Origin of the sequence: Veillonella faecalis (assembly GCF_024677885.1) — a bacterium.
In the GTDB taxonomy this organism is placed as follows: domain Bacteria; phylum Bacillota; class Negativicutes; order Veillonellales; family Veillonellaceae; genus Veillonella; species Veillonella nakazawae.
Window position 1 is genome coordinate 1 of record NZ_JALBWL010000003.1, and the last position, 57,671, is coordinate 57,671.

Annotated in this window: 57 protein-coding genes and 2 riboswitches (1 of these 59 running past the window's edge); of the genes, 9 read left to right on the forward strand and 48 right to left on the reverse strand. The window is 39.4% G+C overall.

Features of this window, described 5'->3' with window-relative positions:
• Positions 1 to 170: 170 nt before the first annotated feature.
• A complete protein-coding gene (locus MOQ65_RS06690) occupies positions 171 to 2,108 on the reverse strand; it encodes an OPT family oligopeptide transporter (RefSeq protein ID WP_257847022.1) in 1,938 nt (645 codons plus the stop codon).
• 244 nt (positions 2,109 to 2,352) lie between these two features.
• On the opposite strand from MOQ65_RS06690, the gene pepT reads away from it, so the two are divergent.
• Positions 2,353 to 3,576 (forward strand): peptidase T, encoded by a 1,224-nt coding sequence (gene pepT, locus MOQ65_RS06695; RefSeq protein WP_156719026.1) that lies wholly within the window; start codon positions 2,353 to 2,355, stop codon positions 3,574 to 3,576.
• A 187-nt stretch (positions 3,577 to 3,763) separates the two neighbouring features.
• Here pepT and MOQ65_RS06700 read toward each other — a convergent pair whose 3' ends face one another.
• The 14 genes from MOQ65_RS06700 to MOQ65_RS06765 all read right to left on the reverse strand — a co-directional run bounded on the left by MOQ65_RS06700 (position 3,764) and on the right by MOQ65_RS06765 (position 19,635).
• The gene (locus tag MOQ65_RS06700; protein ID WP_257847025.1) at positions 3,764 to 5,014 is read right to left on the reverse strand and encodes an MFS transporter; all 1,251 of its coding nucleotides are present in this window, start codon (positions 5,012 to 5,014) and stop codon (positions 3,764 to 3,766) included.
• Between the two features lie 282 nt (positions 5,015 to 5,296).
• Positions 5,297 to 5,890, reverse strand: a complete 594-nt coding sequence (locus MOQ65_RS06705; protein ID WP_024065713.1) for a Mug protein — start codon at positions 5,888 to 5,890, stop codon at positions 5,297 to 5,299.
• Between the two features lie 147 nt (positions 5,891 to 6,037).
• Entirely contained in the window at positions 6,038 to 6,976 is a 939-nt protein-coding gene (locus tag MOQ65_RS06710) for a hypothetical protein (RefSeq protein WP_060923819.1), read from the reverse strand.
• A gap of 54 nt (positions 6,977 to 7,030) precedes the next feature.
• A complete protein-coding gene (locus tag MOQ65_RS06715) occupies positions 7,031 to 7,762 on the reverse strand; it encodes a COG3415 family protein (protein WP_257847027.1) in 732 nt (243 codons plus the stop codon).
• 244 nt (positions 7,763 to 8,006) lie between these two features.
• Positions 8,007 to 8,741, reverse strand: coding sequence for a hypothetical protein (locus MOQ65_RS06720; protein WP_257847028.1), 735 nt, complete (start codon positions 8,739 to 8,741; stop codon positions 8,007 to 8,009).
• Between the two features lie 8 nt (positions 8,742 to 8,749).
• Positions 8,750 to 9,706 (reverse strand): flotillin-like protein FloA, encoded by a 957-nt coding sequence (gene floA / locus MOQ65_RS06725; RefSeq protein ID WP_119208619.1) that lies wholly within the window; start codon positions 9,704 to 9,706, stop codon positions 8,750 to 8,752.
• Positions 9,707 to 9,742: 36 nt separating this feature from the next.
• Positions 9,743 to 10,207, reverse strand: a complete 465-nt coding sequence (locus MOQ65_RS06730) for an NfeD family protein (protein WP_257847029.1) — start codon at positions 10,205 to 10,207, stop codon at positions 9,743 to 9,745.
• A gap of 184 nt (positions 10,208 to 10,391) precedes the next feature.
• Positions 10,392 to 12,593, reverse strand: coding sequence for a heavy metal translocating P-type ATPase (locus MOQ65_RS06735; RefSeq protein ID WP_257847031.1), 2,202 nt, complete (start codon positions 12,591 to 12,593; stop codon positions 10,392 to 10,394).
• Positions 12,594 to 12,612: 19 nt separating this feature from the next.
• Positions 12,613 to 13,062: a CopY/TcrY family copper transport repressor gene (locus MOQ65_RS06740; RefSeq protein WP_257847032.1), complete on the reverse strand. Its 450-nt coding sequence runs from the start codon at positions 13,060 to 13,062 to the stop codon at positions 12,613 to 12,615.
• 283 nt (positions 13,063 to 13,345) lie between these two features.
• Positions 13,346 to 14,629 (reverse strand): uracil permease, encoded by a 1,284-nt coding sequence (uraA, locus tag MOQ65_RS06745; protein WP_257847033.1) that lies wholly within the window; start codon positions 14,627 to 14,629, stop codon positions 13,346 to 13,348.
• A 110-nt stretch (positions 14,630 to 14,739) separates the two neighbouring features.
• Positions 14,740 to 16,083, reverse strand: coding sequence for an FtsW/RodA/SpoVE family cell cycle protein (locus MOQ65_RS06750; protein ID WP_257847034.1), 1,344 nt, complete (start codon positions 16,081 to 16,083; stop codon positions 14,740 to 14,742).
• Between the two features lies 1 nt (position 16,084).
• Positions 16,085 to 16,744 carry a tRNA (guanosine(46)-N7)-methyltransferase TrmB gene (trmB, locus tag MOQ65_RS06755; protein ID WP_257847035.1) on the reverse strand — a complete coding sequence of 220 codons (660 nt, stop codon included), beginning with the start codon at positions 16,742 to 16,744 and terminating at the stop codon, positions 16,085 to 16,087.
• A gap of 171 nt (positions 16,745 to 16,915) precedes the next feature.
• A complete protein-coding gene (locus MOQ65_RS06760) occupies positions 16,916 to 17,599 on the reverse strand; it encodes a carboxymuconolactone decarboxylase family protein (protein WP_213467662.1) in 684 nt (227 codons plus the stop codon).
• A gap of 278 nt (positions 17,600 to 17,877) precedes the next feature.
• Positions 17,878 to 19,635, reverse strand: a complete 1,758-nt coding sequence (locus MOQ65_RS06765; protein ID WP_257847036.1) for a 1-deoxy-D-xylulose-5-phosphate synthase — start codon at positions 19,633 to 19,635, stop codon at positions 17,878 to 17,880.
• Between the two features lie 167 nt (positions 19,636 to 19,802).
• Between MOQ65_RS06765 and MOQ65_RS06770 the strand changes: the two genes are divergently transcribed.
• Entirely contained in the window at positions 19,803 to 20,300 is a 498-nt protein-coding gene (locus MOQ65_RS06770; protein WP_257847037.1) for a MerR family transcriptional regulator, read from the forward strand.
• Between the two features lie 88 nt (positions 20,301 to 20,388).
• On the opposite strand, the gene rpsR is transcribed toward MOQ65_RS06770, so the two are convergent.
• From rpsR to MOQ65_RS06790, 4 genes are all read right to left on the reverse strand, one after another.
• On the reverse strand, positions 20,389 to 20,619 hold the full coding sequence (gene rpsR, locus MOQ65_RS06775) for a 30S ribosomal protein S18 (protein WP_004693795.1): 231 nt from the start codon (positions 20,617 to 20,619) through the stop codon (positions 20,389 to 20,391).
• Between the two features lie 39 nt (positions 20,620 to 20,658).
• Positions 20,659 to 21,057: a single-stranded DNA-binding protein gene (locus tag MOQ65_RS06780; RefSeq protein ID WP_004693797.1), complete on the reverse strand. Its 399-nt coding sequence runs from the start codon at positions 21,055 to 21,057 to the stop codon at positions 20,659 to 20,661.
• Between the two features lie 19 nt (positions 21,058 to 21,076).
• Positions 21,077 to 21,361, reverse strand: a complete 285-nt coding sequence (gene rpsF, locus MOQ65_RS06785; protein ID WP_004693799.1) for a 30S ribosomal protein S6 — start codon at positions 21,359 to 21,361, stop codon at positions 21,077 to 21,079.
• Positions 21,362 to 21,503: 142 nt separating this feature from the next.
• Entirely contained in the window at positions 21,504 to 22,688 is a 1,185-nt protein-coding gene (locus MOQ65_RS06790; RefSeq protein ID WP_257847042.1) for a multidrug effflux MFS transporter, read from the reverse strand.
• A 199-nt stretch (positions 22,689 to 22,887) separates the two neighbouring features.
• Between MOQ65_RS06790 and MOQ65_RS06795 the strand changes: the two genes are divergently transcribed.
• The 3 genes from MOQ65_RS06795 to ychF all read left to right on the forward strand — a co-directional run bounded on the left by MOQ65_RS06795 (position 22,888) and on the right by ychF (position 26,927).
• Positions 22,888 to 24,117 (forward strand): LL-diaminopimelate aminotransferase, encoded by a 1,230-nt coding sequence (locus tag MOQ65_RS06795; RefSeq protein WP_257847043.1) that lies wholly within the window; start codon positions 22,888 to 22,890, stop codon positions 24,115 to 24,117.
• Between the two features lie 203 nt (positions 24,118 to 24,320).
• Entirely contained in the window at positions 24,321 to 25,295 is a 975-nt protein-coding gene (locus MOQ65_RS06800; protein ID WP_257847044.1) for a diaminopimelate dehydrogenase, read from the forward strand.
• Between the two features lie 525 nt (positions 25,296 to 25,820).
• Positions 25,821 to 26,927, forward strand: a complete 1,107-nt coding sequence (ychF, locus tag MOQ65_RS06805; protein WP_257847045.1) for a redox-regulated ATPase YchF — start codon at positions 25,821 to 25,823, stop codon at positions 26,925 to 26,927.
• Between the two features lie 78 nt (positions 26,928 to 27,005).
• Here ychF and MOQ65_RS06810 read toward each other — a convergent pair whose 3' ends face one another.
• The 7 genes from MOQ65_RS06810 to MOQ65_RS06840 form a co-directional block, all read right to left on the reverse strand.
• Positions 27,006 to 27,242 (reverse strand): CsbD family protein, encoded by a 237-nt coding sequence (locus MOQ65_RS06810; protein ID WP_257847046.1) that lies wholly within the window; start codon positions 27,240 to 27,242, stop codon positions 27,006 to 27,008.
• Between the two features lie 64 nt (positions 27,243 to 27,306).
• Positions 27,307 to 27,546, reverse strand: coding sequence for a GlsB/YeaQ/YmgE family stress response membrane protein (locus MOQ65_RS06815; protein WP_257847048.1), 240 nt, complete (start codon positions 27,544 to 27,546; stop codon positions 27,307 to 27,309).
• 153 nt (positions 27,547 to 27,699) lie between these two features.
• Positions 27,700 to 28,410: an NAD(P)H-dependent oxidoreductase gene (locus MOQ65_RS06820; RefSeq protein WP_257847049.1), complete on the reverse strand. Its 711-nt coding sequence runs from the start codon at positions 28,408 to 28,410 to the stop codon at positions 27,700 to 27,702.
• Positions 28,411 to 28,538: 128 nt separating this feature from the next.
• Complete coding sequence (locus MOQ65_RS06825) at positions 28,539 to 28,796, reverse strand: putative Se/S carrier protein (RefSeq protein WP_257847050.1); 258 nt, start codon at positions 28,794 to 28,796, stop codon at positions 28,539 to 28,541.
• Positions 28,797 to 28,839: 43 nt separating this feature from the next.
• The gene (gene yedF / locus MOQ65_RS06830; RefSeq protein ID WP_257847052.1) at positions 28,840 to 29,439 is read right to left on the reverse strand and encodes a sulfurtransferase-like selenium metabolism protein YedF; all 600 of its coding nucleotides are present in this window, start codon (positions 29,437 to 29,439) and stop codon (positions 28,840 to 28,842) included.
• A 31-nt stretch (positions 29,440 to 29,470) separates the two neighbouring features.
• Positions 29,471 to 30,502 (reverse strand): selenide, water dikinase SelD, encoded by a 1,032-nt coding sequence (gene selD, locus MOQ65_RS06835; protein ID WP_257847053.1) that lies wholly within the window; start codon positions 30,500 to 30,502, stop codon positions 29,471 to 29,473.
• A 9-nt stretch (positions 30,503 to 30,511) separates the two neighbouring features.
• Positions 30,512 to 30,715, reverse strand: a complete 204-nt coding sequence (locus tag MOQ65_RS06840; protein ID WP_105094687.1) for a DUF951 domain-containing protein — start codon at positions 30,713 to 30,715, stop codon at positions 30,512 to 30,514.
• A 617-nt stretch (positions 30,716 to 31,332) separates the two neighbouring features.
• On the opposite strand from MOQ65_RS06840, the gene rbr reads away from it, so the two are divergent.
• Entirely contained in the window at positions 31,333 to 31,878 is a 546-nt protein-coding gene (gene rbr / locus MOQ65_RS06845; RefSeq protein WP_257847056.1) for a rubrerythrin, read from the forward strand.
• Positions 31,879 to 32,033: 155 nt separating this feature from the next.
• Here the strand turns inward: rbr and thiM are convergent, their stop codons facing one another.
• Genes thiM through thiW form a run of 3 tightly spaced genes read right to left on the reverse strand, consistent with a single transcriptional unit; the run spans position 32,034 to position 34,877 of the window.
• Positions 32,034 to 33,551, reverse strand: a complete 1,518-nt coding sequence (gene thiM / locus MOQ65_RS06850; RefSeq protein ID WP_257847058.1) for a hydroxyethylthiazole kinase — start codon at positions 33,549 to 33,551, stop codon at positions 32,034 to 32,036.
• A 4-nt stretch (positions 33,552 to 33,555) separates the two neighbouring features.
• A complete protein-coding gene (thiD, locus tag MOQ65_RS06855; protein WP_257847059.1) occupies positions 33,556 to 34,398 on the reverse strand; it encodes a bifunctional hydroxymethylpyrimidine kinase/phosphomethylpyrimidine kinase in 843 nt (280 codons plus the stop codon).
• Positions 34,398 to 34,877 (reverse strand): energy coupling factor transporter S component ThiW, encoded by a 480-nt coding sequence (gene thiW, locus MOQ65_RS06860; protein WP_257847061.1) that lies wholly within the window; start codon positions 34,875 to 34,877, stop codon positions 34,398 to 34,400. Before thiW ends, thiD begins: the two co-directional genes overlap by 1 nt.
• 63 nt (positions 34,878 to 34,940) lie before the next feature.
• Positions 34,941 to 35,035, reverse strand: a riboswitch (TPP riboswitch).
• An 81-nt stretch (positions 35,036 to 35,116) separates the two neighbouring features.
• A riboswitch (TPP riboswitch) is annotated at positions 35,117 to 35,222 on the forward strand.
• A gap of 54 nt (positions 35,223 to 35,276) precedes the next feature.
• On the opposite strand from thiW, the gene cytX reads away from it, so the two are divergent.
• Positions 35,277 to 36,470: a putative hydroxymethylpyrimidine transporter CytX gene (gene cytX / locus MOQ65_RS06865; RefSeq protein ID WP_257847063.1), complete on the forward strand. Its 1,194-nt coding sequence runs from the start codon at positions 35,277 to 35,279 to the stop codon at positions 36,468 to 36,470.
• Positions 36,471 to 36,732: 262 nt separating this feature from the next.
• Here the strand turns inward: cytX and MOQ65_RS06870 are convergent, their stop codons facing one another.
• From MOQ65_RS06870 to modA, 3 genes are all read right to left on the reverse strand, one after another.
• Positions 36,733 to 37,362: an ATP-binding cassette domain-containing protein gene (locus MOQ65_RS06870; RefSeq protein ID WP_257847064.1), complete on the reverse strand. Its 630-nt coding sequence runs from the start codon at positions 37,360 to 37,362 to the stop codon at positions 36,733 to 36,735.
• Between the two features lie 8 nt (positions 37,363 to 37,370).
• Positions 37,371 to 38,039 carry a molybdate ABC transporter permease subunit gene (gene modB, locus MOQ65_RS06875; protein ID WP_257847065.1) on the reverse strand — a complete coding sequence of 223 codons (669 nt, stop codon included), beginning with the start codon at positions 38,037 to 38,039 and terminating at the stop codon, positions 37,371 to 37,373.
• Between the two features lie 97 nt (positions 38,040 to 38,136).
• Entirely contained in the window at positions 38,137 to 38,925 is a 789-nt protein-coding gene (modA, locus tag MOQ65_RS06880; protein WP_257847066.1) for a molybdate ABC transporter substrate-binding protein, read from the reverse strand.
• 285 nt (positions 38,926 to 39,210) lie between these two features.
• On the opposite strand from modA, the gene MOQ65_RS06885 reads away from it, so the two are divergent.
• Complete coding sequence (locus MOQ65_RS06885; RefSeq protein WP_105085222.1) at positions 39,211 to 40,200, forward strand: AEC family transporter; 990 nt, start codon at positions 39,211 to 39,213, stop codon at positions 40,198 to 40,200.
• 54 nt (positions 40,201 to 40,254) lie between these two features.
• Here the strand turns inward: MOQ65_RS06885 and MOQ65_RS06890 are convergent, their stop codons facing one another.
• The 10 genes from MOQ65_RS06890 to glmS form a co-directional block, all read right to left on the reverse strand.
• The gene (locus tag MOQ65_RS06890) at positions 40,255 to 41,130 is read right to left on the reverse strand and encodes a DMT family transporter (protein WP_257847068.1); all 876 of its coding nucleotides are present in this window, start codon (positions 41,128 to 41,130) and stop codon (positions 40,255 to 40,257) included.
• 102 nt (positions 41,131 to 41,232) lie between these two features.
• Entirely contained in the window at positions 41,233 to 41,523 is a 291-nt protein-coding gene (locus MOQ65_RS06895) for an ArsR/SmtB family transcription factor (protein WP_005387769.1), read from the reverse strand.
• A gap of 181 nt (positions 41,524 to 41,704) precedes the next feature.
• A complete protein-coding gene (locus MOQ65_RS06900) occupies positions 41,705 to 42,151 on the reverse strand; it encodes a universal stress protein (RefSeq protein WP_060923852.1) in 447 nt (148 codons plus the stop codon).
• 169 nt (positions 42,152 to 42,320) lie between these two features.
• The gene (locus MOQ65_RS06905; protein ID WP_213467644.1) at positions 42,321 to 43,592 is read right to left on the reverse strand and encodes a hypothetical protein; all 1,272 of its coding nucleotides are present in this window, start codon (positions 43,590 to 43,592) and stop codon (positions 42,321 to 42,323) included.
• 8 nt (positions 43,593 to 43,600) lie between these two features.
• Positions 43,601 to 44,359 (reverse strand): amino acid ABC transporter ATP-binding protein, encoded by a 759-nt coding sequence (locus MOQ65_RS06910; protein ID WP_060923854.1) that lies wholly within the window; start codon positions 44,357 to 44,359, stop codon positions 43,601 to 43,603.
• 113 nt (positions 44,360 to 44,472) lie between these two features.
• On the reverse strand, positions 44,473 to 45,129 hold the full coding sequence (locus MOQ65_RS06915; RefSeq protein WP_005387763.1) for an amino acid ABC transporter permease: 657 nt from the start codon (positions 45,127 to 45,129) through the stop codon (positions 44,473 to 44,475).
• A gap of 123 nt (positions 45,130 to 45,252) precedes the next feature.
• Entirely contained in the window at positions 45,253 to 46,065 is an 813-nt protein-coding gene (locus MOQ65_RS06920) for an amino acid ABC transporter substrate-binding protein (protein ID WP_257847072.1), read from the reverse strand.
• Between the two features lie 199 nt (positions 46,066 to 46,264).
• Positions 46,265 to 46,741, reverse strand: a complete 477-nt coding sequence (locus MOQ65_RS06925; protein WP_105085219.1) for a hypothetical protein — start codon at positions 46,739 to 46,741, stop codon at positions 46,265 to 46,267.
• A 36-nt stretch (positions 46,742 to 46,777) separates the two neighbouring features.
• Entirely contained in the window at positions 46,778 to 47,764 is a 987-nt protein-coding gene (gene trpS, locus MOQ65_RS06930) for a tryptophan--tRNA ligase (protein ID WP_257847073.1), read from the reverse strand.
• A gap of 58 nt (positions 47,765 to 47,822) precedes the next feature.
• A complete protein-coding gene (gene glmS, locus MOQ65_RS06935; RefSeq protein WP_257847074.1) occupies positions 47,823 to 49,655 on the reverse strand; it encodes a glutamine--fructose-6-phosphate transaminase (isomerizing) in 1,833 nt (610 codons plus the stop codon).
• Positions 49,656 to 50,299: 644 nt separating this feature from the next.
• Here glmS and MOQ65_RS06940 point away from each other — a divergent pair.
• Entirely contained in the window at positions 50,300 to 51,682 is a 1,383-nt protein-coding gene (locus tag MOQ65_RS06940; RefSeq protein WP_257847075.1) for a hypothetical protein, read from the forward strand.
• A 411-nt stretch (positions 51,683 to 52,093) separates the two neighbouring features.
• On the opposite strand, the gene glmM is transcribed toward MOQ65_RS06940, so the two are convergent.
• The 6 genes from glmM to MOQ65_RS06970 all read right to left on the reverse strand — a co-directional run.
• Positions 52,094 to 53,446, reverse strand: a complete 1,353-nt coding sequence (glmM, locus tag MOQ65_RS06945; protein WP_257847076.1) for a phosphoglucosamine mutase — start codon at positions 53,444 to 53,446, stop codon at positions 52,094 to 52,096.
• 169 nt (positions 53,447 to 53,615) lie between these two features.
• Positions 53,616 to 55,214 carry an NAD(P)/FAD-dependent oxidoreductase gene (locus MOQ65_RS06950; protein WP_257847077.1) on the reverse strand — a complete coding sequence of 533 codons (1,599 nt, stop codon included), beginning with the start codon at positions 55,212 to 55,214 and terminating at the stop codon, positions 53,616 to 53,618.
• A 210-nt stretch (positions 55,215 to 55,424) separates the two neighbouring features.
• Entirely contained in the window at positions 55,425 to 56,345 is a 921-nt protein-coding gene (locus tag MOQ65_RS06955) for a CdaR family protein (RefSeq protein WP_257847079.1), read from the reverse strand.
• On the reverse strand, positions 56,342 to 57,154 hold the full coding sequence (cdaA, locus tag MOQ65_RS06960) for a diadenylate cyclase CdaA (RefSeq protein ID WP_105090135.1): 813 nt from the start codon (positions 57,152 to 57,154) through the stop codon (positions 56,342 to 56,344). The genes MOQ65_RS06955 and cdaA overlap by 4 nt, the downstream gene beginning before the upstream one ends.
• A gap of 131 nt (positions 57,155 to 57,285) precedes the next feature.
• Positions 57,286 to 57,600: an XdhC family protein gene (locus tag MOQ65_RS06965; protein ID WP_024066914.1), complete on the reverse strand. Its 315-nt coding sequence runs from the start codon at positions 57,598 to 57,600 to the stop codon at positions 57,286 to 57,288.
• On the reverse strand, positions 57,590 to 57,671 hold the 3' portion of the coding sequence (locus MOQ65_RS06970; RefSeq protein ID WP_257847080.1) for an XdhC family protein. It continues 647 nt past the right edge of the window; only the last 82 of its 729 coding nucleotides appear in the window; its start codon lies beyond the right edge, outside the window — the gene reads right to left on this strand; its stop codon occupies positions 57,590 to 57,592. Before MOQ65_RS06970 ends, MOQ65_RS06965 begins: the two co-directional genes overlap by 11 nt.

Sequence of the window (57,671 nt, forward strand, 5' to 3'; positions counted from 1 at the left end):
TGAAATGTTGTGGTTGCCAGACCAACTTCATTCTATCACTAGGAGGTTCTTTCCTTTTCTCTAAGAATTTTTTATCGACCCCCAGTTTAACTGGGGGTTTAGTCATGCCTATTCGGCGTACAACAAAAAAATACCCCACTTTTATAAGTGGAGTATTTTTTCATTAAACTTTATTTAGCTTTTTTAGCTTTTACGTACATAGCTACTTTGTACAAGAATACACAGAGTAACAAGTACATTACAATACTGAGGTATGTTGCTTCCGGAGTTTCAACCCAGTCTTGAGCGAATACATCAACACCTGCAATACGAAGTACGGCACTGAATAAAGAACCAATAGCACCACCAGCTACGAGACCAGATGCAATTGTGCTACCTTTGGAGAAGCGAAGATCTGCCAATTCTTTATCTTTTGTACTGTTTTGTACGAAGTATGCAATCAAACCACCGATAAGTAATGGTGTGTTGATTTCCATTGGCAAGTAAGTACCAAGGGCAAATGCCAATGGTGGAACTTTTACCATCCACAAGATGATTGCGAATAATGCACCTGCCATGTATAGAGGCCATTGAGCACTACCGCCAGTCATCATCGGCTCAATGATAGCAGCCATAGCGTTCGCCTGTGGCGCATTTAATGCATGGTCTCCTACAAAGCCGTATGCGTCGTTCAAGAGAATCATAACGCCTACAGAAAGGACTGCACAAAGAATAGTACCAACGATTTGCCATTGTTCCATTTTCTTAGGTGTAGCACCTGTCATATGAGCCACTTTAAGCTCAGACATGAAGTTACCAGCCATACCGATAGTTGTACCGATGAAGGATGCCATCATTAGGACTGCAATCATGCCTACTTTACCAGTCATACCTGCTGCTGTTAAGCATACAGCGGAGATGATAATCATGAAGATTGTCATACCAGATACTGGTTCTGTACCTGTATAAGCGATAGAGCTAATACCTACTACAGATAATAGGAAGGACATGATAAGAACAATTAAGAATGCTACGATTGTTTGACCGAAGCTTTCAGCATACATAAAGTGGAAATATGCTGCGAATAGAACTGTACATAACAAGATGCCAGCGCCAATCCAAGATGTAGGCACGTCGCGTTGTGTACGAAGCAAGTTAACATCTACAGTTTTGGAACTGAAGATATCAAGCACTGCATTTTTAACAACACTAGCTACGACTTTGGACATATTAAGCAAGCCGATGATACCTGCCATAGCAAGCATACCGATACCAATATGGCGAACATAGTCTAAGAATACTTTACGAATTGGAGCTTCTGCAAGTGGAACTGCATGACCATTGATTTGCATGATATGTTCCGGAGCTAAATAGTATACGATTGGAATACATACGAACCAAGAGAAGAAGGAACCAGCTGCGATAATAGCCGCATACCGTAAGCCTGTGAAGTAACCAAGGCCAAGCAACGCAGCATCTGTATCTACAGCAGCATTTAACTTAGTTGAATCTGCTAGGGCAGAACCCCATTTAAATGCGGTAGTACGGATAACCTCTTCCCACCAACCAAGGCTGTTAAGAATAAAGTCATATACAAGAGCGATAAGACCAGAACCAAGCATGAGTTTCGCTTTGCTACCTTCATTACTCATTAGTACTTCAGCAGCAGCACGACCGCTTGGGAACGGATACACATAGTGCATTTCCTCAACAAAGTAGCGACGGAACATAACGCATAATAGAACACCAAGTACGCCACCAAGGATGATAGGAATTGCCATTTGTACAAAGGATACATCTGTAACATTCCAAATGTATAGAGCCGGCAAGAAGAACATCGCACCAGCTAATGTGTTCGTACTAGAACTAGCAATAGCCTGAATGTGAACTGTTTCGGCAAAAGCATTTTGCCGTTTCAAAATAACTGCTGTACCCATTGCAAGTACAGATACTGGAGCAAAGGCATCTACTGTTTGACCAATTTTCAAACATAAATAACCTACAGCCAGTGTAAAAATTGCCGCATAGAATAGGCCCCAGAATACTACATATGAGTTAATCTCTACGTAATCCTTCTTAGGATCCAATACGGGTTCTACGGGCGGAATAGAACGAGTTTCGTCCGACATGGTAAAACCTCCTCACAGAAAATGTACAAACGTATAACTATTCACCTTTATACTAACACGGCACTATATATGGTTCAATGCTTTTCTATGCATTATGCGAATAAAATATCACACGTTCCATAAATATTTATTTTGCATTTTCACCGCCCCTGTTCTACAATGAAGGTATATTAAGAATCTTTATTATATACAGTATGTATACCAGTATATATAAGATGTATGTTTACTTACGAGGAGGCTCATTATGGAATCAATGGTCGAACGTTTTGTACGCTATACAAGCATAAATACACGGTCTAACGAGGAAAGTACAACAATTCCTAGTACTCAAACTCAAGTAGACTTTGCTACTAATGTGCTCGTTCCTGATTTAAAAGCAATCGGTTTAGATGAAGTTATTTACAACCGTGAAAATGGTTTTGTCATCGGCACATTAAATGCTAATACAGATGAAAAAGCACCTGCTATAGGCTTCATCGCTCACATGGATACAGCAGACTACAACGCAGAAAATATTAAGCCTCGCATCGTTGAAAACTATGATGGCAGCGATATTTGCCTCAACGAAGAACATCAAATCTACACACGTCGTGCAGATTTTCCTAATTTAAAGAACTATATTGGTAAATCCTTGGTAGTAACCGATGGTCTCACCCTTCTCGGCGGCGATGATAAGGCTGGTATCTGTGAAATTATGGAAGCCCTTGCCTACCTCGTTGCTCATCCAGAAATCAAGCACGGCAAAATCATGTGCGCCTTTGGTCCAGATGAAGAAATCGGCACTGGCGCTGATCACTTTGATGTCAAAGAATTTCCTGTTGATTTTGCTTATACTATTGATGGTGAAAGCCTTGGTCAACTTGAATACGAAACATTTAATGCCGCTGGCGGTACAGTTACATTAAAAGGTGTATCTGTTCATACAGGCACTGCTAAAGGCATTATGATTAACTGTGCTAAATTAGCAATGCAATTCGATGCTCTATTGCCAGGTGCTGCTGTTCCAGAACACACATGCGGTCGCCAAGGTTTCTTTATGCTCATGAGCATGGAAACTCAAGTAGATACCGGTAAAATGAACTATATCATACGCGACCATGACAAAGAATTATTCGAAGCGAAAAAAGCATTCTTCTTACAAGCTGGTCAAACATTAAATGAAATCTATGGCCGTGAAGTATGTGAAGTATCTGTAAAAGATCAATACTACAACATGTACGATATCATTAAAGATAATATGGAATGCGTTAACGTAGCTAAAGCAGCTATGGAAAAAGCAGGTATCACGCCTATTTGTGACCCTATCCGTGGCGGTACAGATGGTTCTAAAATTTCCTTCATGGGCATCCCTACCCCTAATATCTTTACTGGCGTAGAAAACCTACATGGTCGTCACGAATTCGCATGTATTGATGACATGAAAAAAGCCGTAGAAATTATCGTAAACATCGTTAATATTGAGAAATAATAGGATAGATGTAACTTCTCATGCACCTATACTACTAGATGGCATTTGAAGGATATTTAAATACTAAACTAGTAGTATAGAATACAATGGAATCCTAAGATACCTTAACAATAATAAAAAGGACTATACGAGATATCTCGTATAGTCCTTTTTATATGTTATGTGATTGTAAGTAATATAGCTAATGTTATGCTAATTTTCCATTACGTTTACGGTTTCTGATTTGTTCTTCTTCAGCGCGAGCTTTCAAAGAAAGATCTTTTTCAGTACCTACATAACGGCCATAGAGGAAATAATAAGCAACGAATGCAAGAAGTGCTACTACAACAGTAACATGGAACATACTTGTATAACCAACAACCTCTTTAATAGCACCTAAAATATATGGGCCAAAACCTAAGCCCATATCCAAGGCAATGAAATATGTAGATGTGGCAACACCAATGCGGTGAACAGGAACGATTTTAACAGTTACTGCTTGACCGTTTGACATAAATGTACCGTAACCAAGACCAACAAACACAGCAGATAAGAGTATAAGCCATGTAGAGTGAGCGATGGACAACAAGAAAATACCAAGTGCTAAAGATATGAAGCAAGGGTAAAGAACGAAGTTTTCCCCTTTCATATCAAATACAATACCAAGTAATGGTCTTGTTATCGTAATAACTACAGCATATACAACGAAGAAGAATGTACCTGCTAAGATAAGGTTTAAATCTTTTGTATAAGCGGCCATAAAACCGATAACACCAGAGTATGCAAAACCTACTAGTATAGAAACAAGACTAATAGAATTCATACGTGGTTCGATATAATCGGAAATTTTAATGCCTTTATGTTCTTCAGAATCAATATCGAGCTTAGGTTCATTAAATTTCATGATAACGGAACCGATACCACAAAGGATGATAAGAGCAACACAGAAGGCGATGATAAAGTCATAGCCAAGGCTATGAAGCATCAAAATACCTAAAAATGGACCTACTGCAGCGGCAAGAGATGTAGACAAACCATAGTAGTTAATCCCTTCACCGCGACGTGACATTGGAATAATAGCGGCTACGATTGTACTTGTAGCTGTAGATGTAATACCGTAAGCAAAACCATTTAAGAAACGAACACTGTCGAGCATCAATAAATTAGGTGTGTAGAAGTACATAGCTGTTGAAACCAAGTAAATCAACAAACCTAAGTACAACATCTTACGACAGCCTAAAATACTAATAAACCGTCCTGCTAACAAACGAGCAACAACAGTACCAATAATATAAATACCAACGGCCAAGCCAGCTTGACTTGCTGTGGCATGAAGATTATCCTTTGCTACTACCGCAATAATAACGATTAATAAATAATAAATCAAAAATACTAAGAAATTAATCAAAGTATCAAGGACAAAGGATCTTGTCCATAAGGCCTCTTTAGCCTTATCCATAATATCAACTCCATTTTCTTAAACTATTGTCAACCATTTGCAACAACGATTAATTATAAACCTCTCACTATAAAAATCAAGAATTAAAATGTTATATACATCATTAATTTTATTTATAACAAGATATACATAGCCAATCATAATATAGTTATATCCATTTTTATAATTCACATTAATTTTTGATAACAAAAACACCTTTGACTGTTTATATGGCATCATTAAAAATACAATATAACAACAAAGGTGTTATTTATACATATTAAATTAGTTTATTTATCAAGATTATTTCGTTTGTAATCCACAAGCCTTAAAGAAATTTTTATAGGCTTCAGCCTTTTTGGCAAGGCTTAATGGATATGCACGAGATGTAGATGGCAATCGTGTTAACGTCAATTCACGACCGTTAAACACAAAAGGAATTGTCTCCCCTGTTTTAGGTAGTTTAACCTTTTCTGGCAAAAGGCTTAACAAAATTTCTGTGGCCTTACCACCAGTTGTACCAATATGTTTACAGTGTGGAATTCGGTCCAATACCTCTGCAAGCGGTACAGGTTCAACGACCTTAAGAAATGCATCCGATGCATTGCCCTTTTCGCGTATAGCTTTCAAAACAGTAGGACAAGAAGCAATCCCCGCTTCAGATAAGAACGCTTTGATCTTATCCGCATCAAAGGCTTTTTCCTCACCTTTTCTAAAGTGTTCCTTATCGTCAAAGAATACTAAGCCATACACGCGCCACATATCATTTTGAAAGTTAGGATAATGAAATTCCATAGATCGCTTTTCGGAAGTTGGTGGGAATGTCCCCATCATCATTACCGTCGTATTCTTTGGTAAGAATGGCGGAAATGGTCTCGTTTCAATTGTTTCTGCCACAGAGCATCAACTCCTTTCACAATCTAGTATGGACTCAACTTTCAACACAATATATGAACTATGTCACATATTCAAATTCAATTATCTACCATGTGAGACATTAACAATATTAACAAAAAGATATGGCAACGACTATAGGAGCAACCATTATTGAACGATAGGTTGAGATACCAATGTATTGATATAATCAAAACCTACTGGTGTGGGAGATACGAGGTACAAGCACACAACAGCAGCTACAGCAAATCCAATAGCCAAGTAGGAGAAGCTGCCATGACGTGGAAACTCGTACAAACCAAAGAGACGAATACCGATAGCCGCACCAATAGCAGTAATCAAGGATGGTATGGAGAAGATATTATACAGTCCAAACACCACCATGAGACCTGCATAACCACCTACTACAGTAATCATTGGTAGCATACGATCCATTGGATTTGGAATAGAACGAGTTAGCGCCGCTGGGTAGTAAGATGCTTCTACGCCAAACATCCCCAGGAATAGATTAAAGTCAGCCCAAATTGTTTCCCACGCACCTCTAAAAGCATCTCGATGGTTACCTACATACCATGCAAAGCCTGTAATAACTAAGATTGCTAAACCAGCACAGATGAAATAGTATTCGCTAGGAATTTTTGGACCTGCATAAGCACCTACAGCCGTTACAACAGCACTTAAAACTGATGTAACGATAACGCGGTGCAAACGAGGACGTTTATTTTCAGGAATCCGTTTATACACGGTAGCCAATAGTTCTAATACAAAGCAAGCCATAAAGACTGCAATGCCCGCAGCTGGTGCAAAGTAGGCTGTAATAATAGTCAAAATAAAGGGAATGCACAAGCGCCACTTAGGGAATAATACAAGATCTTTATAATCTAAACGAACGTCTTGTGTCTCCATTGTAAAGTTGTTGTACACTACAAAGAGCAACATGAAAGCGATGACATCAATGGCATTAGCACCCCAAATCAATAGAGTTGGTACTATAATCATTGACAAGGCCACCCCAGATACACGGGATAAACCAGCGGCAACTATGCCAAGTAAGAAAAACGGTATTAAAGCAGAGATAATTTCGAACATAATATTCCTCCCATCATTGTATAAATTTAAGTATATAGTATCTACTACACTACATCAAGGAGAGATATATTTTTTCATAGCTAGTCGCTTTCTCACCGCAGAAGCAGAGCATCCCATTATCTGCGCTATTTTAGCAACACCATACCCTTTTGCTCGTAGGTTTTTTATGTTATTTTCATCTAACTGTAAAGTATTGGTACGAATTTCTATGCCTTGTTCTCGTAGATAAATAGCCACCGTAGATCCTCGTATACCATAGGCTAAACCTATGTCATCGGTACTCATATGATGATGAATATATAAGTAAGCCATCTCCTCTACCTTTCCATGATTTTGTACCTTCGGTGTTGTACACATTCCCATATGCCTCAACACATGATGTACTTTCCATTGTGATATGCCGTACATGCGAGCAATAGAATCCGAAGTATTTCCACTTTTATAAGCCCTACAAATACGTACTGGATCGATAGATACATTCTTCGTGGACCGCTGACAAGCCAGTCCATATTCCTTCATACGGCTTGCCATTGTCGTAATAGACACATCATAACGCTTTGCTAACGAGTGTAGAGACCACTTACCAGTTTCGTATAGAGCTTGTACATGAACCATATTGATATCCTTTTTCAAAGGTCTTCGCTCAATGTCATACTGCTTCATGCGTCGCATAATAGTGTCTACACTACACTGAAAATACTCTGCTACCTCTCTAACACTCCACTGTTTCTCTACATATAGTTGTTCCAATAGCTGTCTAGGTATAACGCGCACATTACGATACATAATATCACCTTTCCTTATAGACGAACTCCCTTCTCTATTATTGTGAAAGCTCCATCAAGAAAAAACAATACAAAAAAGGTTCCTAATAGTCACATAGGTGACCAATAGGAACCTCTTTCCATATGTAATTATATGCACCACATACGATAGATATAATTTTAGTTGCTATCACAATATCCGGCATAAACCATTCATATTCTATGGCCTAACAACCTTCTAGTAGAGCTTATTGTTAGCATTCTAATTAGCGATATCTCCGCTCTAGAGCTTTTGGCTTGCCTAAAATGATAGACCACTTCATCCCCTCTTTTAAGGCATGATTAGCTTTTCGTTTACCTGTTGAGGTTACAGCTGGGGCAGTTGTAACGCCTATATTCTCAAGAAGAACACGACCCTCTTTAGATGCTTTATCTCGTTTAAACTCAGCTAATCGCTCATTTAAAGAAGGACCTGTAACAGATTCTCGAGTCGAACGAGTCGTATTAGTACTAAAGCTAGTTGATTTAATTGAGGTTTTCTTGGATGAACCATGAGTACCTTGTTGCGTTGTAGACGCTTCATCGTAATGATTCTCGGAAGCTAAAACTGTTTGAGTTTTATCATTACTTGGATGCACTTCAACATGTTTTTCAGATGTCTCCGTATCATCATATTGAAACAGTCTTCCGCCCTTTTTTCGTAAAGGGGCCTCAGGATGCTGATTCTCAATCGGTCTATTTTTAAAAATATCTCGATAAAAATCATCATCATACAACAAATCCTCAGGTGAAGGTTCTACGGGCTTTTTCTCTATGGAGATACCATATTCACGCTCCATATCCTCCCAAGTCTGACCTGAACTTTCATGGTCCTCATACTCTTCAGCCTCTTCAGTATTCTTGCTTTTTATAATAGTAAAAGCAATGTACGCGATGATAGCTAGAACAAATATAGGATTATTCGAAAAGATGGATAGCACGGAAGACAAAATAGAGTCCATAGCTACTCCTATTCACTATCTGCTAAGTTTTCACGCATTTTAGTGTCTGCAATAATATTGTTCATATTGTAGTAATCCATAACGCCAAGATTACCGTTTCTGAAAGCTTCTGCCAATGCTTTAGGAACTTCAGCTTGTGCTTCCACAACCTTAGCTTGCATGTCTTGTGTTTTCGCACGCATTTCTTGTTCTGTAGCAACAGCCATTGCACGGCGTTCTTCCGCACGAGCTTGAGCAATTTTCTTGTCCGCTTCCGCTTGATCTGTTTGCAATTGAGCACCGATGTTACGTCCTACGTCTACGTCAGCAATATCGATGGACAAGATTTCGAATGCAGTACCCGCATCAAGACCTTTACCCAATACAGTACGAGAGATGTGATCTGGATTTTCTAGTACATCTGTATGCTCTTCAGAGGAACCTACAGTTGTTACGATACCTTCACCAACACGGGCGATGATTGTCGCTTCACCAGCACCACCAACGAGACGGTCAATATTAGCACGTACAGTTACACGAGCACGAACCTTGAGTTCGATACCATTTTTTGCTACTGCAGAGATAATTGGTGTTTCAATCACTTTAGGATTAACGGACATTTGTACCGCTTCCAATACATCGCGACCTGCAAGGTCGATAGCTGCAGAACGTTCAAATGTCAAAGGAATAGATGCGCGCTCAGCGGCGATCAACGCATCTACGACGCGGTCAACGTCACCACCTGCAAGGTAATGCGCTTCTAGCTGATTTACGTTTACATCAAGGCCTGCTTTATTAGCTTTAATCAAAGGCATTACGATTTGGGATGGATTTACACGACGCAAGCGCATACCTACGAGTGTAAAGATACCAACATTAACGCCCGCTGCAAGAGCAGATACCCAAAGGCCTAATGGCACAACATACAAGAATACCATAATCCCAATCAGTAGAATGGGAATCAAAAGTAAAATACCTACATCCATAATAACCTCCATTATATACGACGATGTGGTGAAAGCTTAATCGCGCTTTCTAACAATATTGCGGCCCCCTACAACACGCAGTACCACAATCGGTGAACCGGCATCGATGAAGTCCCCTTCGGTTACAACATCTACCAAATTACCATCAATTTTAGCGATACCTGCAGGGCGCAGTGTAGTATGAGCTACGCCTTCTTTACCAGCTAAATCCTCTAATACATCATTAGATACATAGCCAGCCTTGGTCGTAGATCGTTGCCCTAAGGTAAATAATTTGCCTATCCAAGTCTTTTCAAAGTGATTAAAGAACACGATGATAAGGACAATTAGCAAGGCTGTTAATCCTAGTACTGCATACAGCGCTACCGTTCCTTCTCCAAGAGCTATAAAAACGCCCCAAAGGAATGTACAATAACCGATGAGCCCTAAAATACCGCCCGGTACAACGAGTTCTACCGCCATCAGGGCGATCCCTATAGCCATCCAAATTAAAAACTCCATAGGCCCTCCTCTCTATAATTAATTTTATACAACTTATATACTCATTATACAATATTAAAAATAATTTATAAAGATTCTATAGCACCAACTTTCATGGTATTAAAAGAGTCAGTACTTACATCTCTTTTTCTCCTGTAAAACTATTGTATCTTGATACTTTAAGGAGTTTCAATCATTCGACCTGTTAACCGTTATTTTTGGGATCTAACCTTAATAAAATAGCATTAATGGCGACGATGACTGTTGACACAGACATTAGGACTGCTCCTAATGCAGGGCTTAATGTGATACCAATAGGAGCCAAAATTCCTGCAGCTAGAGGGATAGCTATAAAGTTATAACCGGCTCCCCAAAAGAGATTTTGTTTCATTTTACGAGTTGTTTTGTGTGCTAATTCAATAAATGATTCAATATCTCCTGGATCAGATTGAGTCAAGATGACATCAGCTGAATCCAACGCCACTTGAGTTCCTGCACCGACCGCTATTCCAACATCTGCCAAGGCAAGAGAAGGAGCATCATTGATACCGTCACCTACCATGATAACTTTTTTTCCTTCTTCTTTAAGTGTTTTTACTAACTCATATTTGTCTTGTGGAGATTGATTTGATCTATATTCAATCTCTAAATATTCTGCCACGCCTTGAGCTGCTTTTTCATTATCACCTGTTGCCATAATTGGTTGAATATTGTTCTTTTTAAGAACTTTAATTAACTCTTTGCTCGTTGGTTTTAATTCATCCCCTAAAGCTACAGCACCAATAGCATCATCGTTTTCTACTAAGACACTGAGAGTTGCTCCTTTTGGAATATCCATATCCAGATTACGTCCGTAGGCTTTTTGACTGATTAATTGGTAACGGTGCCCGCCTGCTTTACCCTCTACTCCAGCACCGGAAATCACATCAATAGAATCAAAAGATGCTGGACGTATATCTTGCTGCTCGGCGAAACTTATAATTGATTGAGCAATTGGGTGACTAGATCCTCCTTCAATACCTGCCAATAAGGCAATGATTTCCTCTTTCTTATATTTGTTATTAAAAAGTTCAACGTCTAATACTTTAAACTCACCAGTTGTTAAAGTACCTGTTTTATCTAAAATCATCACATCTGCATCTTGAGCTATTTCTAAAGCTTGGCGGTCTTTCACCAGTAACCCACGACTGGCTCCTAAGCTTGTGCTACGGGCGGTGACCAATGGAATAGCCAGACCTAATGCATGTGGACAAGCTATAACTAAGGTCGCGATAGTAAAGGTAACTGCCGTTGGGATATCTCCAATAATCATCCACACTACAAAAGCTATTAGTGCGACAATGACCGCAATATAGAAGAGCCATCCTGCAACCTTTTGAGCAATATTTTCTGCTCTGGAAGGCTGACTTTGAGCTTGGCTGATTAAATTCTGAACTTGAGAGATGAAGGATTGATCACCTGTCTCAAGCACTTTAATATAAAGTACCCCTTCTCCATTTGTTGAGCCCCCGATTACTTCATCGCCAGGGCCTTTTTTTACTGCTTTTGACTCCCCAGTTAGAAGAGCTTCATTTACACGTGATTCTCCACGCTCGATAATCCCGTCTGCTGGCACATTTTCTCCAGCTTGAACACGAATTAAATCACCTATCTTTAAGTCAGCAACTGGTCGTGTTTCAATTGAATCGTCTTCTAATACAACGTGAGCATCTTTCGGCACTAACTTAGCCAATGCTGCTTGTGCGTCTCCTGCTTCTCCAATAGCTTTCATCTCAATCCAGTGACCTAATAGCATGATTAATAGTAATGAAGCAAATTCAAAGAAAAAGTCCATCACGTGTTCACCCGTTACGTAGGTGATGATCACAGCATAAACACTGTATAAATATGAAGCACTTAAACCTAAAGAAACTAGAGTCATCATTCCAGGTTCTTTTTGTTTAAATTCGTCAACTGCGCCTTGATAGAATGGGCGTCCACCATAAATAATTAATATAGTAGATAAAATAGCTACTACAATATCAGAATATGGAAAAGTAAACTGGAATGGTAGTTCAAATCCATACATAGGGGATAAGAGCATAATAACGATTCCTAGTGGCAATGACTTTAAGAAAAGTTCCTTAAAGCTTCCGTGATGATGGTGGTCATGCCCTCCGTGCCCACTGTGGTCATGCCCATTGTGCCCGCTGTGATCATGCCCACTGTGCCCGCTGTGATCATGCCCAGCATGATGGTCGTGATGTTGATCCTTATGGTGCCCGCTGTGGTCATGACCAGCATGATGGTCGTGATGTTGATCCTTATGGTCTCCATGTTCATCTGTGATTCCATGCTCGTGTTTTAACTTATCTATGTCGTCATAATCATGGTGATTATGGGACGAATATCTGTTGTCATTATTCATTTTAAATTCCTCCTTATGCTTAATGATGATGTAAATGACATTCGCATTGTCCTTCTGGACAATTGCAATCCACTTCTTCTACTGCGAAAGATTTTTTCATCTCTAATATTTTTTCTAGTCGATCTATATCATCGAAGCTTAAAACATGATCTTCAATGATGCTTCCTATTACACTTCCGACTTTCTTATTGCAAATACGGTTAAAAATATCTTCTACATAATCCCTTACAGCTTCTTTCTCTTCAATATTGGCAGTGTAAATAAAATTTCTACCTTCTTGCTCTGTATTTAGTACGCCTTTTCCAACTAATCGACCTAAGATCGTTTTGATAGTGGATTGTGTCCAGCCCATTTTTTCTTGCAATACGGAAATGACTTTTTTACTAGTTACTCGATCATTTGCCCAAACTACACGCATGACTTCCCACTCAGCATCTGTGATATAAGTATTAAGTTCTCTTGTGCTCATTTTCCTTTCCTCCTCTTCGTTTACAAGTGTAAACAAATGTGTTTAATGTAAGTTTACTATTGTAAACGAATTATGTCAAGTCTTTTTAATAAATGTAAGCAACGCTTATAGCTTTTTATCTCTCCACTTCTATCCCATAATAATTTTCATAGTTTTTCCTAAACTAAAAACGACTACTTTCACAGATATACATCTGATCTAGTAGTCGTTTATTATAAGGAGTAAAAAACAAATTGGGCTTATAAACGCAATGATTTATATGGTAGCCTCACAGCAACTTGAATTATACTTCTGTTTTTTTCAATTGGTCATTACCAACGCCTGTTTTTTGAAGGATTAATAAGAGGATACTCATTGCCATGCCTACTACAGTAGCAAGACCCATACCTTTCAATACAACAGGACCTACAGCAAGCTCTGCACCGCTAAGACCTACAACAAGGATAACGGATGTTAAGATCATATTAACAGGATTTGTATAATCTACCTTGCGTTCTACAAGCATGCGCAAACCGGATGCTGCAATGATACCGAACAAGAGAATAGATACACCACCCATAACTGGTACTGGAATAGCATGAATCAGAGCTGCTACTTTACCTACAAAGGAGATAATCATAGCAAGAACGGCCGCACCGCCAATTACCCACACGCTAAAGCAACGAGTGATAGCGAGGACACCGATATTTTCACCGTATGTCGTATTTGGTGTAGCCCCAAAGAAACCAGAAAGGATGTTCGCAAGGCCATCACCTAGCAAAGAACGTTGTAAACCTGGTTCTTTCATCAAGTCTTTTGATACAATGTTGCTCGTTACAACTAAGTGACCTACGTGCTCAGCAAATACTACAAAGAGTGCTGGCATAATCATAATAATGGCATTGATATCAAATACAGGCATGCCATAGAACTGCGGTAAGGAGAACCAAGGTGCAGCCTCTACGCCAGAGAAATCAACAACGCCCATGAAGGCAGACAAGATATAGCCGGAAACAACGCCAATCAAAACAGGGATTACAGCTAAGAAGCCACGGAACACAACAGTACCAAGCAAGGTAACAACTAAGGAAAACATAGAGATAAAAATAGCTTGGCTGTGGCTCATGCCTAAATCTTGATTACCAATAAGGCCAGACATACTCATCGCTACTGGCGCTAATTCCAATCCGATAATAGCTACGATAGCCCCCATCGCTGCTGGAGGGAATAACTTATCGATCCAACGAGTACCAATATAACGAACGAGAATAGATAAAATCACAAAGGATAAACCAAATACAACGAAGGCCCCCTTTGCGGCCTCATAACCGAGACCTGCAGATAATACGCCTGCTACAGGAGCAATGAAAGCAAAGCTAGATCCGAGGTATGCAGGGATTTTACCTTTACAAACAAATAGATACAGTAATGTACCGATACCATTCATAAATAAAGCTGTTGCCGGATCTACTTTTAACAAATATGGTACCAATACAGTAGAACCAAACATAGCAAATAAATGTTGGAAACTAAGTGGCAACATTCGACCCCAGGACGGGCGTTCTTGGATATCAATATAATCCTTCATTTTTTCTCCTCACAAACAATACAAGTACGTTGTATTTATATAGCACCTCTTAAGAGATGCTATATAAATCCACACTAAATATATTCACCTTATACTACATAAGTTAAATATCAACGTTCAGACCTAGGTCGTCTACGAGTAGGCTTTTTAGTCTCTCTCGGTCTAAATGGACCAGGCATTTCCGTTTTTTGATGACTCTTCGGAGCAGCCGGTTTGAATCGGCTTTGCGTTTCCTCACGTAAAGATGGCAAAGCCTCAGCAGTACCAACTTGTTTTACACCTTCTACATTGCGACGACCAACGCTAGCTAACAAGCCTATAGCCATAAAGTTCATCAGCAATGAGGAACCACCATAACTAATAAATGGCAAAGGTACACCTGTTACAGGCATAATGCCACAAACCATGGCAATGTTAAATAATGCTTGTCCACTGATGAGCAAGGTTATACCCATCGCTAACCATTTGCCAAATTCATCGCGAGATCGATTAGCAATGCGGAATCCAAAGAATGTAAAGGCTGCCACCAGAAGAACTACAAAGACAGCTCCGATAAAGCCCATTTCTTGAGCCCACACGGCGAATGCAAAGTCTGTATGTGCTTCTGGCAAGTAAAAGTACTTAGATGTACCTTGCATAAAGCCTTCCCCAAGAATACCGCCAGAACCTACGGCCAAAAGACCTTGCACCGTTTGATAGCCCATATCTTGAGCATGAGGCCAAGGGTCGAACCAAGACTGAATCCGTTCCCAACGATACGGTGACATACGAGCCGCAATAAAGCCTATCACACCAGCTACAGCAAAAGCACCACCAAAGAATCGGCCATCAAAACCTGCTAAATAAATTAATATGAAGGAGAACCCGAAGATTAGCACAGTTGTCCCCATATCTGGCTGCAAGATCGTTAACACTGCAAAGATGATAGGCCAAACTAACATTGGCAACATATAACCTACGCGTTCACTCACATAACCTTGTAAGTTTGTGAGTGGATTATTATATCTTGATTTACCCCATTTTCTCATGGTACTCAATTTAGCGGATGTCCATATTATGGCAGCTAACTTGGCAAATTCTGACGGCTGTATCGATACGGGACCGATAACGATCCACCGACGTGCACCATTAATAACCGAGCCTGCAACGAGGACTAACACCATGCCTATTAGGGTTGCAATCATTATGCGTTGCAACATATGTGGCTTTTGTAGTTGTCTATAATCATACCGATATAAAATAACACCTATTGCCATTGAAAGAAATAGGAAACCTATATGTTTTGAAAAGTACCCTAAAAGCCCTGTATTTTCGTAAATAGAGCTAATATAGGTGGCACTGAAGATATTCACACTACCTATAATCGTGATGAGCAATATAGGTAAGAGCATACCTTGTAAATCATTTTTAAAGAGTGAGCCCCACCGACTATCCCCCTTATTCGGTGTTTCCATGTTAAGCCTCCTTTTGTACTTTTGGCTTAATTGCTTCTAAGCGAAAAATAGGTTGCCCTTTAGCACTAAACTTTTCTTCATACTCAGTTTTTACATTTGGAAGGTCTGTACTATGTAAATCATAGGTTACATTTTTAAGTTCCCATCCACATTCTTTGAATTCTTCAAGAGAGAACATAAACAAACCTTCGTTATCAGTTTTAAAGTGAACCTCACCACCATCTTTTAAAAGACGAGCATAACGGTCGAGGAATGTATGATATGTGAGGCGACGCTTAGCATGTTTTGCCTTAGGCCATGGATCACAGAAGTTGATATAGAAGCGATCTACTTCACCTGGCGCAACAATCTCTTCAATACCAGCGATATCAAAGAGAGATACCTTAGCATTATCTCGTTCTGCTTCAAAGATTTTTTGTGCTGCGTAATAAATTACCCCAATTTGCACTTCAAATCCTACGAAGTTAGCATCTGGATACGCTTCGGACATACCCGCAATAAAGCGTCCCTTACCTGTACCAAGCTCCATATATAATGGTCGTTCAGGATGTACAAACAACTCACGCCATTTACCCTTATACTGATCTTGACCAGATAAAATAATATGAGAGTCATATTCGTGGATAGCTTCATCAATCCACGGTTTTCTACGAAGGCGCATACTTTCTCCTTACATCTATATTAATTATTAATTATATCTATTATTACAGGTCATATACCTATCTTATTAATTATAGAAAAGGGGGCGTTAAACGTCAATTATATTTCCCTTTTCTACATATGATTTAGAACATAAAAAGACCTACCTCCGAAGAAGTAGGTCTAGATGGTATTAGAAAATCAAAGTTTCAAGATTTTCAATTTGATATTTGCTGAGGCCAAGCTCAGATAAACTCTTTTCAGATGCAGCGAATAGATTATTTTTACCTACACGCGTACCTAAAGCTGCGGCAGCGACCAATTCACGGTCCAATTTACCTAGGCGAGAACGATTGCGATTTTGCGGTTTCGGCTTCTTCATACGGAACGTATTATATTGAACCGCTTCCTTAGCGTCCTCAGGCTTCTGCTTTGTTAAAGCAGCCCCATTAGTGCCATTCCCCAATAAAGCACTAAGTCCTGTTTGCTTTGGAACCATTTTTTCGTAATCAGCACCAAACTCAGGGCGCTCTTCACGTAATTGATCAAATGTAGCTAATGCTGCATTCATTTGCTTCAATCCAGCAGCAGAGTAAAGTTGACGTATCGCAATACTCACCTCTTGCGGTGTCAACGTACCTCGCTCAATAGCAGAAGCGATTGTACTTTTCAACGCACCTTGATCACCGGACGCTGTATAGCGACCGATATCAACTAAGTCTTTTTGACGTGCATTGAGTTCTTTAGGCGTATATATATTTATCTCAGATATAGACGGTGCCTGCTTAGAAGGCTGTTCTCCCGCCCCATTAGCCTCAGACATATAGCCACCGGCGACGATGGCCACGGCTAATGTTAAGGTTAATACTTTTTTCAACGTCTTAGAATCTCCCTTTTCATTAATACTTACTTATATAATACTGTGATATTTTTGTACATTAACAACAAACTTGTTCTACTGTAATACATACTGTAGATAATATTATATAATACTTCATCTAATTTTTATAGTCCTATTCGAAAAAAATCTATAATCTTTTAACATTTTTTATATTTTTATAAAATATAACATTAAAATAATGCAGTAGAAATCGGAAATTCACTAGATTCCTACTGCATTTATAGAGAGAATTATTTATTTAATATTTTATCAAGCTAAATGGATAAAATTTGTTTGGCATCAGCCACAATCTGTTCTAAAGAAACTCCATTTTCTCTTAACAGTTCAGTTGCATCATAACGATCGTGGAACTCTTTAGCAATACCATAGTTTTTAACGCGCATATTAGATGGCCCATAGAAACTAGCTACACGTTGGCCCCAACCGCCTTCAACTACACCATCTTCTAAAGTAAATACAACAGAATGATTTGCCTTCAAAGATTCAAGTAATTCTTCATCTATACCCGAAGCAAATTTAGGGTTTACAACAGTTGCACTGATGCCCTCTTTCAATAATTCATCTGCTACTTCATTAGCTAAGTGGTAGAAATTACCCAAACCGAGCAATACAATATCTTTACCTTCACGTGTCACTTCGAATTTATTTAACACGCTATAATCCGTCGTATCAGCCACACCAGTAGATATAAACTTACCTACAGGAACACGAATTGCTACCGGATGCTCATGTTGATGCACGGCATACTCAGTCATAGCCAACAACTCTTCATTATTGGTAGGTGCTAAGTATACCAAATTAGGAATGCTTGTAAGCATAGGTATATCAAAGAACCCCAAATGCGTGACATCGTTCATGCCATATACAGAGGCCTGGTGATTCATAATAACGGCACTATTATTATTGACGCAAAGATCTTGTACTAATTGGTCATAGGTACGTTGTAAGAATGTACTATACACATTAAATACGGGTTTACCACCATTTTTAGCAATACCAGAGCTCATGGCAATAGCATGCTCTTCTGCAATACCTACGTCAATATATTGTTTGCCTGCCGCTTTGCGCCTTTCAGAATTAAATCCGAGGCCACCTGGTGTACCTGCAATAATAGCTACCACTGTTGGATCTACTTTGATTTGCTCCATCAAGTAGTTCGCAATCGTACCAACATACGTTGGACCATTATCTTTCGCTTTTAGCTTACCTGTTTCTAAGTCAAATGGCATTGTCCAGTGGAACTTTTCTTTATTTTGCTCTGCAATGGTATAGCCCTTACCTTTTTGAGTAACAATATGTAACACAATTGGGTGATCAATATCTTTTACATCCTTAAACACATCAATTAATGTTTCTAAATCATTACCGTTTGCAACAAAACGATAGTCTAAACCAAGAGCTGTGAAAATATTGGTGGAACTTTCACCATTAGTTTCACGTAATTCTCGAAGACCACGGTATAAACCACCATGATTTTCCGCAATAGATTGGTCATTATCATTGACGATAATAATCATATTACTGTCTAATGTGGCTGCATAATCAAGACCTTCAAAGGCTTCACCGCCAGACAAAGAACCATCGCCAATAATAGCGATAATATTTTCAGAGTCCCCTTTTAAATTACGAGCAGTAGCTAAACCAGATGCTAAGGAGATCGATGTAGAGGTATGCCCAATGTTAAAGAAATCATGCTCACTTTCAGTAGGATCTGTATAACCTGTTACATCATCATAATGATCATGATCTAAGAACGCCAACGCGCGACCGGTAACCATCTTATGTACATAGGACTGATGAGATACGTCATATACAATCTTATCTACAGGAGAGTTAAATACATAGTGCAAAGCCATAATCATTTCAGCTGCCCCCATAGGAGGCCCAACATGACCGCCATGTTCAGATACCTTTGTCATAAGAGCTTGACGAGCTTGCGCCGTTAAATCTGTTAATTCAGCAAGGGATAAGCCTTTTAAATCGACTGGAGATTTTATATCAATTAAATTCATATCTTTACCTTTCATTAGATATCATAAGATGTAAACAATACTAAAATTCGTATTGTATTACTAACCGTGCTATACTGTATGTCCAGCATGTAACAAGTATAAAACTTAACGTTAGGTTTAAGTCAAGCGAAAACCTAAAATTTAATATAAACCCAAAAGGAGGTCCTATGACATATACTGTTGGCGAAATCGCAAAAAAACTAAATGTGGCACCTTCTACATTGCGTTACTATGATAAAGAAGGTCTATTGCCCTTCGTAGAACGTTCTGCTGGTGGTATCCGTGTATTCCATGACACAGATATGGATTGGTTAGAATTGATTGAATGCATGAAGCATACCGGTATGCCTATTAAAGAAATCAAACATTTTATCGACTACTGCGTCGAAGGTGATAGTCGCATTAATGAAAGATTATCTATTATCAAAAATCAACGAGATCGCGTATTAGTAGAAATCGAAAGCCTACAAGCACGCTTGTCCATGCTAGAATTTAAAACATGGTTTTATGAACAAGCTCAGGCAAAGGGAACCACTAGCTTTTATGAAAGCTTAACACCTGATGACGTTCCTGTAGAGTATCATAAATATTTCGAACGCAAATGGCGCGCTGATAAAGAAGCCGCTGAAAAAGGTGAATCACCTAAAAAATATAGAGCTGTATAACAAAGAGGAGCTATCCAACGGATAGCTCCTCTTCTTACATAGCAAAAAGGCGGTACAACCAAATGGTTGTACCGCCTTGATTCATCAATTATTCAGCAGTGAATGGCAATAAAGCGATTGCACGTGCACGTTTGATAGATGTAGTCAATTTGCGTTGATGTTTTGCGCAAGTACCGGAAATACGACGAGGTAAGATTTTGCCGCGTTCAGTCGTAAAACGACGAAGTTTAGCAACGTCTTTATAGTCGATTTGATCGATATGGTCTGCACAGAAAACGCATACTTTTCTTCTTGGCTTTCTGCCTCTATCTCTTCTCATTGCGAATCCTCCTTTTCGAATTAGTAGGAGTCCCTGACACTAGAACGGGATGTTTTCGTCATCGCCGCCTGTACTGAAACTATCAAAATTGGACCCACCTTCGAAAGAATTAGTATTCATATCAAGGGATTGGCCCACAAAGTTCGCTACCACTTCAGTAACGTACCGTTTTTGACCGTCCTGAGTCTCGTAAGAACGAGTTTGCAAACGACCTTCTACGAAGCAACGACTGCCTTTACGAAGATTGCCTGCCGCTTCACCAAGTTTACCCCATGCAACACAGTTGATGAAAGCAGTTTGTTCTTTCGTCTCATTTGTTGTGGAATCAATATAGGTGTTTGTTGCAGCTACTGTGAAAGTTGCTACCGCACGACCAGTTTTGGTATAGCGTACTTCAGGATCACGAGCTAAATTACCTAGAATTTGTACAGAGTTCATGTTTTCCTCCAGGCTTTAATTATGCTTCGTGTTTTACAATTAGATGTCTTAGGACTTCATCGTTGATTTTCAATACACGATCGATTTCTTTGATTTCAGCCGGAGCTGCTTCAAAGTTGATCAATACATAGAAACCGTCAGTGAATTTCTTCACAGCGTAAGCAAGACGACGCTTGCCCCAACGATCTACCTTTTCTACTGTGCCGCCTACACGAGCAATTAAAGCTTCTACTTTTTCAATAACAGCGTTAGTTGCTTCCTCTTCAGCTGGTTTCACAATAAACATGACTTCGTATTTGTTCATACAAAATCACCTCCTCTTTCGGACTAATGCCCCTATCGACACATAGGGGTAGGAAGTGCTTACCATCAATAAGCCTTACTATTATAACCTAAAAAAAGAATGAAAGCAAGAGTTCAAATTTAAACCCTTGCTTTCACCAATATTATATACGATTATATTTTTCATCCTCAGGAAAAGCGATAATAGCGCAGATAATAACAAATAATGTAATGACCCCCATCATAGGATCTGCCGTATCGTTTGGTAAGAAGGTAAGTATCAACGATGATACAATACCACTACCATATTGCATAGCCCCTAGTAGTGCCGCCCCAGAGCCAGCCATCCTGCCAGCTCTATCTAATGCTAAGGCATTTGTTACAGCTGCAATGATACCATTCATGGAGAAGAATAAGAAACAACCAATAACGATTAACCACAGTGAATGGTAGCCCACAATTATTAAGCCCATTACAACAGATACACAAATGGCAGCAAATAATGTGGCATATCGCAACAATCTATCGAGTCGTATAGCGCTTACAATACGACGATTAATAGCACTTAGTAACATTACGCCAATAATATTGACAGAAAAGAGATATCCAAAGTATTCCTTTGGTACTCCATAAACATCAATATATACATAAGGAGAGCCCGTTAGGAACGCATAGATAGCAATATAAAAAGAGCTAACACATAGCGTATATTTCATAAAACCTTTGTTACGTAATAAAATCCAATAATTATTATAGGTATGACCTATCGACTTTTTACTACGCTTCTCTAACGGATGTGTTTCTGGAAGTACTAATACGGCAACGAGCATCAGAATACCGATAGCGACCAATAGCCAGAATATGGCATGCCATGTATACCATACAAGTAAATGCCCTGCTAGCATCGGCCCTGCAATAGGCGCTATGGCCATAACAATAGCTAAGGTAGATAACATTTTAGCAGCTTCAGTTCGCCCATATAAGTCGCGAATCATAGCCCGTGATAACATAGGACCTACGCAAGCACCAAATGCTTGGAACACGCGCCAAGCCAGCAATTCCATCATGGATGAACTCAATGCACAGCCCACAGAACCAATGATAAATAAAACTACCCCCATAATCAGTGGCTTCTTACGTCCAATTTTATCGCTAACGGCGCCCCAGAAAAGTTGGGCTAGCGCAAAACCTATTAAGAAACCAGTCAACGTTAACTCCGCATCACCATTAAGATCTCGTCCCATCTCAGGCATGGCAGGTAAATAAATATCCGTCGACAATGACGTAAACGCCATCAATGCACTTAATATAGAAGTAAAAAGCCATCCTTTATTGCTAATCGTCAGCATAAAGACACCACTTTCATGTAAAATCGCACTATAATATGTATGTATTTAAATTATATCAAAAACAATGTTAATACTATATAGTATAGTGATAAACTAAAACAATATTTATATAAATTAGAAATTCTATAGAAAATCCTTGCGTCATTATTCTATATAATTTACTATATATAGAGAAATCTGATTATAAAAAGGAGTCATCATGGCTAATATTAATGAAAACTATTTAAACCTACAAGGTTCTTATTTATTTGCAAATATTGCTAAAAAGGTTGCAGATTACCAAGCAGCGCATCCAGATGCAGATATCATTCGTCTTGGTATCGGCGATGTTACATTACCACTTGTTCCAGCAATTATCGATGCTATGAGCAAGGCTGTCCAAGAAATGGGCAAAGCTGAAACATTCCGTGGTTATGGCCCTGAGCAAGGTTATGACTTCTTACGTCAAGCTATTGTTGATGGCGACTACAAACCATTGGGTGTAGACATTGCGATTGACGAGGTATTCGTTTCCGATGGTGCCAAATCTGACGTGGGTAATATCCAAGAATTATTCAGCGAAGACAATATCATTGCTATTACTGATCCAGTGTACCCTGTATACTTAGACTCTAACGTTATGGGTGGTCGTACTGGCGAAGCGGTAGATGGCATCTTCCAAAAGGTTGTCTACCTTCCTACTTACGCTGAAAACAACTTCTCTCCAGAATTCCCTTCTGAAAGAGTAGATATCGTATATCTTTGCTCCCCTAACAATCCAACAGGTACTGTTTTGAGCCGTGCTCGTTTAGCAGAATGGATTAAATGGTGTAAAGATAATGATGCGATTTTGATGTTCGACTCCGCTTACGAAGCTTTCATCAGCACAGAAGACACTGTAAAATCCATCTATGAAATCGAAGGCGCTCGCGAAGTAGCTATCGAATTCCGTTCCTTCTCCAAAACTGCTGGTTTCACAGGTACACGTTGTGCTTATGCTGTAGTGCCTAAAGAAGTAACCGGCAAAACTAAATCCGGTGACCGCCAACCACTAAACCCTATGTGGAACCGTCGCCAATGCACTAAATTCAACGGTGTGCCTTATATCATTCAACGCGGTGCTGAAGCAGTATACACTAAAGAAGGCCGTGAGCAAACTCGTGCTAACATTGCATACTACAAAGAAAATGCTCGCATTATCAAAGAAGGTCTTGAATCCATCGGCCTTACTGTATATGGGGGCGTAGATGCTCCATACATTTGGTTAAAAACACCTGGTAACATGACTAGTTGGGAATTATTCGACATCTTGCTCGAACAAGTTCAAATCGTATCTACACCAGGCTCTGGCTTTGGCCCTCATGGCGAAGGTTACCTTCGTTTAACAGCTTTTGGTAGCCGTGAAAATACAATTCGTGCCGTTGAAAGAATTAAAACATTAAAATTCTAATAGGATACTCAATATAGGGTTTATCCCCTATAGAAAACTAATACCTATAGAGACAAAAAGACCGATTGTACACCTACATTAGGAGTACAATCGGTCTTATATATATCATCAATTAATTCTATAGAAAAATATCAAATACATTTATTTTGTGCTATAATAAGTGTGTTAATAATTAAATTTCTCAATTTATATAGGAGGCTAATATGAGCAAAATTCGTATTGGTATCGTTGGCTACGGCAATTTAGGTCGTGGCGTTGAAGCATCCGTAAAATTACAACCTGATATGGAGCTTGTTGGTGTATTCTCTCGCCGTAAAGGTTTAGAAACAGTTTCTGGTGTTCCTACATATACTATGGAAGATCTACCAAACTTCAAAGGTAAAATCGATGTTATGGTTCTTTGCGGTGGTTCCGCAACAGACCTTATCGAACAAACTCCAATGGTAACAAAATACTTCAACTGTATCGATTCCTTCGATACACATGCACGTATTCCTGAGCATTTTGCTAATGTAGACAAAGTAGCTAAAGAAGCTAAAACTGCTACATTGATTTCTTGCGGTTGGGACCCAGGTATGTTCTCTTTACAACGTGTATATGCTGAAAGCATCTTGCCTCAAGGTAAATCTTATACATTCTGGGGTCGTGGCGTTTCTCAAGGTCACTCCGATGCTATCCGTCGTATCGATGGCGTTCTTGACGCTCGTCAATACACTGTTCCTAAAGAACAATACCTTGAAGCAATCCGTAATGGTGAAACTCCAGACGTTGATGGCTACAAAGGTCATCTTCGTGAGTGCTATGTAGTAGCTGCTCCTGATGCGGACAAGGCTAAAATTGAAAATGAAATCAAAACTATGGAAAACTACTTCGTAGGTTATGAAACTGTAGTAAACTTCATTTCTCAAGAAGAACTTGATCGCGACCACAAAGGCATTCCACATGGCGGCTTCGTTCTTCGCTCTGGTGAAAGCACTGAAGGCACACGTCATGTTGTTGAGTATTCCTTGAAACTTGACTCCAATCCTGAATTTACTGGCTCTGCACTTGTTGCTTACGCTCGTGGTATCTACCGTCTTGCTAAACACGGCGGCACAGGTTGCTACACAGTATTCGACATTCCACCAGCTTGGATCTCCACACATTCCGCTGAAGAATTACGAGCTCACTCTCTATAAGATATATAACAAAAAACCCACACTAGTGTGTGGGTTTTTGTCTTCTTATATGGTATACTATTACAAGAAGTGAGGCGTAGATGTTTAGTAGCGTCAGCCTTGTTTCTATAGGTAAAAATTTGAAGAAACGGCTTGATTCTACTGGGTCAGGCCCTTTTTCATTCTAGCGGTAGAAAGCTAGGTGTACTAGATAGTCAGTCTATTTTGCCGCCATGATAATGGTAGCGATTAAGATTCCAAAATTTATTATTAAAAATAATACATCTTTGATCTCCATCGTTATCACCGCCAATTCTCGAGATTAATTAGCAAGAACTGACACATCTAGAGGCCTCGACCTCAATATATAATTTGTCGATTTCTATGTAAAGGGGTTTAGTGACACTACTAGTCACCTATGTGACTAATGGTGTCACTTTTTTAGTACAAATTTATAGCGTCTATATGATATAATATTTATTTGATAGAGTTTCTACAGAAACTTTCACAAAGAACGAAATCAATTAGTTAATAAAAGGTGGTACCATGAGCACAAATTTAGAAGTAGGCATCGTAGGCCTTCCAAATGTTGGTAAAAGTACATTATTCAACGCCATTACAAAAGCAGGCGCTGAAGCTGCCAACTATCCATTCTGTACAATCGAACCAAACGTAGGTGTCGTTGATGTTCCAGACAATCGTTTAGCTGTATTGGCTGAAATGTTCGGTTCCAAACGCATCCTCCCTGCTGCTATGCGCTTCGTAGATATTGCAGGCCTCGTAGAAGGCGCATCCAAAGGCGAAGGTTTAGGCAATAAATTCCTTAGTCACATCCGTCAAGTAGACGCCATTGCTCAAGTTATCCGTTGCTTCGAGGACCCTAATATTACTCACGTTGCTGGTTCTATCGATCCAATCCGCGACATCGAAATCATCAATACTGAACTTTGCCTTGCTGACCTTGAGTCCGTAGAAAAACGCAAACAACGTATCGAAAAAATCGCTAAATCTGGCGACAAAGACGCTCGTGCTGAATTGCCATTACTAGAACGCATCATCGAAGGTTTAGGTGAAGCAAAACCAGTGCGTGCGCAAGGTCTTGAAGAAGAAGAATTAGAAATGATTAAAGAGTTGACATTGTTGACAGCAAAACCATCTCTTTATGTAGCTAATATTTCTGAAGATGAAGTATCTGATTACTCTTCCAACGAACATGTAAAACGCGTAGAGGAATATGCAAAAAACGAAGGTGCTGGCATTGTTGTAGTTTCTGCTCGTATCGAGTCTGAAATCGCAGAATTATCTGAAGAGGAATCCGCTGCATTCCTTGAAGACCTTGGTCTTGAAGAATCTGGCTTAACTAAACTTATCAAAGCAAGTTATGCACTCTTAGGTCTTATCAACTACTTTACAGCTGGTGAAATGGAAGCTCGTGCATGGACAATTGTAGACGGCACAAAAGCGCCTCAAGCAGCTGGTAAAATCCACTCCGATATCGAAAAAGGCTTTATTCGTGCTGAAATCGTATCCTTCGATGACTTACAAGCTTGTGGTAGCCAAAATGCAGCTAAAGAAAAAGGCCTCGTACGCCTAGAAGGCAAAGACTACGTTATGAAAGACGGCGACGTAACACACTTCCGCTTCAACGTATAATTAAATTTATAACAATAAAAACCAGTAAATCGGCCGATTTACTGGTTTTTTGTGCTACATAATAGCTTTTATTTACTTTTATTTGTCATCATCGCCTAATGCATTTTTAAGGCCACTAATCGCACCTTCTACAGCATCTTTAGCATCATCTGCAGTTTTTTTGATATCTTCAGCTACAGTATTAGCAACATCTTTTACTTTTGCCACTGTATTTTCAATAGTCCCTTCTGCTTCTAATTGTTTATCACCAGTTAATTTACCAGCATTCTCTTTCAATGCACCTTTAGCTTGGTTCAATTTATCTTCTAATGCCATAATAGTGACTCCTTTCATGTAAATCACGTTTAGCTATATTAAAACTACTTTTAAAAGTTGATTACTATCCCCTTTTTCCGAAGAAAAATGAGACTACAGCAACAACAATTACTGCACCTAATACAGATGGAATTAAGGACATCCCTGCTAAGCTAGGACCCCATGTACCAAATAGGGACTGACCTACGGACGAGCCAATTAAACCAGCAACAACGTTAGCGATAACGCCCATTGCACCGCCTTTGTTAGTGATGGCCCCCGCTAGGAACCCGATAAAACCACCAACTATAATTGACCATAACATACAATCACTCCTTCCTATTTAATCAAAACATTCATAAATCCTATTAAATAATACAGTATTTATAAACATTTTAAAATCCTTGTATATTTATAATATAGCATTCAACTCTAAAGATTAAATGAAGAATTTCGATTTAGTTTTATCTATAACGATTTATTCAACTACTGTTACAATTTCATCCATTGTACGACGCGTTTTATTACGATGTGGTTCTTCGTCTCGGTAGCCGAAGGCTGCCATTACAGCAATGCCAAAGTGTTTAGTATCGAAAAGGCCAAGTTCATCACCTAAGAGTGCTGTCATATCATCTTGATTGAAGCCTTCTAATGGGCAAGAGTCTAAACCTTCATAAGCAGCCATTGTCATCATATTCGCCATAACGATATACGTTTGTTTAGATGCCCAGTCAAAGGCAGCCCGTTCAGATTCAAAAGTTTTATAGTCACTTGTAGTAAATTGAGCATATTTTTCGCGATATGCTGCATCTATTTCTGCTGGTAATTGCTTAACTGTTTCTTGAATGTAACGTACATAAGGGGAGTCAAACTCTAAGTCCACTTTTTTACGTGTTAAAAATACCACAAAATGACTTGCTTCAAGGCCTGCATGAATGCCCCAGCCATGAGCTTTCATTTTTTCTCGAATTTCTGGATTTTGGATAACTAGCAATTCAAAAGGCTCAAAACCAAGGGATGTAGGAGCCAAGCGAGCTGCTGTTAAAATAGCATTCCAATCTTCTTCAGAAATCTTCTTCGTGCTATCAAACTTTTTACATGCATAACGATATGTCATAGCATACTCTAAATCTTTACGATCCAATTTAGGAGCTGTTAATTTTACATTTTCTATTTCATACTTGCTCATATATACCTCCATAATGATAAAAAGTATCATATATCTATAGTACCATAGTTAACCTTTAAATTATATAAGAATCAAAGCTTTAATAAAATAGAAAGAAAAAGCCTAGACCATAAAAGCCTAGACGATGTCTAGGCTTTATATGGTACAGCTAGCTCACCTTTTTCGTACCAAAAGAGGCCAGATGTACTAATCTTATGTTCTATTAAAATAGTCTGAACCTGCTCTACAATACTTGGATCTATTTGTACAGATAAACCACACATATCGTAAAGCTCAGGAGGTGTAGCCATCAATTGATGAGGCACCTCTAATTCTGTTAATACCTTGTCTGCTTTATCGCCAAAATAATAGGACGTAAAGACGACTAGCAATTTTTTGTTTTCCAATGCGCCACACCTGTTTTAAGTTATCTCATAAAGTCACTGACAATTATAGTTTAATAATATTATCGCCTAAGATAGAATCTGTAATAGCATACATATTTGTAATGCTGCCTACACCAAGCTCTTCTTTTACTCCATAGAAATCAAGACAAATTCCACATGCAGCAATTTCAACACCTGCATCAGCTAATTTTTTAATATTTTCTAAATGAACCGAATCATTTGTTACCATCTTCACACTGCTATTAATGAAATAGATCTTAGATGGCTTCACATCTGCTTCGACCATGCATACCCAGAACGTTTTCATTAAGTTACGGCCTAACTCTTCACTACCTTCACCAAGATAGTCCTTTGTCATCAAGATGACACGGTTGCCATAGCTCATTGGTTCACAACTACCATCTGCTACTGGATTTGCATTAGGGGTCATAGTGAGGTAGAAATCTTTACCGTCTTGTCGGATATCCACCCCATACCCGCGGGACTTACCGAATTTTTCTACATTATCGCGACTAACCTCATTATCTACGACAGTAATAATAACAGCACTCGGATTCGCATCACTTACCTTCTTTGTTTCAATTACAGGCTTTGGACACAAGCTACCACGCACATCTACAGTTAATTCCTTTGTATTGTTCATCATACACCTCTATATTATATTCTTCCTAATATCATTCTGTTACACGTACAGCCAACCCTGAGAAGCTTTCAACAGTACCTACTATAGCGGCACAGTCGATACCAGCCTTATGTAATGCCTCTACCAGTTGCTCACCTTCATTAGATGGAACAGAGAACAGCAAACCACCTGAGGTTTGTGGATCAAAGAGAATATCCGTCCATACAGGGTCTAAAGATTCAGCTACTTGTACGTCAGTTATAGCTTTACGGTTACCATAAGACGCAGCTGGTACTAATCCCATTTGAGCCGCTTCGATGACATCATCAAAGAGAGGAATGTCGCAAGCCTTAATGTGTATTGTCACATCAGAGGCACTAGCCATTTCTACAGAGTGCCCCATAAGGCTAAAACCAGTCACATCAGTACAAGCATGCACGGTAAAGTTATGAGCCACCTCTGCACCTACTCTATTTAAAGTACTCATACTAGCGATAGCTTGCTCTGTACCTACAGGGAATAAATCTGCTTTCAGCGCATTGTTCATGATACCTGTTCCAATAGGTTTTGTTAGTACCAATACATCCCCTACTTGGGCCCCTTTGTTTTTCCAAATACAATTGGGATTTACTTGCCCAGTCACAGACATGCCAAAGATAGGTTCTTTATTTTCTATGCTATGACCACCTACGATAGCCGCACCAGATTCGGCTACCATTGAGCCTGCGCCGTTTAATACGTCTGTTAAGATGCCTTGCTCAACAAGAGGTACTGGGAAGCCTACGATGTTCATAGCAGTCAATGGAGTTCCACCCATAGCATACACATCGCTTAATGCATTGGCAGCAGCAATCTTACCAAACAAAACAGGATCATTAACCATAGGTGTAAAAAAGTCTAATGTTTGAACCAATGCCAATGCATCAGAAATTTTATATACACCTGCATCATCAGAACCGGTCATATCGGCTAAGACTTGGTCATTTGTAACAGGTGTCACTGCTTTCAAAACACGATTTAATATATGAGGACCAATCTTACACGCACAGCCCCCACTTGTTACGTAATCAGTGAGTCGTACCATACGCCCTCCTTATTCATTCTCTGGCAATCGAGATACGATTTTCTTGACAGCCTTTTCAAATTTAGGGCGCGGCATCAGCAGTTGATGACCACAGCCGCTACATACGATGAGAAAATCCGTGCCAATACGTTTCACTTCCCACTCGTCACTACCGCAAGGATGTGATTTTTTCATCTTCACCACATCGCCTACGTAATATCTAACAAATGCCATAGCGCCTCCTTTTTCAATGTTCAGTATTTATATACTTATTATACAAAAAATACAAAGTTCTATAAACATATCATAATTCTATAGTTTATATAGTAGTTTTTGTAGTTATTTTATAGGTAGTTATTAGTACATTTAACGAAAAGATTATTAATTACTAATCAATAATGATTTTTCATTTAGTTATCATTCTCAATATCAAAATAACAGTTTTTTACAAATCCCATACTATCCATGCTTTAAAAAACCGCATTCTTACTGCATTGATAATATTTATCATTTAGAAAATTTTCGAAATAAATTTTACAAAAACACTTGCATTTCTCATTTAGTATGTTACAATATAGTCAACAATGATTATTCGTTAAGTATACGGATACACCATTGTATATAAAACTGTTAAGACGGCAAGTGCCGAAAAAACAAAAATCAGTAAGTACTATTTTAAAAGTTAGGCAAGTGTCTATTAAATCCAAGAATAAGTTTTCTTACTAAGGCGAAGTCGCCCACGAAAATTGTAGAATAAGTATTCTATTATTTGAATTCACAACCAAGTGGTTATGAATATAGAAGTTAAGTAACAAATTTGAAAATTATCGTAAGTACAAAGGAGTATTAAAATGGCAGAATTAAAAGGTTCTAACACTGAAAAAAATCTTCAAGCAGCATTCGCTGGCGAATCCCAAGCATTCCAAAAATATACTTTCTACGCAGCAGCAGCTCGTAAAGCTGGCATGAACGAAATCGCTGATTATTTCGAAGAAACAGCTCACAACGAATCCGCTCATGCTAAATTGTGGTTCAAAGCTCTTCATGGTGGCGACGTATCTTCCGATATCGAAGCTAACCTTCGTGATGCAGCAGCTGGTGAAAACTACGAACACACTACAATGTACAAAGATTTCGCTGACGAAGCTGAAAAAGAAGGCTTTGCTAAAATCGCTTACCAAATGCGCGAAGTTGGTAAAATCGAAGCTCGTCATGAAGCTCGTTACCTTGCATTAGCAGCTCAAGTATCTGGTAACAAAGTATTCACTAACGATGAACCAGTTGCTTGGATCTGCGCTAACTGTGGTTACGTACACGTTGGTGAAAAAGCTCCTAAAGTTTGCCCAGTATGTGCTCACCCACAAGCTTTCTTCCACCGTTTCGTGGAATCCATCTAATCTGTAAGTACGACACTAACTAAACTAACAACCTGTAAGTACAGATTTAAATTAAACACACCTGTAAGTACAATATAATCTTACAGTAAGTACTAACAACTTCCTTAACAAAAAGACGATGACTTAGGTCATCGTCTTTTTTTGTGTTCTATTCGCTATTTAGTACTATCCACTAAATGCTTAAACTGTTGTACCGCCTCATAAGGGTTATCTGCATGCGCAATAGCAGATATGATGGCAACACCACAGGCTCCCGCTTCTAGTATAGGCTTCGCATTGTCTAAAGTTATTCCCCCAATACCAACACATGGTAAGGTCAAGCCTTCTGCTTGTAGTTCAGCGACACGCTCCGGTCCACATGGCTCTTGTGCATCAGGTTTACTACTTGTAGCATACATAGGACCTACACCTACACAATCAGCATAGATTATATCAGTCTTATGAAGTTCCTCCACGGAGTGAATGGAGATGCCAACCACCTTATGGCCTACAAGATTACGAACGGATTCTAGGCTCATATCCTCTTGCCCTACGTGAACGCCATCAGCATTAACAGCTACTGCTAAGTCTACATCATCGTTAATAATATAGAGTACATTGTACTTAGCACAGATTTGTTTTAACTGTTGGGCTAACTCTAGTTTCTGTTGCCCCACTAAAGTACCTACGCCCTTTTCTCTAAATTGGAAACAAGTCACACCGCCTCGACAAGCATCCTCTACGATAGAGAGTAATCGATTTTCATTCAATTCCACATCTTGCGTACCACTGATGAAATATACTTCTAATTGATCCGGCACAACTAGAGGACGTATACGATTCTCGGACTTAAGCACCGCATCACCAAGAGAATATAAGGCATCCATAAAGGCTACACTAAAGCTACCAGGTTTTACGCCACTTACCTGCACTGCACTTTCACCGGCTAAACCATAGTAAGCCAATGCATAGGCAAGAAATTCACCGATAGATAGTCTGTTTTTACATGGATAATAAGCACTAAAGAAAGCCGCCAATACAGCTCCTAATAGACAGCCTGTTCCCGTTACAGCTGTCATAATAGGATGACCATGCGGTACGGCAAACACCCGAGTTCCATCAGAAACATAATCCTCTTCGCCAGTAGCTACAACAGGACAGTTGATAAGGCGCGCTAGACGATATGCGATAACAGCACTATCCTCGATTTGTCCTCCATCTACACCTTTACCGGTAGTGGATGTATCTGCCTGATTATTAGGAATTAAAGCATCGTATATAGCTTTAATTTCACTTTGATTACCTCGCACTAATGAGATATCACCAGTCTTAATCAAGTCTAACACCACAGATAAACGATAAGCCCCCGCATGACACCCCACTGGATCTAAAACGATAGGAACCTCATGTTTCTTCGCCAGTGCTATGGCCTCTTTATAGTAACTAACCTTGTCGGGTGTAAGAGTACCAATATTGATGAGTAGCGCCGATGCATGGACGATGAGGTCTTTCAAATCTTCACTACACTCACTCATCACAGGTGATGCGCCAATGGCGAGTAAACCATTGGCTGTAAAGGTCCTCACTACATCATTGGTAATACAAATAACGAGAGGATTTCTTTGGCGTAAAATTTCTAATATATTGAGTTCAGTCTCAATTTGATCATTCATATATGGATTTTTATTGGTCATATCACTATCTCCTCTCGTCATTTTTCAAGAGCTCATCCATCGTTTCAGGTCCATTAAATAAGAGGCCATAAGCCATATGATTAACGGGACCACAGCCATTTCCCAGCCCGGGATTATGTTTAATAGCAAGTGCAATATAGTCCTTGGCAATACCAATGGCATCCATTACGTCACGGCCCTTTGCAAGCTCCGCCGTAATCACTGCAGAGAAGGTACAGCCCGTTCCATGAGTATGTACCGTATCATATTTAGGGCTTGTCCAAGTACGGATGCTACCATCTTTAGTGAAAGCATAATCCGTTGCATCTTCACCGATGTGACCGCCTTTAATGATAACTACTTGAGGTCCTAAGTCCTGTAAGATACGATTCGCCGCCGTTGTTATGTCACTTTCACAATCAATAGACATGTCCGCTAAGACCTCAGCTTCATTGCGGTTTGGTGTAATCACTGTAGCCGTCGGAATGAGTTTGGATTTTAAGAAATTTACTGCCTCATCTGATACGAGTCGGTCACCGCTAGTGGCAATCATAACGGGATCCATTACATAAGGAATTTGTTTACTCACATAAGGATAGATGAGATCCATCATCTCCGGCAAGGCAATCATGCCCGTCTTAACGGCTTGTGGTTCAATGTCAGAATACACATCGTGTAATTGTCGGTCAATACTCTCTAGCGACAGATGTTCTACATGATGAACGCCCGTCGTATTTTGGGCTACCACAGAGGTAACAACAGCCATGCCGTATACGTGACGACTTTGGAAGGATTTCAAATCGGCCATAATACCAGCACCACCGCTAGGATCAGTGCCGGCAATTGTCAATGCAGTATGTAGTTTCATTATGCCTCCTTATGTAATAGATGACGACGAGATAAGATTTGTAATGCTATGAAACCAATGCAGGCACCTGCCACAGAGCTCATGGCGAAGGATGTAATCAAAGTCAACAATGCCAACGGTTTACCTAACAAGAAATGGGCTATTGGATAACTCACGAGAGCACCGATGAGGCCGGTACCAATGATTTCGCCTAGAGCCGCCGCCCATAGAGCGTTATATTTCTTATATAAATACGCAGATAACCAAGCGCCAATCATGCTGCCAGGAAAGGCTAAAGGAGAACCTAGTGCCAATACATTGCGTAAACAAGATGTACTAAATGCGGCACCTACGGAAAATCTAGCCCCCACCACAACGGCTAAGATAACATTAATCATATGTTGAAACGGAAAAATGCGAGCCGGCCCAACAGGAATTGATGTAGTAGATAATACTACACCTAAGGCCACACATATGCTAGCAATAATCAGTTTTTTCATAATACCTCCAAACATATAAAAATGAGACCACTCCAAATGGAATGGTCTCGTAATAGTTTAGTATTATGTTTCACTCCACTTTCCTACGCCAGTATTATCTGGATCAGGTCTAGGGTTTTGAATGGTCAATCTCAGCAAAAGCACCCCTAGTGGCAATATATTTTTATACTCTAGTTATAACATTATTATACAATCTATGCAACAAAAGAATTGACGATTCTCTTATAGGCGCATATAATGAAGCCATAACGGGGTGCTCACAAGAGTGGGCTGAGAGTAAGCTATCGCTTTAACCCATAACCTGATTTGGATAATGCCAACGTAGGGAACATAGAGGATTAATAGCCGAGTTCCTTTTTGGACTCGGCTTTTTCTATGACTTCCTGGCAAGGAGGACGTATGAAAAATACATACATTACACAACCACAGTTCGCCATGATATGGTTTGGTGCCGCTCTATCTATAGCGGAAATTATGACAGGAACCTATCTGGCCCCCTTAGGGCTCACCCAAGGTCTATATGCCATCATACTGGGGCATATCATAGGCGGTATATTGCTCTTTGGAGCAGGTCTCATCGGTGGACGTTTACGGCAAGGCAGTATGAATACTACCGCCTTCAGCTTTGGCCCACTAGGGGCTAAAGGCTTTGCCGTTTTAAATATGCTTCAACTTATCGGCTGGACTAGCATCATGATCTACGATGCCATGCTAGCCTTACAAGAGCTAGCACCTCTATCCCCTATGATTTGGACGATAGCTATTGGCGCGCTTGTCATCCTGTGGCTTTTCATCGGCCTCCACAATACGGGCTATATTCAAGCCATCGTATCTATTCTATTACTAGGGCTCACCCTCTACATGGGCGCTCACATGATATCGCAGTGGCCTAGTGAGGCTAGCCTTCTAACTAGCGGAAATATGAGTTTCATCGCTGCCCTAGAATTATCTATTGCTATGCCACTATCTTGGCTACCTCTCATCAGTGATTATACCCGTGAAAGTAAAAAACCTTTCTCCGCATCACTTACAAGTGCTACAGTCTACACTGTAACAAGTATTGTTATGTACACCTTAGGTCTTAGCGCCGCAATCTTTGGCGGTGGCGACTCCATCATTACGATCATGATGAATGCAGGCCTCGGTCTTGCGGGCCTCATCGTTATCATCTTCTCTACCGTTACTACAACCTTTATGGACGCTTACTCTGCAGGCGTATCTAGTACGACTATCTATAACGGTGCCTCTAGTAAAGGCATCGCCGTCATCGTTACGCTCGTGGGCACTATTGCAGCTATGCTCTATCCAATGGATGATATTACAGACTTCCTATACCTCATCGGCTCTGTATTCGCTCCGATGATTGCCATCTTATTGGCGGACTACTTTATCAATCGCCAACAAGTACAAACATTATCCGCTTATCTCCTACGAGGTCTTATTTGGGCCGTATCCGTTGGTTTATACCACTATATGTTACATAGTGAAAGCACAATAGGTGCTACACTACCATCTTTTGCTATGGCATTTATCGTTACAGCTATTGTGGGATTTATAAGTAAAACAGCGCACATATCAACAGAAATTAAGTAGCATTAGCAAGTAACATCTATTATAAACGTACAAATTCAATACTAAAGATTAAAGATAATAGTAAGTACACTGCTATCATTGCTATCAACTATCTAAAAAGAAAACACCTTCACAATCCACTAGTTACTGAACTATACATCTCAAAATTGTGTCCAATTTTTGGCATGTAGTTCATAGGATTATGAAGGTGTTTTATGTATCTCTATTTAATTTTAAAGTATTTTATCACTGTATCAAAACCATACGATTTAAATGTTTATCATCATTCAGCAATCGTAATAAGCCCGTTTACACAGGTCCAGTGTCTATCTCCTACGCTTTCTGCTTCGCTTTCATCATGGGTAACCCATACGCAAGGTACATTCCATTCACGGATGATAGAAACAAGATCCTCTCGAACCTGTTTACGCAAATTCCAATCTAATGCAGATAAAGGCTCATCAAGAAGCAACACAGTCGGTTTAGAGTAGAGAGCACGGCCTAATGCAACCCGTTGTTGCTCACCACCAGATAAGCTACCCGCCTTAGTTTTGCGGTATTTCTCTAAACCTAAACGTTGTAACAACGTATTACACATGTCAGGTGTGCCTCGTTTGCTATAGGTAATATTACGTTCTACCGATAGATGAGGAAACACAATATTACCTTGTGGCATATAGCCTACTTGGCGTTCTTGAGCAGGCACCCAAAGTTTTTTATCTCGATCAACCCACGTCGTTTCATCACATTGAATACTGCCAGTTGTGGGTTTCACGAGGCCAGCGATGCATTTGATAAAGGTACTTTTACCACTACCAGATTGACCAGTCAATACAGTAATCCCAGAAGTCAGTGTGCCCTCGGCTTTCACAGTCACAGAAGGTCTAGCTACAGTAAAGGAAAATGTAATCATAGAACCTCCTAATTATTATCTGTATGGCGGAACAAAGAACCTTTTGTAATAAGGTGAATCCCGCTCAATAATGCCAATGTAAGAACACAAATATAAATAACTAGCTCAAAGGCATCCATGTACTGCCCTGCCTCTACATAGGAGTAGATAGCTAACGGCATAGTACGTGTTACCCTTGGAATATTACCAGCAATCAAGATGGTAGCACCAAACTCGCCCATAGCACGGCAGAACGCTAAAATACTACCTGTTAAAATACCTTTCCATGCGAGCGGTACAGATATGGTGAAGAAGATACGTAACTCTGAAGCACCTAAGGTGCGCGCTACATCCTCCATATTATGATCTACGGACTGCAATGCTGAACGTACAGTTTGATAAAACAGTGGAAATGCAATAACAGAAGAGGCTATGACAGCACCAGAAGCGGCAAAGACGACGCTCATGCTATGAGCTTCAAGCCAAGCCCCAAAGGCATAGCCCGGTGTAAATACCATAAGCAGCGCAAAACCAACGACTACAGGAGGTAATACTAGAGGTAATGTAATAAGGGCATCAAGAATAGCAATGCCGCCCCATTTACAGCGATTCATCCAGTAGCAAACGGCTAGGCCACTTAGGATAACAATAACGAGGGCAATGCTCGCCACCCACAGCGATAGCCAGAATGGACTCATGCCACTCCCCCTTTCTATATACAACAAGTTTAGGCTATGTACAATATCTATATTGTATCATAAGAAAACGCTAGCCATGAGAGCTAGCGTTTTACTCTTATTTAGAAGTGGAGAAACCGTACTTCTCTAATACTTTTTGGCCTTCTGGGCTCATTACGTATTGGTAGAAATCTTTCGCCAATGCGTTGTCATATTTTTTGATGATACCGATTGGATAAATAACTGGATCATGAGAGTCTGCAGGTGTTACTGCGGAAATTTGAACGGCATCACCTGCCGCAATAGCATCAGTTTTATAGATGAAGCCCGCATCACCAGCACCTTGGCTAATAGATGCTGTTACAGCTTTTACGTCTTTAGCATATACTACATTTGGCTCTACTTGTTCCCAAACACCTAATTTTGTTAATACTTGTTTACCATAATTACCAGCTGGCACTGTTTCAGGATTACCCAATACGATGCGTTTCACAGTAGCAATTTGACTTAACTCAACTTTAGGTTGACCTTTTGGAACTACAAGAACTAATTCATTAGTTACGAAAGGTTTAACATCACTTACAAGGTCTTTCTCTTGTAACATTTTCATATTTTTTTCGTCAGCAGAGATGAATAAGCTAGCTGGTGCACCTTGTTCAATTTGTTGACGCAATGTGCCAGAGCCAGCAAAGTTAATAACAATTTGATCGTCTGCTAAATTATGGCTTTTTTTGTAAGCATCAGCCAGTTCTGTAAGAGCCCCTTTAAGACTAGCAGCTGCTTGTACAGTAATCTTTTCGGATGTACTCGGTTTAGCAGATTCAGCTGGTTTGCTTGCATCGTTACCACAGCCTACTAGAAAAGCAAGCATAAAAATGCTCATTAATACTAATAGAATTCGTTTCATAATTCCTCCTGTGCATCCCTTTGGACTCCACACTGTGAAAGCTATGGTTACTCACCGTAGAGACACCATCAAATAACAAACTAAAATATACGATATATTCACATTATACTATAAGTTTGTTCATTAAGATGTATGTAATAACTCACATTTTGTATATATATTTCTGATAGAAACCATAAGAAATCATAATGGATAAAACTTTTAAGCCCCAAATAATACATACTATGGTATCATAATATTATGATTAACTATGCTATATATTAATGAGAAACTCTAGGTGAGACGATGAATATATTCGAATTAATAGGCCATATATTTATGAACTCTATGGTTCCTATCTTCATGCTTATAGGCGTAGGCTTTATATTAGATAGAAAATTCAAACTAGATCTATATACGCTGAGTAAACTAAACTTCTACATATTATTACCAACCTTTGTATTTAGGGCCATGTATGAAGCTAAATTTACATCCGGTACGTTAGAAATTGTATTTTGTGCACTAGTTGTACTCATACTGAACTCTATACTTTCAGGTGTAGTCGGTAAAATACAAGGCTATGATGTAGCAAAAATCGCCACATTAAAGAACTGCGTTATGTTCAACAATGTAGGCAATATGGGCATCGCCCTTGCTATCTTTGTTTTTACCAATGTGCCCTACGTCATCGATGGCGCAACCCCCTATGCTGATTTAGGTCTTGTCAGCGTTGTATCCATTATGATTATACAGACCATTACGAGTAACACCTATGGTTTCTATCAAGCTGGTGCTGGCCGATTGAGTACAAAAGATGCCTTAAACGTAGTGTTCCACATGCCTATGGTATACGCCATTCCTCTCGCTTTGATTTGTCAGCTCTTACCATTTGATTTACACGGCCTCTTCTTCTTTGCACCTCTTAAGATTTTTGCTAATGCCTTCGTTGGTGTTGCGATGATTGCCTTAGGGGTACAAATTAATAGAACACCATTAAACTTCTTTAAAGCCGATGTTATGCTCGCTACATCCTTACGACTCATCGTAAGTCCTCTTATCGCAGCAGTTATCACTATACTCTTTATTATGTTCTACGGCCCAATGCATCCAATAGCAGCACAGACTATAGTCATTACCTACAGTGTCCCAACAGCTATTAATATGGCACTCATTGCTATTGAAATGAAGAATAATCCTGAATATGCTACGCAAATCGTTATGGGCACCACAATTTTATCGGCAGTAACTATGCCGCTATTTATTACAATCGCCTATTATCTTTTCCCATTATATTAAAAATATAAAAATTATAAAAAAATCACTCATAGTCATCAACTATGAGTGATTTTTTTACGCCTTAGCATTTAGTCTCGTCAAACAAGTCACACAAAGTGTAACTATTATAGCACCTATAATTTCATTTAAGCCTAAGTGATGATTAAGAATAACTACATCTAAACCCAAAGTAACTATTGGGCCCATTGCACTAATAACTGCTGCAAGAGATGCACTAATTTTCTTTAGCCCAAAGGACATTAAGTATGATGGAACTATAGAGCAGAAAATAGCCAAGAAAATTAAATAAATTATAGTATGAGGTTGGAGTGCTACAATCTCTAAAAAGCCACTACTATTTAGTATAAAGCCAAAAAGTAAAAATACTGTAGTTATACACATATATGTACTAGTAAATATAGTAGGACTAATACTTAAAACGACCCGCTTACTATAAATTATGAATAAAGCCCAAAATATAGCAGAGACTAAAACTAATAACACGCCTATTAAAGTATTAGTAAAATGACTGTCAACAGTGGGATTAAACATAATCCCTAATCCTAAAACAGTAAGAATAATTAACACAATCTTTGAAATCGTAATTCTGGATAAATCTGATGATAGTAAAAATACATAGATAGGAAATGTAAATAAAACGGCACGTTCTAAAGAAGCAGAAATATATAATAAACCTATAAAGTCTGCCATAGACGAAATTAAATAAAGAACTGCTCCAACAAAAGAATAATAAAAAACTTGTTTTTTATTCACACTCTGCCAATTAAAATGAATCATTGGTAGGATAAAAAAAGGTAATGATAAAAGCGCTCTATATGCCAGAACACTCAAAGGACTTAATGAATCTAGATAAATTAACTTTGCCCAAATTGATTTGGTTGATAAAAATACCGTGGCAATAAATACCGCAAATATACCTATATTTTTCATCAACAGGTTCACTATATATACATCTCCACTCTCATATCTAACATAACTAAAAACACCTTTCATTCATAATATGATGAAAGGTGTTCATTGTAATAAAATGTATTATTGATGAGATACGTGTTCCATACCCATTCTTACGAGACCTTCTACATGATCATCGTTTAAAGAGTAGTATGCAGTTTTACCTTCCTTGCGATAGGTTACAAGGCGTGCTTGACGTAATACCCGTAGTTGGTGTGAAATAGCAGATTGACCCATTCCCATTGTTTCTGCAATATGATTAACACACATTTCATTTTCTAATAATAATTCTACTATTTTAAGGCGTGTCGGATCTCCCAAGATTTTAAACAGTTCTGCTAGCTTTAGCAATGCTTCTTGTTTGTCGCTCATATAATCCCCCATATCTTAAAGCACTATTCTTGTTTATGTATCATTCTTATATTACTTATGTTCTTACTCATTTGTAACCCCGTGGGGCATACATATAAATATTATATCATTTTTATTATATTAAAAAAGAGACTTTGTTTAAACAAAGTCTCTTTTATATCATATCTATACAGGATATGAATTATTTAATGATTAATACAGGGCAAGTGGAGTGACTAGTTACATAGCTACTTACGCTACCCATGAACAAGCCTTTCAATGGACCAAGGCCACGGCTACCCATTACGATAAGATCAGCATTGTATTTTTTAGCTACTGCCAACAATGCAGGACCAGGGGAGCCAACTTCGAATACGCTTTTAACTTTTACACCTGTAGGAATTTCTTTCACTACATCGTTAAGAATTTCTTTACCAGTTTCTTCCATATCTTCTGCAATTTGTTCAGATACGTAGCCACCGGAAATTGGTGTTTGATCGAAATTGGAAATAGCAGACACAATATTTGCAACGTGAACAATAATCAATTCAGCATGGTTGCGGTCCGCTACAGCGAGAGCATGTTCCAACGCACGTTTAGCATTTTCAGAACCATCAGTAGGTACGACAATAGTTTTGTAGGTAACCATAATAACCCCTCCTATTTCTAATCCCTCAAAGGGGATATGATCAAAGATCGTTTAGCCTATATTATTATATTCTAGACCATCAAGGAAAACTCCTCTTTTTCTAGAGGATTTCTTTTATTATAGCACAAATTATACAGAATTATACAAATAAAAGAATATTATGTGTATATTATAACACTTGCGAAGATTGGTTCGTATTCAATGTAGTAGTCAACTTGAATCCATCGAGCACATCGATAAGCTCTGGTGTGCTAAGGCTTGTGCCTGCTGGGCCAATCATACGAGCCACAGCTACATTGCCTTCATTACCTAAGATAATAGTAGCTGCGAAGGATACCGGTGCCGCTGCGGATGTATCAGCTGTATTAGGATTCTTCATATGACCTGCCAAGTAGAACATAACATTACCATCGATGATATGCGTTTCGTATCGAGTGATGGTTGCCTTATTCACCTCAACCAATTGTTTAAGATAGTAATCACCTAGCATTTGTTTGCCCATCATCGTAGGCATGCCTGTGCTAACTGCTTGTACTGGAATTGTAAAAGATTCAATATCAAGGCGTATATTATGCTTAGTGAAAGCAATTTTCCCCTTTTCATTAAGACGGGTAAATCCTTTTGGATAATTAAATTTGATGCCTTCATCTACGCTAATGTCACTAGTGCCAGAGATAAATTGTTTAACACCTTTAATCGTACTAGAACCAGTTTTATTTAATAATTCAAAGGACGGAATCGTATGTTCCATCAAACCTTGTTCCATAAACTCCCCTTGAATAGGAGCATAAGTACTCGCTAAATTATAGCGATGTGTTGGGTCCTTATCCATGATGAATTCCGCTTCAAATACGGATTGAACAGGCTCTGTAGAGGTCATTTCAGCATATGATTTTGGTGTCGTCTTATCCCAACGCGCTGATATAGCACCTTTTTTGTTAAAGAAGCCACCAACGATATCATTATTTTCAAAGGCATTACTATGTTGACGCCAAATACTCAAATATTCTTCATCAGACATACCCTTGATTGGCACACCATACCAAGTCGTATTCCATTCTTTTTGAGATACACCGTCTTGTGGTGTATTATTGCGCTTTGTGAAAGACACTGTATAGGAATCATCTTGTGTAGGACCGGCTAAGTTGAAAGAATAGCCTTGAATATGCTCACTTTCACTGCGCACATCCATATCCAGTTTAACACCATCTGCTACACGCCAAGGAAGCGTAAAGGTATAGCCATTTTTATAATCCTTAACCACTGTATTCATCGTAGTAGCATAGGACTTATATTGTTCTGGCAAGATAGATGCAGAGTCTTTTTGTGAGTCTACAATAGCTATTGGTGTGCTAGGTGTCCCCTGCAAACCTTCCGCCATAATAGAGGTCGTGCCCATAGCCATTACAGCTAATGTGGCGGCAATAAAACGTAACTTCATAAGACCTCCTATAACATATTCTCCAAGAACGCTTTCGTTCTATCGTTCTGTGGATTATTGAAAATTTGCTCTGGTGTGCCTTCCTCTTGGATGACACCGTCGGCCATGAAGATGACACGGTCAGATACTTCACGAGCAAAGTTCATTTCATGAGTTACGATAATCATCGTCATGTGATCATCGGCCAATTGTTTAATAGTCTTTAGAACCTCACCTGTTAACTCTGGGTCAAGAGCAGATGTTGGTTCATCAAAGAGCATAATTTCTGGATTCATCGCCAATGCACGAGCGATGGCCACACGTTGTTGTTGGCCCCCAGATAAACGGGATGGATACATATCGCGTTTTTCCCATAGGCCAACTTTATTAAGTAATCGCTCTGCAATCGGTAAAATCTCATCATCTTTCATGCCTTTTACCATACGCGGTGCGATCATAATATTATCGAGCACTGTCATATGAGGGAATAAATTGAAAGATTGGAACACCATGCCCATGCGTAATAGCAAGTCATGTTGTGTTTCTTGGCTTGCATAGTTTACAGTGCCATTAGCATCAGTGCTAGCAAGAACAGTGCCATCTACAGTAATTGAACCACCGTCGATAGTCTCTAATTGACCTAAACAGCGCAAGAATGTAGATTTACCAGACCCAGAAGGACCGATAATAGAAACGATTTCCCCTCTATTCATTTTGAGCGATACATCGCGCAATACAGTTTGATTGTTAAAGCGTTTTTCAATACGCTCCATATTTACAAATGTCATAAGTACCTCTTAAATCATCGCATCCTTTTATCTAAACATACTAATCATTAAGTATCAGTCCGCTATATGAACAATAATTGGATGTAAAATACGACAAGCAACTACAGAATAGATTAATCTTCGTATACAGCAAATCTTCTTTCTAAGTAGTTGAAGATATTTGTCAAAATAAAGGTAAAGATCAAGTAGAACAAAGCTGCCACCAAGAAGGCAGAGATGTCAAAGTCACGTTGAACGATAGATTTTGTAATACGCAAGATATCGTTCATAGCCAATACGTATACGAGAGAAGTATCTTTCAACAAGTTAATTGTCTCATTCGCAAGCGGAGGCAATACGCGTTTAAACATTTGTGGCAAGATGATCTTACGCATCGTTTGGGCATAAGTAAAACCAAGAACCTTCGCCCCTTCGTACTGACCACGAGAGATGGATTGAATACCACCGCGGAAAATTTCACATAAATACGCTGCGTAGTTTAATACGAATGTAAGCACCGCTGCTGTAGCATCATCCATTTGGACAGCACCATCTGTAATGATAGGTAATGCATAATAGACGAATAAAATTTGAAGCATTAGTGGTGTGCCGCGCATCAAATATACGAAAGCTTCAACGATTTTGTCGAGCACTGTAAATTTAGATAAACGTACCAAAGCAAGTAGAATACCACCAGGAATGGATAGGATCCATACAATACAGAATAGCGATACGGTTACCTTTAAACCATCAGCAATGGTTGGGATAATCTGCAATAAATAATCTAACATGGAATACTCCTTCAAAACACGACTAGAGAAGAGGCTTCTGGCCTCTTCTCTAGTGTACATTTCGTTCTTTAATTATCTGTTGTACAAACTGACCATAGTACTATTAGTATATCACGAATTGTACTATTTAGCATCGCTCTTATCTAGGTCTGCGCTAGAGCCCAACCATTTTTCAACAATTTTATCAGCAGTACCATCTTTTTTCATTTCAGCTAAGATACCATTGATTTTATCACGTAATGCAGTGTCATCTTTACGGAAGCCAACAGCGAAGTTATCAACACCGTAATCAGTACCTTCTACGATTTTGTATTTACCAGGTTCTTTTGTCATGAGGTAACGAGCGATAACACCATCTGCGATAACTGCATCAACACGTCCAATACCAAGATCCATGAAAGCACTTACGAAATCAGCATAAGATTTAATTTCTTTCACAGTTTTACCGCTTGGATCGTTTTGCAATGCAGATTCACCAGTACTTGCTTGTTGAACACCTACTACTTTGCCTCCAAGATCTGCTTTAGATTTAATGGATTCATCTTCATTACGAACAACGATGTATTGTTTATCCTTCATATATGTGTTGGAGAACAAGATATTCTTCTCACGTTCAGGAGAAACTGTTAAGCCATTCCATAAAGCGTCGATTTTTTTAGATTTCAACTCAGCTTCTTTACTAGACCAGTCGATAGCTTTGAATTCCACATCCATGCCAGCGCGTTTAGCTGCTTCTTTAGCCATATCGATATCAAGACCTACGATTTCGCCTTTATCATCTTTAAAGCCCATTGGAGGGAAGCTATCATCTAAGCCGATAACGATTTTTTTAGGTAATTCTTTATTAGCAGTTTTAGTATCACTACCACAACCCGTTACAAATACCATCATAGATACTGCTGCAAGGCCAACGGCCATCATTTTTTTCCAATTCATAACTATCCTCCACGGTGTATTACACCTTTAACTACTTGCTAATATATGCTGTACAGAACTCATGTCTGTACCCGATGATTGTATTATACTTTAGTTCATTAAAGTTGTAAATAGCTAATTTGATGAATTTTAGAATTTTTTAGCTCTCTCATGATTCATACAGGATTATAGTACTAAATCCTTTGTATATACACATACATTATGTATCTGAATGCTTATGAATCGCTTCAATCATGGCCATTTTGTCTTTATACCCTACCTGTGCGAGATCTAATGGTATTACATAAATCCCACCATGACCATTCATGGCCTGCAACTCACGCCAACCTTCAGTAAATCCAATTATATGCTCATAATCGACAAAGACAAAATATTCATCGCCATGAAAGAGGCTGTGAAAGTATTCTTTCACAGAAAAAGGCCTTCGCTTTAACACGAGGCCCTTTTCACAGATAAATGCTTGACTTTCACCTAATCTATGAAGGGTCCACAATATTACGAGTAACAACAGGTAATACCATATACGCTCAGCCCAATCGGAGGGCATATATTTTACAATTAAGGCGCAAACCAATAGACCGATGATACGACCGGCCCACTGAATTCCACGATGTATTTCTAAGCTCTGTTGTACGGTACCTGATGAAAAGCGTTCCATCGCCTCTTGTTTCGTCATGGCTTACCTCACAAATTGAAAGTCTACTATATGATTTTATTTACGGCACAAGCCCATAGCTTGCTCTACTTTACGATACATTTGACTTGCTTTAGCATGAGCTTTAGCAGCACCTTCATCGAGAATAACATCGAGTTCAGGGCTTGTAATCAACTCATTGTAACGTTGTTGGATTGGCTCAAGAGTTGCCACCAATAGGTCTGCAATATCGGATTTGAAAACGCCATAACCTTTACCAGCATACATTTCTTCGATAGCTTCATAGCTGTCTTTTGTGATAGCACGGTAAATGCCCATTAAGTTAGAAATGCCAGGTTTGTTTTCTTTATCATAACGCACCGCGTTATCAGAGTCAGTTTGAGCGCGTTTCAATTTTTTCACGATCAAGTCTGGTGCATCCAAAAGACGAATTGTAGCATTTTGGTTATCATCAGATTTACTCATTTTCTTAGTTGGCTCTTGTAAGCTCATAACGCGAGCACCACCTTCACCTACCTTGATTTCAGGTACTACGAAAGTTTCACCAAATCTACGGTTAAAACGCTCTGCCAAATTACGAGTCAATTCAAGATGTTGTTTTTGGTCCTCACCTACTGGAACATAGTTAGTACCATATAACAAAATATCTGCCGCCATCAATGGTGGATACGTAAGCAACGCTGTAGGAATAGAGTCACCTTGCTTTTGAGACTTATCTTTGTACTGTGTCATACGCTCTAATTCGCCAACATAGCTGATAGATTGCATAACCCAACCGAGTTTAACATGCTCAGGCACTTCGGATTGCACAAATAATGTTACCTTTTTAGGATCGAGGCCAACAGCGAGGTATAACGCAGCCAAATTACGAGTATTTTGGAATAACTCTTTTGGATCTTGCGGTACAGTGATTGCATGTTGGTTAACGATGCAATAATAACATTCATCAGTATCTTGATACTCTAAGAAATTACGTAAAGCCCCCAAATAGTTGCCAAGTGTTAATTCCCCACTTGGTTGGATGCCGGAAAATATAACTGCCATAATAGTCTCCCTATATTGAAATAAACCAACAGTGCCGAAGCACTGTTGGTTATATATATTATTCTACGGTTACAGATTTAGCCAAGTTACGTGGTTTATCTACATCTGCGCCGCGTGTAATCGCTGCGTAGTACGCCAATAATTGCAATGGTACAACCGCAAGGATTGGAGCGATGAATTTATTTGCACGAGGCACATAGATTGTATGGTCTACGTGTTTAGATAATTCTTCGTCACCTTTCATGCCAATACCGATTACAACAGCTTCACGAGCTTTTACTTCACGGATGTTGCTGATCATCTTATCATACACATCTTCTTGTGTAGCCAATGCGATAACAGGTACGCCTTCTTCAATAAGAGCCAATGTACCATGTTTCAACTCGCCACCAGCATATGCTTCAGCATGGATGTAAGAAATTTCTTTCAATTTCAAAGCACCTTCCATCGCTACTGCGTAGTCGATAGCACGACCTAAGAAGAACGCATCAGATTTGAAGCCGTAATGTTTTGCAAAGGCTTTCATATCTTCGTCTACTTCAAAGATTTCATGAATCAATGTAGGCAAGCTTTTAACACCGCAAAGGATTTCTCCGCCTAAAGCCGGATCCATTTTATCATTTAATTGGCCAAGGTATACAGCGAACAACAAGCCTGCTACTAATTGAGTAGTATACGCTTTTGTAGACGCTACAGAGATTTCAGGACCTGCCCATGTGTACACAGTGTTATCTGCTTCACGGGAAATACTGGAACCTACTACGTTTGTAATTGCCAAGGATTTAGCGCCATGACGTTTAGCCTCTTTCAAAGCAGCCAATGTATCGGATGTTTCACCGGATTGACTGATAACGATACATAATGTTTTATCATCAGTCAATGGATTGCTATAACGGTACTCAGATGCAATTTCCACACTTACAGGAATGCGCGCCAAGTTTTCAATATATTGTTTTGTTACAAGACCTGCATGGTATGCTGTACCACATGCAACGATGAGGATTTTATTGAAAGCTGCTACATCGTCAGCAGTCCAATTCAACTCATCAAAGATTGCTGTTTTACCATCTTCGGAGATATGTGTACCGAATGTATCACGTACAGCTTTAGGTTGGTCATGAATTTCTTTCAACATGAAATGTTCATAACCGCCTTTTTCTGCTGCTTCTGCATTCCAGTTAACGTGGAATACTTCTTTATCAACTGGATTACCTTCACGGTCAAATACAGATACAGTATCGCGAGTAACGATAGCCATTTCACCATCGCTCAAGATGTATGTATCACGTGTGTAGTTAATGATCGCTGGAATATCGGAGGCTACAAAGTTTTCACCTTTACCAAGACCGATAACCAATGGATTTTCTTTTTTAGTACAAATGATTTTGTCTGGCTCATCAGCACAGATGATTTCAAGAGCATACGCACCGTCAACACGAGCAAGCATGCGGCGTACAGTACCTACGAAATCGCCATCGTACATATCCTCTAATAAATGAGCTACTACTTCTGTATCAGTTTCAGATTTGAAATGGTACCCTTTTTCGATGAGCTCTTCTTTTAAAGGCATGTAGTTTTCAATAATACCGTTGTGAACAACAGCAAATTTACCATCTTCAGATGCATGAGGATGGGCGTTCATATCGGATGGACGACCATGAGTAGCCCAACGAGTATGACCAATACCTACAGTTCCTTCATTAGGATCTGCTTTTACAATAGCCTCAAGATTAGCTAGACGGCCAACCTTTTTTTGAATTTTGATTATATTTTCAGCACCAATAATAGCGATGCCTGCAGAGTCATAACCACGGTATTCTAATTTCGCCATACCGTCCAATAAGAAATCAGATGCTTGATTAAAGCCAATGTATCCTACGATACCGCACATAAGTATATCCTCCTATACTGGGGGCATTCTAGCCCCAGCCAAAAACTAAGGCTAACAAATTACTATTCTAACTTAACAATCTAAGTTAATGTTCAAATTATGTATCAAATAGTATTTGAATACAATTCATTCAGATACACTTTGTCCCCATCGTTACCGATGGGATTTTTAATATCTGTTACGACATGAATATGCCGGAAGAGCATCCGCTGATTATTCGATCACTCTTCACCTCGTCTACCCTAACGACTGCCTTCGCGGGTACTTGCGCTATTCGCTCTTACGAATTGTGAAACTCCTTTCTATAAGATACGGCAGATCTTAACGGTATACATCATATACCAATCTATATTATACGTGATAAGTAATGATGAAAGCAAGGCATCCTTATCGACATATATAAATATGCTACCGTAGTATCCTATGGATATCATGAACTATTAAATTCTAGAAATCTATGAATTCTATGACCTATATAACCTTACGTAATATTCATATATATCTATAGATTACATATTTAGTATTCGTTTATAAACCCAATGTATCATTCATACTATTTTCACAGATAATTACTATACTTCTTACAATCTTAATTTTACACAATTCGATTTTATCGCGCAATAAATATTTGGAGGTTATTATATATGACACATTCACGTAATTATAAAACTTTAAGACGTTTCATCGTTCCCGCTTTAGCGGGTGGCGCCCTCGCAGCACTCGCATTCGCCCCTACCTTTGGTGCAGAACCAATACAAGCTAATGTTCCAACACAAAGCATATCTGCCCCTAAGGCTGATGTGCCTAACGCTAATACACCTAAAAACGATGTACCTAGACCAGATGATGTAAAGACAGGAGAAATTAATGAACCAACGCCTCATAAGGAAGGCGATCCTAGTACTTTCAAAGGCACATCTGTGATTAGTGAAAGTCAAACATTAGAACACCAACGGTTCGACAATACTACAAGCGACCAAAATGCTTTCATCGGAAAAAACAAAGCTACTATTATCATCGATAGTAGCGTATTTGATAAACAAGGCAATACCACAAATGATGATAACAGTAACTTTCGCGGACAAAACGCAGTAGTGCTCGGCATCGAAGGCAGTCAAACGAGCATTAAAAATAGTAATATTACATCTAATAGCATTGGATCTAATGCGGTATTTGCCACTGGCGAAGGATCTGTTATCAACGTAGAGAACACTAATATTCACACAAAAGGTGATTCCTCTCGCGGCTTAGATGCAACATACAAAGGCACTGTAAACGGTAAAAATTTAACCATCACCACTGAAGGAGCTCACTCTGCTACGCTCGCTACAGACCGTGGCGAAGGTACCATTACTGCAGAGGCAGCTAAGCTTACAACCTCTGGTGCGGGTAGCCCTGTCATCTACTCCACTGGTAATATTACAGCAAACAGTATCAACGGCGTAGCTAACAAGAGTGAAATAGGCGTCGTAGAAGGTAAAAACTCCATTACCCTTACGAACTCTAATGTTACAGGCTACCATGACAATGGTTTCATGCTTTACCAAAGTTTCTCCGGTGATGCCGAAAGCGGTATTGCTCGTTTAAAAGCAGAAAATAACACACTCACAACTCATGGTACAGGCGCGTTCATCTATGTAAACAACACCACTGCCGAAGCAGACCTTACAGGCAACACAATCTTAATGCCAAATACTACCACACTCGTGAAAGCTGCAGCAGACTCCCGTTGGGGTAAAGATGGTGAAAACGGTGGACACATCACACTCCGCGCATCCAACCAAGAACTTAGCGGTAACATCGTGGCTGACTCCATCAGCACCATCGCGATAGACATGGCAAATGGATCTAGCCTTGTTGGCGCTATCAACACAGACAATACAGCTAAAGAAATCACAGTAAAACTCAGCAAAGACTCTAGCTGGACACTTACTGGCGATAGCTATGTAAAATCCTTAACTAACGAAGACACAACAAACAGTAACATTCACTTGAATGGATACAAACTCGTTGTGGCTGATAAATAATAACAAAAGCACTACTCTGAATTATTACAATTCAAAGTAGTGCTTTTTCAGTTCATTTCTCGCTATATCGCTATAATAACATAAATTACATCCTATATATGTACCTATAGTAACAGCAACACAGTTCTTAACTATATATAAGATGAATTGCATCATCTCGTCTATCCTCCCCCTCATATGCGAAATAACTCTTAATGAGTAGAAATGGTATAATGCAGAAATATTTGCGCCATAGTGACGGTTCCATTCGGTAACCATCCTAAATAAATATAAAATGAATACCCTCCTATATATGTTCCTGCAGCGACTTTACGTAGGACGGAGCAAAGGGACATATATAGGAGGGTATACCTTTAATATGAAATTGTAGAATGGAACCAAACGGAGTAGTATCAAACTACTCATTAAGAGTTATTCGGCCACCCCTTGTTCTCTACCGATGATATCAGCAATTTCTTGGCATAATGATTGTAGTTCTTCTTGGTTAGGACCTTCTGCCATTACGCGAATGAGTGGTTCTGTACCAGATGCACGAACTAGAACGCGGCCTTCATCACCAAGTTCACCTTCTGCTGTTACGATGGCAGCTTTGATAATATCATTGTCTTCCCAACCTGTTTTTGTAGCAACACGAACGTTGATAAGAACTTGAGGATACTTAGTCATAATGCCAGCCAACTCAGAAAGTGGTTGATTTTTTTCTTTCATAAGAGCCGCCACTTGAACAGCTGTTAACATACCATCACCAGTTGTATTGTGATCCAAGAAGATTACGTGACCAGATTGCTCACCACCAACGGAGAGGTCATGTTCACGCATGTATTCCAATACATAACGATCACCAACAGCAGTAGAAACTGTTTTCATTCCTAGTTCTTCTGCCGCTTTGTGGAAACCAATATTACTCATAACAGTACCAACTACAGTATCATCTTTGAGTTTGCCTTCTTCTTTCAATTTAAGAGCACACAATAGCATAATTTGGTCACCATCGAGAACTTGACCTTTTTCGTCTACCAATAAGCAACGGTCCGCATCACCATCGTTAGCGATACCAAGGTCTGCATTGTGTTGTTGTACAGCCACTTGTAAGCCTTCGATATGTGTAGAACCACAGTGATCATTGATATTCAAGCCATCTGGATTTACATTGATGTTGATTACTTTAGCGCCAAGACCAGATAAAATTTCAGGACCTACGCTAGATGCAGCACCGTTCGCACCATCATATACGATAGTCAAACCTTCAAGGGATGTATCAACTGTGTGGCGAACAAAGTGAGCGTAGAAATGAGCTAAATTGCTATTGTACTCAATGGTACCAATGCCATCACCTGTAGGACGTGGTAATTCATTATCTGCACTTTGACGAACATATTGTTCTAATTGATCTTCTACTTCATCTGGCAATTTATAGCCATTGCCATCAAAGAATTTAATACCATTATCTGGATATGGATTGTGAGATGCAGAAATAACAGCACCTGCATCAAAGCCTTGTTGACGTACAAGGTAAGCTACTGCTGGAGTCGGAATAACACCGGCAATTACAACATTGCCACCAACAGAGCAAATACCGGATGCTAACGCACTTTCAAGCATAGAGCCAGAAATACGCGTATCACGACCAATCAAGAATGTAGGATGGTCTTTTTCTTTACCAAAATATGTAGCCGCTGCACGGCCTAAATGATAGGCTAATTCAGGTGTTAAAAATTCATTAACAACACCACGTACACCATCTGTACCAAATAAACGAGCCATAATTATCCTCCTCTAGGGATTGTGAAAATCACAAATCCTCATATATTCACTGTTGTGTATTATATCACAATATATACACCACACATATATATACTATATAGATATAGTATTTTACAGTACCAAAATGAACCTATACTGTAGTTTACTTTACAATACATTCTACTACTAACTAGTTAGGTTTTGCATATTTTGCCATGCATATAATGGCAGTTTCTGCTCCATCAAGGGCTGCACTCATAATACCGCCAGCATAGCCTGCACCTTCCCCCATAGGATAAAATCCACCTACAGTTGGAGAAACGCGATCTTCATTACGCCCCATGCGAAGCGGCGCAGAGGTGCGTGTTTCAACACCAGTCATACATACCGCAGGATCATCAAACCCATGAATCCGTCGTCCCCAATACGGCAATGCCCGTTCCAACACGGACGTTACGAATGGTGGCAAGCAATCATGTAAATCGCAATTTACTACACCTGGTTCATAACTATATGTGCTATCTTGTACGCTTGGTGCTTGTGAAAGCCCCAAAAACTGGCCTACGGTCTGAGCTGGTGCATGGAAGTTAGAGCCACCTAATTCATAAGCTTTACGCTCCCATTCACGTTGGAATGCTACACCATCCAGAGGATGATTACCAAAGTCATCAGGCCCTACATTAACTACGATAGCACTGTTCGCAACACCGCTATCACGAGCATATAAACTCATGCCATTTACAACAACGCCACCATTTTCGGACGCAGATGCTACAACTTGACCACCTGGGCACATACAGAAGCTATACGCTGTACGGCCTGTTTCTTTATCATGGTACACAAGAGAATATTCCGCTGCACCAAGACCTAAGCTAGATGGTTCTACACCATATTGAGACTCGTCAATGACAGCCTGATCATGTTCAATACGAACACCGATAGCAAATGGTTTTGCCGTCATTTCTACATTACATTTATGTAACATTTCGTACGTATCGCGTGCACTATGACCTACGCCAGAAAGGACAACCGTCGTATCAATGCGTTCGTTATCGTTAACTTCAACACCTACGATATGGTCATTTTCAATAAATAAATCGGTAATCTTAGCGCCAAAGCGAACTTCACCACCCCATTCGATGATGCGTTCACGCATAGCTTTTACCATGGTACGCAACTTATCTGTACCTACATGAGGTTTATGTTTATACAAGATTTCTTCTGGAGCGCCGAACTCTACAAAATATTTGGAGATTTCATGCAATCTAGGATGAGTAACGCGGGTTGTCAGTTTACCATCAGAGAAGGTACCTGCACCACCCTCGCCAAATTGTACATTAGATTCGGGCTTAAATACACCTTCTTTCCAAAATGTTTCTACATCTTGGCTACGAGTATCAACGTCTTGACCTCGTTCAAAAACGATTGGACGGTACCCTTCACGAGCTAAATAAAAGGCAGCTAGCATCCCAGCTGGACCAAAGCCCATCACTACAGGGCGATGTGCTAAAGGCACATTACCATAAACAATAGGTTCTGGATCCTCTGGAGTAAATACAGATACATCCTTTTGTTTACCTAGTTTTTTCATGATTTGAGCTTCTTTATGAACCTCAACAAACAAGGTATACACAAATACAATATTCGGTTTTTTACGAGCATCTACAGCGCGTCGTACAACGTGAATCGTTTCAATAACGCCTCGCAATTGGGGATATTTCTTTTCTACAATATCCTTTATATCCGACTTGACCGTAACAGCCACTCGGAGATTTATTATTCTAATCATATCTTTCCTATTTCGGCTCCCTTTTGGGGCAGCTTATATCATTATTATTTGACCTAAATTTCTAACAATTGACCTACAAGAAAATGGTCATACACTTTTATTATACAACACTACTATAAAAGCTAATATATGAATAATAAAACAAACCCTAATAGAGTTATGAATCTACTCTATTAGGGTCTTTTTTAACTACGTATAGGGTCTTTTTAGCTACGTAGTTTTCTTTTGTATATCTACCTTAACATGTACTGTAGTAACATTACTATTAACACCACTCGGTAATACTAAGTTGTAATTACCTTGAATGCCCTTCGTTGCACCGGTAAGATCAATTGGTTCTGTTTGAATTTCTGAAACAGAATCAATCATTTCTTCTCGACCAGTCACAGTTAATTGAGTTGGTGTAACGGATATAGACTTAACTTCATACCCATCAGCTACCGTTCCCGCCGTTGGTACTGTAATAGGAACCGCTTTATCTTTACGCAATAAGTTTAGTTCATATTGCGCTTGACCTTGGCTCGGATTGATGTGTACATCTAATACATTACCAGATATATCCCAGGCTTCTAACGTACTAACAGCACTAAAGTTCTTGGTTTGACCAGAGATATTAACCTTCATAACAACCTTATTTACAGCGTTAACAAGCTGTTTACGTCCAGATACAGTTACCTCTTTCGGTACAATAGTTACTGACTTGAGAGCAACATCGTCGGAGAACTTACCAATTGGAACAATTTCAACCGGTATTTTCCGCTCTGCATATTCGTCTACATTAATTGTTACAGTATCAGGCTTAACCTCCACAAGGCTCATCCCCGCTGGAGGGGTAAATCCAATGGTTACATTATTTTGACCTGGTTTTACACCAGATGCATCAATATATGCACGAAGATTATCTGCCTTTATAGCCATAATCGTATCGCGAGGGCCCGAAAGGACAATGCGTGCTACATCAGGTGCATCTTCTATAATATAATGGGAATCAAGATTTTGGACTTGAACAGGTACCGTATAGGTTACCTCCATCACAGGGTTCTGATCTCGCATGATAAAGAACCACATGACGATGGCCGCTAGCAATGATAATAACTTAGCTGGCCAATTGCGTTTCAAATGTATCATCATTTTTTTGCCCCCCATTTCCACATACCAGTAATGGTTTGACGAGGGCGTTCCATAAATGTACGCAACGCTTCTTTAATTTGATCTTCTGGCAAATGACGATAAATATGACCGCCATAGGTATAGGAAATTGTCCCCGTTTCCTCACTGACAACAACAACGACAGCATCTGTTTGTTCAGATAAACCGATGGCTGCACGGTGACGCGTACCAAGTTCAGTACTCAATGTACGGTCTTCAGTTAGTGGCAACAAACAACCAGCTGCACGAATGCGACCATCACGGATGATTAGCGCCCCATCATGAAGTGGTGTACTAGGAACGAAAATATTTTTAATTAATTCACGGCTCAACACAGCATCAATTAAAATACCTGTATCAACGAAGTCATTGAGACCTACTTCACGTTCAAAAACGATAAGTGCCCCAGTATGCTCACGAGACATAACGCGAGCCGCCGCCATCACTTCATTGATAGCCATATCCATTTCCTCTTCGTTGACATTCTGTGCCTTACTGAAAATTCGACCACGGCCCAATTGTTCTAAAGCACGACGCAATTCCGGTTGGAACACTACAGGTAATGCGAAGAGAAGAACGGTCATACTTTGTTGCAAAATCCAATTGATAACATATAGATTCAGCAAATGACTCAATAAATTTAGAATTGCTAGCATAACAAGACCTTTCAAAAGAGAAACGGCCCGTGTATCTTTAAGCAATTTATATAAGTAATAAATACCTACGGCAACGATTAAGATATCAGCAATATCAAGAAGCCTAAAGGTATGTATAAGTGCGTCAATATGCATAAAAATAGCTCCTTATACAAAATAATAAGGTACAACCAACTACTTGGCTGCACCTTATATTTTAACTCATTTTAGAAACACTGTAAATTTATAAACGAGTATAAGATTTTATTTTTTCTATAGTTATGAACTTAAATGTTTTGTGTTTCAATCCACACATCCATCTGTCCGCCACACACCATACCTTCTTTTACAGCTACATCGTCATCTAAAAGAACTTCGATACGACGATGTGCTTCTTTTTTATTCAAGGAATCAACAGCGCTTAGACGAATCTCATTTTCAGCACGACCACCACCGATAGTACCAAAGATAGATCCATCTGGGAATACTACCATAGATGTACCAGCCTTACGCGGTGTAGAACCACGGGTAAATAAAATAGTAGCTACAGCTAGTGTTTCATTTTTACGAGCACTTAAATATTCAATAAACTCACGATTCATGGCTCACTCTACCTTTCCGCAATGAGCCGCCTTTTTTACCACGCACCACTGCCAAATATTCGCTAACGATA

Excerpts from the sequence above, each read along its gene's own strand:
- MOQ65_RS06840 (WP_105094687.1), bottom strand. The coding sequence starts at position 30,715 with ATGGCATTTGTTAGATATTACGTAGGCGATGTGGTGAAGATGAAAAAA.
- MOQ65_RS06715 (WP_257847027.1), bottom strand. The coding sequence starts at position 7,762 with ATGTATCGTAATGTGCGCGTTATACCTAGACAGCTATTGGAACAACTA.
- MOQ65_RS06925 (WP_105085219.1), bottom strand. The coding sequence starts at position 46,741 with ATGACGAAACAAGAGGCGATGGAACGCTTTTCATCAGGTACCGTACAA.
- MOQ65_RS06965 (WP_024066914.1), bottom strand. The coding sequence starts at position 57,600 with ATGAATCGTGAGTTTATTGAATATTTAAGTGCTCGTAAAAATGAAACA.
- trmB (WP_257847035.1), bottom strand. The coding sequence starts at position 16,744 with ATGCGCCTTCGTAGAAAACCGTGGATTGATGAAGCTATCCACGAATAT.
- MOQ65_RS06910 (WP_060923854.1), bottom strand. The coding sequence starts at position 44,359 with ATGACATTTGTAAATATGGAGCGTATTGAAAAACGCTTTAACAATCAA.
- MOQ65_RS06740 (WP_257847032.1), bottom strand. The coding sequence starts at position 13,062 with ATGAGCACAAGAGAACTTAATACTTATATCACAGATGCTGAGTGGGAA.
- cdaA (WP_105090135.1), bottom strand. The coding sequence starts at position 57,154 with ATGCATATTGACGCACTTATACATACCTTTAGGCTTCTTGATATTGCT.
- thiW (WP_257847061.1), bottom strand. The coding sequence starts at position 34,877 with ATGAAAAAACTGATTATTGCTAGCATATGTGTGGCCTTAGGTGTAGTA.
- rpsR (WP_004693795.1), bottom strand. The coding sequence starts at position 20,619 with ATGAGAAGAGATAGAGGCAGAAAGCCAAGAAGAAAAGTATGCGTTTTC.
- MOQ65_RS06955 (WP_257847079.1), bottom strand. The coding sequence starts at position 56,345 with ATGATGATACATTTGAAACGCAATTGGCCAGCTAAGTTATTATCATTG.
- ychF (WP_257847045.1), top strand. The coding sequence starts at position 25,821 with ATGAGCACAAATTTAGAAGTAGGCATCGTAGGCCTTCCAAATGTTGGT.
- MOQ65_RS06900 (WP_060923852.1), bottom strand. The coding sequence starts at position 42,151 with ATGGTTACCTACAAAACTATTGTCGTACCTACTGATGGTTCTGAAAAT.
- MOQ65_RS06810 (WP_257847046.1), bottom strand. The coding sequence starts at position 27,242 with ATGGCATTAGAAGATAAATTGAACCAAGCTAAAGGTGCATTGAAAGAG.
- yedF (WP_257847052.1), bottom strand. The coding sequence starts at position 29,439 with ATGAACAATACAAAGGAATTAACTGTAGATGTGCGTGGTAGCTTGTGT.
- MOQ65_RS06710 (WP_060923819.1), bottom strand. The coding sequence starts at position 6,976 with ATGTTCGAAATTATCTCTGCTTTAATACCGTTTTTCTTACTTGGCATA.
- pepT (WP_156719026.1), top strand. The coding sequence starts at position 2,353 with ATGGAATCAATGGTCGAACGTTTTGTACGCTATACAAGCATAAATACA.
- MOQ65_RS06820 (WP_257847049.1), bottom strand. The coding sequence starts at position 28,410 with ATGAGCAAGTATGAAATAGAAAATGTAAAATTAACAGCTCCTAAATTG.
- MOQ65_RS06915 (WP_005387763.1), bottom strand. The coding sequence starts at position 45,129 with ATGTTAGATTATTTATTGCAGATTATCCCAACCATTGCTGATGGTTTA.
- rbr (WP_257847056.1), top strand. The coding sequence starts at position 31,333 with ATGGCAGAATTAAAAGGTTCTAACACTGAAAAAAATCTTCAAGCAGCA.
- selD (WP_257847053.1), bottom strand. The coding sequence starts at position 30,502 with ATGGTACGACTCACTGATTACGTAACAAGTGGGGGCTGTGCGTGTAAG.
- MOQ65_RS06890 (WP_257847068.1), bottom strand. The coding sequence starts at position 41,130 with ATGAAAAATATAGGTATATTTGCGGTATTTATTGCCACGGTATTTTTA.
- MOQ65_RS06780 (WP_004693797.1), bottom strand. The coding sequence starts at position 21,057 with ATGAACTCTGTACAAATTCTAGGTAATTTAGCTCGTGATCCTGAAGTA.
- glmM (WP_257847076.1), bottom strand. The coding sequence starts at position 53,446 with ATGGCTCGTTTATTTGGTACAGATGGTGTACGTGGTGTTGTTAATGAA.
- thiM (WP_257847058.1), bottom strand. The coding sequence starts at position 33,551 with ATGACCAATAAAAATCCATATATGAATGATCAAATTGAGACTGAACTC.
- thiD (WP_257847059.1), bottom strand. The coding sequence starts at position 34,398 with ATGAAACTACATACTGCATTGACAATTGCCGGCACTGATCCTAGCGGT.
- modA (WP_257847066.1), bottom strand. The coding sequence starts at position 38,925 with ATGAAACGAATTCTATTAGTATTAATGAGCATTTTTATGCTTGCTTTT.
- modB (WP_257847065.1), bottom strand. The coding sequence starts at position 38,039 with ATGAGTCCATTCTGGCTATCGCTGTGGGTGGCGAGCATTGCCCTCGTT.
- cytX (WP_257847063.1), top strand. The coding sequence starts at position 35,277 with ATGAAAAATACATACATTACACAACCACAGTTCGCCATGATATGGTTT.
- MOQ65_RS06770 (WP_257847037.1), top strand. The coding sequence starts at position 19,803 with ATGACATATACTGTTGGCGAAATCGCAAAAAAACTAAATGTGGCACCT.
- MOQ65_RS06790 (WP_257847042.1), bottom strand. The coding sequence starts at position 22,688 with ATGCTGACGATTAGCAATAAAGGATGGCTTTTTACTTCTATATTAAGT.
- MOQ65_RS06690 (WP_257847022.1), bottom strand. The coding sequence starts at position 2,108 with ATGTCGGACGAAACTCGTTCTATTCCGCCCGTAGAACCCGTATTGGAT.
- MOQ65_RS06750 (WP_257847034.1), bottom strand. The coding sequence starts at position 16,083 with ATGGAAACACCGAATAAGGGGGATAGTCGGTGGGGCTCACTCTTTAAA.
- MOQ65_RS06765 (WP_257847036.1), bottom strand. The coding sequence starts at position 19,635 with ATGAATTTAATTGATATAAAATCTCCAGTCGATTTAAAAGGCTTATCC.
- MOQ65_RS06885 (WP_105085222.1), top strand. The coding sequence starts at position 39,211 with ATGAATATATTCGAATTAATAGGCCATATATTTATGAACTCTATGGTT.
- floA (WP_119208619.1), bottom strand. The coding sequence starts at position 9,706 with ATGGATGTAGGTATTTTACTTTTGATTCCCATTCTACTGATTGGGATT.
- rpsF (WP_004693799.1), bottom strand. The coding sequence starts at position 21,361 with ATGAACAAATACGAAGTCATGTTTATTGTGAAACCAGCTGAAGAGGAA.
- MOQ65_RS06730 (WP_257847029.1), bottom strand. The coding sequence starts at position 10,207 with ATGGAGTTTTTAATTTGGATGGCTATAGGGATCGCCCTGATGGCGGTA.
- MOQ65_RS06700 (WP_257847025.1), bottom strand. The coding sequence starts at position 5,014 with ATGGATAAGGCTAAAGAGGCCTTATGGACAAGATCCTTTGTCCTTGAT.
- MOQ65_RS06815 (WP_257847048.1), bottom strand. The coding sequence starts at position 27,546 with ATGTTATGGTCAATTATAGTTGGTGGTTTTATCGGGTTCCTAGCGGGG.
- MOQ65_RS06735 (WP_257847031.1), bottom strand. The coding sequence starts at position 12,593 with ATGAATAATGACAACAGATATTCGTCCCATAATCACCATGATTATGAC.
- MOQ65_RS06870 (WP_257847064.1), bottom strand. The coding sequence starts at position 37,362 with ATGATTACATTTTCCTTTACTGTAGCTAGACCTTCTGTGACTGTGAAA.
- MOQ65_RS06950 (WP_257847077.1), bottom strand. The coding sequence starts at position 55,214 with ATGATTAGAATAATAAATCTCCGAGTGGCTGTTACGGTCAAGTCGGAT.
- MOQ65_RS06895 (WP_005387769.1), bottom strand. The coding sequence starts at position 41,523 with ATGAGCGACAAACAAGAAGCATTGCTAAAGCTAGCAGAACTGTTTAAA.
- uraA (WP_257847033.1), bottom strand. The coding sequence starts at position 14,629 with ATGAAGGATTATATTGATATCCAAGAACGCCCGTCCTGGGGTCGAATG.
- trpS (WP_257847073.1), bottom strand. The coding sequence starts at position 47,764 with ATGGCAGTTATATTTTCCGGCATCCAACCAAGTGGGGAATTAACACTT.
- MOQ65_RS06940 (WP_257847075.1), top strand. The coding sequence starts at position 50,300 with ATGACACATTCACGTAATTATAAAACTTTAAGACGTTTCATCGTTCCC.
- MOQ65_RS06905 (WP_213467644.1), bottom strand. The coding sequence starts at position 43,592 with ATGAAGTTACGTTTTATTGCCGCCACATTAGCTGTAATGGCTATGGGC.
- MOQ65_RS06720 (WP_257847028.1), bottom strand. The coding sequence starts at position 8,741 with ATGGACTCTATTTTGTCTTCCGTGCTATCCATCTTTTCGAATAATCCT.
- glmS (WP_257847074.1), bottom strand. The coding sequence starts at position 49,655 with ATGTGCGGTATCGTAGGATACATTGGCTTTAATCAAGCATCTGATTTC.
- MOQ65_RS06920 (WP_257847072.1), bottom strand. The coding sequence starts at position 46,065 with ATGAATTGGAAAAAAATGATGGCCGTTGGCCTTGCAGCAGTATCTATG.
- MOQ65_RS06800 (WP_257847044.1), top strand. The coding sequence starts at position 24,321 with ATGAGCAAAATTCGTATTGGTATCGTTGGCTACGGCAATTTAGGTCGT.
- MOQ65_RS06795 (WP_257847043.1), top strand. The coding sequence starts at position 22,888 with ATGGCTAATATTAATGAAAACTATTTAAACCTACAAGGTTCTTATTTA.